Here is a 57,671-nt window from a genome sequence, read left to right on the forward strand (position 1 = left end):
CGACCGTTTCGCGGCCCGAGGCGGTGCCGAGCCGTCTAGGGGCATGCGCCGCAGGCGCGAGTCTCGACGGCTCGGACGCGAGACACCAGGGGGCCGCGAACACGCAGCGCCGAAGGCGCTGCCATTAAACAGAGCCGCGCGCTTCCTCTATGCCTGCGCGCGCATCTACCGCGATCGACTTGATGTTCGCGAAGGCCGTTCGGTAGCGCTCGATTTCGTGATCCTTGTCCAGATATACCGGACCGGTGAACGCCTCGACATAGACCACCGGCGGCTCGCGCAGTTCCGCCCGCGTATCGGCGAATTCGAGTAGTACGAACGGACCCGAATCCATGCCGTCGTGATAGCCGGAGTCCGAGGGCACCAACTGGATTCGCACATTCGGCAGGTCGCACATGCGCCGCAGGTGCGTCAGCTGTTCGACGGTCACCTCGACGCCGCCGACCCGCCGCCACAGCACCGACTCGCTGATCACCACATCCAAATGCAGTGGCGAATCCTTGCGCGTGAGCAACGCCTGCCTGGCCGTACGCAGCTGTACCCGCCGGTCGATTTCGGTCTCGGACGCATCCGGGCGCGCGGACTTCAGTAGCGCGCGGGTGTATGCCTCGGTCTGCAGCAGTCCGGGGATCAGCTCGTTCTCGTAGGTGGCCAGGGCGTGTGCGGCCTCCTCCAGACCGATGTACACCTCGAACCCCTCGGCGATCACATCGCTGTAGCCGGTCCACCATCCCCTGGCCTTGGTCTCCTTGGCCAGTGCGGTCAGCGGTTCGACGAGATCGGTTGGCGCACCGTAGATCTTGCACATGGCCTCGACGTCCAGGCTGCGCAGCGAGGTCTGCCCGGTTTCGATCCGCCAGATCTTGGCCTCGGACCATTCGAGCTGCTGGGCCGCCATCCGAGTGGTCATCCTGGCCCGATTGCGCAGATCACGCAGATGTCGGCCGAGTTGTCTGCGCGGCATGGTCGAGCCGGTCGTGCCCTGCGGTAAAGCCATGGTTCCCCCTCGCGATATCCGAACAGCATTGTTTCACAGTAAATCCGACACGGGCCACGACGAGTGGCCCAGGCACGCCAAAGGCGCAACGGCGACGAATAGGTTCTCGCAGGCGGCGATCCGGCAACTCAGCCCGGTTCTACTTGCGTGCGCCGCGCTTGCGGAAACGCCAGAACTGCACGGCACGAACGTCTTCGGAGAGCTGGTTGACCGGCTCGGCGACGTCCGCGAGCGCCTGGAACAGATCGTCGGCGAGATCGGCGATGTGCTCGACCTTGGTCGCCAGTTTGGACGCGTTCTCCAGGAATTCGAGCAGCAGGCGTACGACGGCCGCGATGGTCAGGCCGAGCGGTATGGCGATCAACGCGGCCAGCACGCCGAGCACCGCGGAGACCTGCCACATCAGCACCGTCAGTGCGATCGGGATGCCGATCGCGAAGGCAAGCCCGAGCATATAGGCAAGGGGCAGTAGCGTCCTGGTCGCCGGACGGTGGAACTGCACGTCGAGCAGGCCGCGGGCGGCATCGGCGGTCCAGGCACGGGGACTTTCGAAGGGTTCGGCCGGTTCGGGCTCCGCCGGGCGCGAGAACCGTTTGGACGCGGTCTCTTTCCAGGCGATCCAGCGTGATTCTGTTTCGAACCCTGCCGATGCCGGCGCGTCGACGCTATTGGCGTCGTCGGCCGCGCCGGTCGAATCGCTTCGTGATGCTGCGTGTCCACCCGTCGCCCGACCGCTCCCCGTCGAATCGCTACCACGATGCTCACTCATATTGCGATCCTTCCCCCAATTCGACGCCCGGCCAATAGGAGTGGGTTCACACAACACGTGCGCCCGCCATGACCCGGGGGCCGATCCCGGAGCCACCGGCACGGCCGATTAAAGGGGTGTCTCGGTGATAGCCGATCACTACCGGGTGAGACGAACCCGACAGTCACCAAGATCTTTTGTACAACCCGTAACGCCCACCCCACCCCGTCCCGATACCACCCACGTATGCAGGACCCAGATCTATCGGGGAATGGAGAAAGACAGTGCGCACCACGTTTCCGACTTCCGCATCGGCGGCAGAGATGACTGCCGCGGCGCAGGACTACATCCAGCGCGGGTGGACGATCGCTGAAACGACCAACGGAATCTGCCTGATCACGGACGAGGATCTGTCGGGTATCGAGATCAGCGGTGAGCTGGCCGGCGAGGTTCGCCGGTTCCTGCGCGCGAACAACCTGACCGGTCCGGTTATCGAGATTCCCGGCGCCGAGCGTCGCGAGATCCACTTGGTCACCGGCCTGCGCAAGGCCGCGATGGCGCTGGAGGCACTGCGCGAGGCGGGAGTCACCGTCTACACCGACGGTGACGGCATCCCGCTGCCGCCCACCCAGCTCACCACCGGCGAGGCTTGCTGGGGCGTGGCTCCCGGCGAGGCGCGCTGGATCCCGCCGGTAGTCGCGATCGGCGCGGCGGTTCGCTCGGCGCTCTCGCGTCGCACGACCGTCAATACCGTCGCCTGCTGAGCTCGTCCACTTAACCGGGCGGGGTCCGCACTGCCCTGACCGACTGAAGACCGGTATCCGTAGGAGTGGATACCGGTCTTTCGTGTTCCGGCTGACGCGGGAAGTTACCGGTCATTGTTGTTTCCTCATGCGCGCAGATCCATCGCGCGCGATGATGGGGGTTATGGCGCAGCTCACTGAAGACTCCCGGACGCTGTTGCGGACCTGCCCGCTATGCGAGGCGGTCTGCGGACTCGAGATCACCCTCGACTCGAACGACCATGTGACCTCGGTTCGTGGGGATCGACAGGATCCGTTCAGCAAGGGATTCATCTGCCCCAAGGGGGCCAGCTTCGGGCATCTCGACGAGGATCCGGACCGGCTGACCGAACCGATGATCCGCGACCGGTCCACCGATACCTGGCGCTGCGCCTCTTGGACCGAGGCATTCGATCTCATCGCCGCACGTTTTCCGGCGATCGTGGCCGAACACGGAAATCAGTCGGCGGCACTGTATCTCGGCAACCCGAACGCGCATACGGTCGCCGGAGCGCTGTATGTGCCGGTGCTGGTTCGCGCCCTCGCCACCAAGAATCTGTTTTCGGCGAGTACCGCCGATCAAATGCCCAAACAGGTGGCGAGCGGGTTGATGTTCGGCGATCCGCTGACCGTGCCGGTGCCGGATCTGGATCGCACCGATTATCTGCTGATGTTGGGGGCGAATCCGCTGGAGTCCAACGGATCGCTGTGCACCGCACCGGATTTCCCGGGCCGGTTGAAGGCGCTGCGCAAGCGCGGCGGCAAATTCGTTGTGGTCGATCCGCGGGAAACGCGGACCGCGAAGCTCGCCGATGAGCATCTGTTCATCCGGCCGGGCAGCGATGCTTATCTGTTGTTCGGTGTCGTGCATACGTTGTTCGAACAAGGTCTGACAGATATTCGGCTGGATGTCGCGGGTCTCGACGAAGTTCGTGCGGCCGCCGCGGATTTCACGCCCGAGGTGGTTTCGGCTCGGACCGGAATTCCCGCCGAGACGGTTATCCGGATCGCGCAGGAGTTGGCGGCGGCGCCGACCGCGGCGGTATATGCGCGCATCGGCACCTGCACCGCCGAATTCGGCACGCTGACCCAGTGGTTGGTCGAGGTGCTCAATGTCCTGACCGGCAACCTGGACTCACCCGGCGGTGCCATGTTCGCCAAGGCTGCGGCGGGTGGTATCCCACGCACCAAGCCGTTCCGGACGGGACGCTGGGCCAGCCGGGTGCGCGAGCTGCCCGAGGCAATGGGCGAACTGCCGGTGGCCACCCTGGCCGATGAGATCACCACACCGGGGGCGGGGCAGGTGCGCGCGCTGGTGACCGTCGCGGGTAATCCGGTGCTGTCCGCGCCGAGTGGGGTCCGGTTGGATACGGCCTTCGCGCAGTTGGACTTCATGGTGAGTGTGGACCGGTATCTGAACGAGACCACCCGGCACGCGGATGTGATCCTGCCGCCACCGCGGCCGACGCAATCGCCGCATTACGACTTCGCGTTGCTGCAGTTCGCGGTTCGCAATTACGCGCGGTACTCGCGGCCGCTGGTCCCACTCGGCGACCGGCCTTCGGAGTCGGAGATCCTGGCCAGGCTCGGTGCGGCGCTCACCGGTAAGCCCGCCGGACCGGAAGCGCTGAGCGGCGTCGATGAACTGATCATCGCGGGCATGCTGCACAAGGCGGGTATACCGGAGCGGCGGCCCGAACTCATCGGGTCCAACAGCACCGAGCAGCGCATCGATCTGATGCTGCGGCTCGGACCGTATGGCGAGTGGAATGCCGGTGCGAGCGACGGCCCCGGAGACGGTAGCCTGCGTGACCACGAAGGGCCCCGGGAACACCGAGATCAATACCGCACGCTGAATCTGCAGGTGCTGCTGGACAATCCACATGGTGTCGATCTCGGACCGCTGCAACCGCGCCTGCCCGGTGTGCTGCGGACGGCGTCCAAGCAGGTGGAATTGGCGCCGCAGCCGCTGCTCGACGATGTCGCGCGGCTGCGGGCCCGGCTCGCCGATGCGGCGCCGGATGTAGTGTTGATCGGCCGGCGGCAACTGCGATCCAACAACAGTTGGATGCACAATATCCCGACACTGGTCAGCGGTTCGAATACCTGCACGCTGCATATCAATCCGGCGGATGTGGCGCGGTTGGGGCTCGGCGATACCGCCGTGGTGAAGTCCGCCGCGGGGACGCTGACGGTACCGCTGGAGCCGACCGAGGCGATCATGCCGGGGGTGGTCAGCTTGCCGCACGGTTGGGGACATACCGACAGCACGCAGACGGTGGCCCGGGCGCATGCCGGGGTGAATGCCAATGTGCTGACCGATGATTCGGTGGTGGATGTGCCGTCCGGAAATGCGGTCTTCAACGGCGTTCCGGTGACCCTGACGCCTGCCTGAGCTGTGCTCGATCTGACCGGTCGCGAACTAAAGAATTCCGGCCGGTCGGATTTCAGCTAACCCGTGGAAACCCTTGCGCTAATTATAGATTCAGTGCATTCTCAACATGGATTTTTGCTGTGTTGCCAGACTAAAATGGACAGGATTTCGGTTTAGTCGCGGGCTCAGCGTCGAACCCGTTGCGGTGTGCCGGATTCCAGCTACCAGAGGGGGCGCCATGCCCGGTACACGTTGTGGCAGTGACGGTGAGCAGGAACTACAGGACAGGTACGGCACGCGGGACCGCGCCGAACGCTTCTACCAAGATCAAGTACTCGATCAACTGAACCCGACGATGATCGAATTCATCGCCAGGATGGATATGGCGTTCATCGCCACCGCGGACAAACACGGCGAATGCGACGCAAGCTTCCGCGCCGGCCTGCCCGGCTTTCTGCATGTGATCGACGAACGCACTCTTGCCTATCCGGAATACCGCGGCAACGGCGTGCACGCCAGCCTCGGCAACATCTTGGAGAACCCGCACGTAGGCATCCTGCTAATCGATTTCGTCCAGGACCTGATCGGACTGCACATCAACGGTTCGGCACGAATCGTCGACGACACCGCGCTGCGCCGCAATGTCCCCGAACTACCCGAGAACCTCAAGGGGCGAGCCGCGCAGCATTGGGTGGTGGTCGATGTGGAAGAGGCCTACATCCACTGCCGCAAACACATCCCGCATCTGGCCCCCGCGGCGCGCGAGCAGCGGGAGTGGGGGACGGACAACATCCGGGCGAAGGGTGGCGACTACTTCGGGGCGAAGGCGGCGCGGGCGGACTTGGTGCCGCGGTGATTCGCTGACGGTTCGTCCGCGGTCGAGGGCTGATGAGCTGCGGCAGGCCGCAGCTTTAGTGGAGTTTGAAGATGACCAGGCGTTGCACGACGAAGTTGATGACCGTGGCGGTGCCCTGGGCGATGACGAAGGCGAGGGGCTGACGCCACCAGTCGCCGGGGAGCGTGGCGTAGAGCACGGCGTTGATGCCGACCTGGACGGCGAAGGTGACGGCGTACAGGAGCACCACGGCGATGAAGCGGGCGCGGCTCGGGGGCGCCTGGAAGGTCCAGCGGCGATTGATCAGGTAGGCGGTGGTGGTGCCCGCGATGAAGCTGATCGATTTCGCGACGCTGACCGGCAGGCCGATGAGGTTCAACAGGAAGCTGTAGATCCCGTAGTCGACGATGGCCGACAGGCCGCCGGTGAGGGTGAAGCGGACGATCTGCGTCTTCAGGTCGACGTCAGTTCCTGCCGGCTCGTCGACCAAGGGCAGTTCGGCCGGGAGCGGGAGGTGGGGTTCGGCTTGCACGCCGACGAGCGTAACGGGATGCCGCGGGACACGCGGGCCGAGCACCGATTGGACGTTTGTCCGGGGGAACGCGACCGTTGTCGGACCTCACATACCGGTGAGTACGGCGACGCCGACCGGATATCGGCTCATGCATGTAGCCTCTATGCCGATGTCCACGAAAGCTCCGACCGCCACCACAACCGGTAACTCCGGCAATGTCACCGACGGCACCTATGCGCTGCCGACGCAGACCAAGGCATTGACCGGGTGGGGTCGCACCGCACCAACATCTTCCGAAGTGCTCTCGACGAGCGATCCCGAACTGATCGCCAAGGCCGTCGCCATGGTCGCCGAGGACAACGACTCCAAGCCGGCCCACCTGCGTCGCGGCATCATCGCGCGCGGGCTCGGCCGCTCCTATGGCGATCACGCGCAGAACGCGGGCGGCCTCGTCGTCGATATGACGGCGCTGAACAATATCCACCGGATCGACCGGGATACCCGGATCGTCGATGTGGACGGCGGCGTCAGCCTGGACCAGCTCATGAAGGCCGCGCTGCCGTTCGGTCTGTGGGTCCCGGTGCTACCTGGTACACGTCAGGTGACGATCGGCGGCGCCATCGCCTCCGATATCCACGGTAAGAACCATCACAGCGAAGGCAGCTTCGGCAACCACGTACGCTCGATCGAGCTGCTCACCGCCGATGGCCAGGTGCAGCACATCACGCCCAAGCGCAATGCCAAGCTGTTCTGGGCGACCGTCGGGGGCAACGGACTCACCGGCATCATCCTGCGCGCGACCATCGAGATGGTGCCGACCGAGACGGCGTACTTCCTCAACGACGGCGTGAAGACCACCACGCTCGACGAGACCATCGCCGCGCACAGCGACGGCAGCGAGGCCAACTACACCTACTCGAGCGCGTGGTTCGACGTGATCAGTCCGCTGCCGAAGCTCGGCCGGGCCACCATCACCCGCGGCCGCCTCGCCAAGGTCGACGAACTACCCAAGCGCCTGCGTAAAAAGCCGCTGAAATTCGATGCGCCGCAACTGATGACGGTGCCCGATATCTTCCCGAACTGGACCATGAACAAGTTCACGCTCCAGGCCATCGGCGAGGCGTACTACGCCATGGGCGGCAACTACATCGGCAAGGTGCAGAATCTGACGCAGTTCTACCACCCGCTCGACATGATCGCGGAGTGGAACCGCGGCTACGGTTCCAACGGATTCCTGCAGTACCAGTTCGTGGTGCCGACCGAGGCAGTCGAGGAGTTCAAGCGGATCATCATCGATATCCAGGCCTCGGGGCACTACTCGGCGCTGAACGTTTTCAAGCTGTTCGGACCGGGTAACCCGGCACCGCTGAGCTTCCCGATGCCGGGCTGGAACATCTGCGTCGACTTCCCGATCAAGCCGGGTCTGAACGAGTTGGTGAGCGAGCTGGACCGCCGCGTCATGGAGTTCGGCGGGCGGCTGTACACCGCGAAGGATTCACGCACCACCGCGGAGACCTTCCACCAGATGTACCCGCGGATCGACGAGTGGATCAAGATCCGCCGGAGCGTCGATCCCACAGGCGTTTTCATGTCCGATATGGCGAGAAGGCTGGAGCTCCAGTGATTAATGCCGTAGGCAACCCGCAGACCATCCTGCTGCTGGGCGGTACCTCGGAGATCGGTTTGGCGATCTGCGCCGAGTACCTGCGCAAAAGTCCGGCGCGCATCATCCTGGCCGCACTGCCCGGTGATCCGCTGCGCGAGGACGCCGTCTCCGAACTGAAGGCGGCCGGTGCGACGCAGGTCGATGTCATCGACTTCGACGCACTCGATACCGAGAGCCATCCGAAGGTGATCGACGCGGCATGGGAAGGCGGCGATGTGGATGTCGCCATCGTCGCGTTCGCCCTGGACGGCGATCCGGAAGAGCTGTGGCAGAACCAGCGCAAGGCCGTGCAGGTCGCCGGAATCAATTACACCGCGGCGGTTTCGGTCGGTGTGCTGGTCGGCGAGAAGATGAAGAAGCAGGGCTTCGGGCGGATCATCGCGATGTCCTCGGTGGCCGGTGAGCGGGTGCGTCGCTCGAACTTCGTCTACGGCTCCACCAAGGCCGGGTTGGACGGCTTCTACCTCGGACTCGGCGAGGCACTGCGCCCGTACGGCCCGCGCGTGCTGGTGATCCGGCCGGGCATGGTGCGGACCAGGTTCTCCGCGCACGTCAAAGAGGCTCCGCTCACCGTCAATAAGGAAGATATCGCGGCGCTGGCGGTTTCGGCGTCGCAGCGGGGCAAGGAGCTCGTCTGGGCGCCCGGTACCTTCCGCTTCGTGATGATGATCCTGCGCCACATCCCGCGCCCGATCTTCCGCAAGCTGCCCATCTGATTTCCCCGAGCCGCACTTCGTCGACCGCGTCCCGTTGCGCGGCACGAGTGCGGCTCGTTCATATCCGCGATGCGATCCGGTCGATACCATCGACCCGGCTCCACGGCATGACGCCGAACTGATGCGGCCCATCCGCGACCCCCGAAGTTCGGCCCTGCTCCTGCGCAGGCGGACGACGTGGCAGGTTCGGAGCCGAGCTGATCATGGTCGACCTGGATACGGAGGCTTGGTGCGAGTGAGCGACTACCTGCGGACAACTCGCCGCCGGATCCCCGGCGATCAGCGCCGTGCGAGGCTTTGCCGACGGCCGGGCGGCGTCGGCACGACAGGTGTCGCGGACCGCGCATCGCTGGGCTTCGGCATCGCCCGACTGGCCGCAGACCCGGCGCACCGCATCGAAGATGGAGGACTCCGTTGAGCACCGTAATGACAGAGCGCTCCGGGGAGTCGGTGCCGACGCGCGGACGGGGAACCCTATTGATCCGGCATATCGGCTCCGGGGTGGGCGAAGCGGTGCTGGCCGCAGCGGTCGCGGCCGTGGTGGCTGCCGTTGGGCTGGTGGCGTTTTCGATGGTGCAGTGGCCCGCATTCAACTCGTCCAATGTGACGAGGTCGTTGACCACGGTCGGACAGGTCGGGGCCGCCGTGCTGCTCGGCGTGGCGATCTGGCTGGTGCGGACGCGGCGGTGGCCGTGGCTGGCGAAACTGCTGTCCTGGATCGGGATTTCAACGTTCGTCACGGTGACGTTGGGGATGCCGCTGGCGGCGACCAAGCTGTACCTGTTCGGCGTTTCGGTGGATCAGGAGTTCCGCACCGAATATCTGACACGGCTCACCGATAGCGCTGCGCTGCACGATATGACCTACGCCGACCTGCCGCCGTTCTATCCAGCCGGCTGGTTCTGGATCGGCGGTCGGGTGGCGAATGTGCTCGGGATGGACGGCTGGGAGGCGTTCAAGCCGTACGCCATCGGGTCGCTCACGGTGGTCGCGGTTATCGCACTCGTATTGTGGTCCAAGCTGATTCGCCCCGACTGGGCGATCGGGGTCAGTGCCGCGACGACCGCGGTGACGGTGGCCTATGCCGCGCCGGAGGCCTACAGCGCGGTTATCGTGCTGCTGCTGCCGCCCGCGTTGATTCTCGCGTGGGGTGCGCTGTACCGGCCGCTCGAGCGGTCGGCTACTTCCGCGGGTACTGCGGCATCGAGCGGAGCTGGCGCGTCAGGGGATGCAGCAGCCTCAGCTGGCGCCAGCGGAGCGGACAGTGGTGCGGCAGTCGGCACCGCTACCTCAGATGCCGCCAATTCAGCCAATGCCACCACCTCGGGCGCTGCCGCCACCTCAGGCCCTGCCGTCGCCTCTGGTGACGAAGCCGCAGCGGGCGGCGGCGCGGCGGCAGTCGGCACCGCTGCGGCCAGCGGAGCCGAAACGGCAGGGGGCTGGGGCGCGGTTATCGGGGCCGGACTGTTCCTTGGGATGGCGGCGTCGTTCTACACGTTGTATTTCGCGGTGGCGGCATTCGCTGTCGCGCTGATGGGGCTGCTTTCGGCGGGGCTCGCGGTGCGGGCACAGCGGGTGGCGAACCGAGCGCAACGCGGCGGGGCGGGTGCGGTGTGGCGGGCGGTTGTGCCGCCGCTGGTTCGGCTGGTTGTCATCGCGGCGATCGCGGGCCTGGTGGCACTGGTCGTCTGGCTGCCGTTCGTATTGAAGATGCTCAGCGGGACGATGCCGAGTTCGGGGACGGCATTCCACTATCTGCCCGAAGGCGGGGCGCAATTGCCGTTGCCGATGGCGGAGTTCTCGCTTTCCGGGGCGTTCTTCCTGCTCGGGACGGTGTGGCTGGTGCTGCGGGTGGCGTCGTCGCGGCGGGCGCAGGCGCTCGGGATCGGCGTGGTGGCGATCTACCTGTGGTGTCTGCTGTCGATGACGGCGACCGCGGCGGGTACGACCCTGCTCTCCTTCCGGTTGACGCCCGTGCTCGAAGTGCTGCTGGCGGCAGCCGGAGCATTCGGCTTCGTCGAGGGTGCGCGGGCGGCCTACCAGGCATTCAATGAGCCGGGGCGATTCAAGTTCGCCGTTGTGGTGGTCGCCACAGTCGGCGCGCTCGCGTTCACTCAGGACATTCCACAGGTGCTGAAGCCGGAGATCACCACCGCCTATACCGATACCGATACCAACGGTGAGCGCGCCGACAAGCGCGCACCAGGCGCGGCGTCGTACTACCGCGAAATCGATGCGGCACTACTCGCACAGACCGGCCGCCCCCGCTCGGATTCAGTGGTCCTCACGGCCGACACCAGCTTCCTGTCCTTCTACCCGTACTACGGCTTCCAGGCGCTCACCTCGCACTATGCGAACCCCTTGGCCGATTTCGCGGGCCGCGCCGCCACCATCGAGTCGTGGAGCAAGCTGAACTCCTCCGCCGCCCTGGTGGACGCACTCGGCAAGAGCCCGTGGCGCGCACCGGACGCCTTCCTCTTCCGCAGCAGCGACGACGCCTACACCCTGCGCCTGGCCAAGGACGTCTACCCGAACGACCCCAATGTGAAGCGTTACACCGTGAGCTTCCCCAAGGAGCTCTTCGCGGACCCGCACTTCACCACGACCAATATCGGCCCCTTCACCTTGGTCGTCGTCAATCGCTGACTCCGTCCCCCGACTCATCGGCGCGGCCGGTGTGCTCGCTCGACGCATGATTTCGCGAGGATATGGGTAACTTCGTCGGGTACCGGCTAACCCAGCCAGCCCCTGACCGGCAGCCGCCAATGGCACTCGAGTCCGGGTCTGAAGGCACGGGAGAGGCGGGGCAGTTCACAGGGAATTCGGTTACGGTGGATCGCTGATCTGACTGACCATTGACTGGGAGAAGTTTGTTTTGCGGGTCGAGGCACCACCGGCAGTAGGCGTCGTCACAAGGGGATCGACACCGGCTGGCGAGGCCAGACCCGAGCAGCGCACCGCCAAGCGGAGACGGATTCGGGTCAACCGGAGTGATCTGGTCGCCTCGGTGACCTATCTCGCATCGGCCGTCACGGTGCTATCGGGACAGTGGCGCGATACACACAGCGGGTACCTGATCAAGAGCGGTCAGGACCAGACCATGTGGGAGTGGTTCTTCGCGGTCACCGCGCATTCGGTGGCACATCTACACAATCCGCTCGGCACGAATCTGCAGAACTTCCCGGCCGGGGTGAACATGATGGCCAATACGGCCATGTTCGGGGTCGGGGTGCCGTTGACACCGGTCACCCTGCTGTTCGGTCCGACCGTCACCTTCGTGCTCGTCCTCACCCTCGGCTTGGCCTCCACCGCGTTCGCCTGGTACTGGCTGTTCTCCCGGGAATTGGTGCAGTCTCGGCTGGCCGCCGGGATCGGCGGCCTGTTCTGCGGTTTCGCGCCCGCGATGATCTCCCATGCCAACGCCCACCCGAATTTCGTGCTGCTGGCCCTGCTTCCGGTCATCGCACTGCTGTTGATCCGCATCGCGCGACGTGCGACAGCTGCGGATACGACCGGGCCGCGCAGGCGAGTTCGCGATGCCGTCGCACTTGCCCTGCTGGTAGCGACGCAGATCGCGCTCGGCGAGGAACCGCTGCTGATCTTCGCGCTCGCCTTCGGACTATTCGGTGTCGTGTACTACCTGCGCACCCCGCGCGCCGGCTGGCAGGTTGTGCGGGCGCTCGCCCCGACCGTCGGATCGGCGGCGGTGATCACCTTGATGCTCACCGAAATTCCGCTGTGGTGGCAGTTCTTCGGACCGCAGAGTTATCGCTCGATCGACCACGGGCCGATGGGCAACGACCTGAAGGCCATCGTGCAGTTCCCCGCCGAATCACTCGGCGGCATGTTCGCGCCCGGCCAGTACGTGGCCATCAACGACACCGAGCAGAACGCCTATTTCGGCTGGCCACTGCTGCTGTTGCTGCTCGTCACGGTGGCACTGCTGTGGCGCGATCGGGTGGTCCGCGCCGCGGCCGCGGTGATGGTGGTCTTCGGGGTGCTGTCGCTGGGTGCGGTGGCCATGTTCGGCAAGCAGTCGACCGGGATCGAATTGCCTTGGCGCTGGGCCGAAAAGATCCCGCTGCTCAATACCGTGCTGGAGACCCGGCTGACCATGGCCGCGATTCCGGCCATCGCGGCGGTGCTGGCCTTGGCGACCCAGCGGGCGGTCACCTGGTGGCGGCAGTCGCCGGTCGACTGGCGCCCGCTCGCCTGGTTCCCGACACTCGCCCTGGCCCTGGTTCCGCTTATTCCGACTGTCCTTCCGGTGGTCGAGCGCGCGCCGACGCCGGAATTCTTCGCCGAGGGGACGGTAAAGCAGTACGTGAGCGGCGGTTCGGTGGTTCTGGTGCCGCCGCCGCGCCCCGCCGGGGCGGTGGCCTTGCGCTGGCAGGCCGACGCCGGTTTCGATTTCCCGCTCGCCGGAGGCTATTTCGTCGGCCCCACCGGCGCGAACAAGAAGGGCATCTACGGACCGGACTTCCGCCCGACCACCGCCCTGCTCGTCGGTGCACTGGACACCGGTGTCGTCCCACCCATCGACGCCGACACCCGCGCGCAGGCACTCGACGATCTGCGCTTCTGGCAGGCCGACGTGGTGGTCCTGCCCGCGACCAAGAACTCCGAGGCGCTACGTACCACCGTGACGCAACTGCTCGATATGGCGCCGCGCCAGGTCGATGACGTGTGGCTCTGGGACGTCCGGCCGCTGCGGTAGCACCGTGGATCATCTCGGTGGCGAGCGTCACCGATGCGGGTGGCTAGCATGGTCCCTCGTGCGACCGGACCGAACTTCTGCAGCGTTCACCCGCAACCGCCTGATCGCCCTCGTCTCCGGGTTGCTCGGATTCGTATTGGCACTGTTGACGCCGTTGCTTCCGGTGAAACAGGATCAGGCCGCGCTCGACTGGCCCCAGGCGGGCAGTGCAAGTGTCGAAGCGCCGCTGGTTTCCTATGTGCCGCTGCGACTGGATGCGACGCTGCCGTGCTCGGTTTTGACCGCGGCGGGATCAGGCACGGTGCTGTCGACCATTCCGCACGCCTCGAGTCAGGCCAGCGCGAAGGGACTGATCGTCTCGATCACCGACGGCACGCTCGCGGTGCTGCAGCGTGATGTGCCGCTGCTGTCCGCGCCGGTCGCGGAAATCACCGGGTGCGAGTCCGTCACCATCAGTACGACGGCGGCCGCGACGTCGGTCGAATTCGTCGGTGCGAAGCGGCAGGACGGTACGCCCTTCCGCAACACCATCACCCGCGATATCCGCCCGCAGGTGGTCGGCGTCTACACCGATCTGGATGCCACGAAGCTCGACGGCGCGAAGCTGCACGCCGATATCGATTCCCGCTTCTCCTCGACTCCGTCCGCGCTGAAGCTCGGTGCGATGATCGTCGCGGCGATCTGCACGATCATCGCGCTGGTCGCATTGCACCTGCTCGACAATGCCGACGGTCGCCGGGCGCGCCGGTTCCTGCCCGCGCATTGGTGGCGGTTCACCCTCGCCGATGCGGCGATACTCGGCATCCTGGTGCTGTGGCATTTCATCGGCGCGAATACCTCCGACGACGGCTACATCCTGAATATGGCTCGCGTCTCGGAGCATTCCGGGTACATGGCCAACTACTACCGTTGGTTCGCGGTGCCCGAGGCGCCGTTCGGCTGGTCCTACGAGGTGCTCGCCTGGATGACCAAGGTCTCCGACGCCAGCCCATGGATGCGGCTTCCCACACTGGCCGCCGGAATCGTGTGCTGGATGGTGATCAGCCGAGAGGTGCTGCCGCGCTTGGGCGCGCGGGTGCGCAGGCACAGGGTGGCACTGTGGACGGCCGGTCTGGTCTTCCTCGCCTTCTGGCTGCCCTATGACAACGGGTTGCGGCCCGAACCGCTTATCGCCGCGGGTGCGCTGCTGACCTGGTGCTCGATCGAACGGGCCATCGCGACCGGACGGCTGCTGCCCGCCGCGGTCGGTGTGCTGATCGCCGCGTTCTCGCTGGCTGCCGGTCCCACAGGGTTGATCTGCGTGGCGGCGCTGATCGCGGGTTCGCGGCCGGTGCTGCAGATCATTATTCGGCGGGCGCGTGATGCGGCGGGCACGCTGGCGGCACCGGATGCTGAGCGCGCCGGGCACCGGCCCCAGCCGGTTTCCGCAAGCAGCGCGAATTCGGTTGGGAGCGAAGGCGGATCGGATGCCGAGCAACAGACGGCCGTCGCTCTTCAGCGAGACCACAGTACGTCGCGCCTGGCCACTGTCTTCCGTTATGCGGCGCTGCTGGCACCTGGGCTAGCCGCGGGAACTCTCGTGCTGATCGTGGTTTTCGCCGATCAGACGCTGGCGACGGTCATGGAAGCCACCCGGGTGCGCACCCTCGTCGGGCCGAATGTGGCCTGGTTCGACGAGCGGACGCGGTGGGATTCGCTGCTGATGCTCTCGCCTGACGGGTCGCTGGCGCGGCGGTTCGGTGTGCTGGTCATGCTGCTGTGCCTGCTGGTGTGTGTGCTGCAGGTGCTGCGCAAGGGGCGGATCCCGGGGACCTCGCGTGGACCGTCGGTGCGGATTCTGGGCATCGTCTTCGCCTCACTGCTGCTGATGATGTTCACGCCGACCAAATGGACCCACCACTTCGGTGTTTACGCCGGGCTGGCCGGGTCGCTGGCGGCGCTGGCGGCGGTTGCGGTGGGCACCAATGGGATTCGCTCGCCACGCAACCGGGCACTGTTCGCGGCGGCCGTGCTGTTCCTGCTGGCGATCACGTTCACCGGATCCAATGGTTGGTGGTACGTATCCAGTTACGGTGTGCCGTGGTGGGACAAGGCGCCGCTGGTCGCGGGTAAGGGCCTGTCCACGCTGTTCCTCGGGCTCAGCGGAGTGGCGCTGATCGTCGCGGTGTGGCTGCACTATCGCGAGCCGTACCGCGAGAAGACCGATGCGCCACGCCATTTCGAGCGTTACGCCTCCGCGCCGTTGACGATCGCGGCGGCGCTACTCGTGCTGTTCGAGGTGGCGTCGCTGGCCAAGGCGGCGGTCACGCAGTACCCGGCGTACTCGATCGCCAAGTCGAATCTCGAATCGCTGAGCGGCAATACCTGTGCACTCGCCAACGAGGTGCTGGTGGAGACCGATACCGCGAATTCGCTGCTGCTTCCCTACACCGGCTCCCCCGCCGACGGATTGTCCGCGGAATCGAAGGGATTCACGCCCAACGGCGTGGCCGCCGACCTCACCGCCGATGCCGAGGAAACGGTCACCGGCGGTGCGAATTCGGTGAACAAGGATTCGAAGAACAAGACCACCAATACAACCGGTGCGGGCACCGGCGGCGGCAGCAGTCAGCAGGCCGGAATCAACGGCAGCACAGTGTCATTGCCGTTCGGCCTGGATTCGGCACGAACCCCGATCATGGGCAGCTACCAGGAGGGGGCCGATCAGCAGCAGGCCGAACTCACCTCGCAGTGGTACCGCCTCGATCTGACCGACAGCATGCGCAATGATCCGGCCTACCAGGTGCTCGCCATTACCGCGGCGGGCCGGATCCGCTCGGTCGACGCCGACGGTGTGCTCACCTACGGGCAGGAGCTGCACCTGGAGTACGGCGTGCGCGCAGCGGACGGCGAGGTGCAGACGCTCGGTTCGGTGGATCCGCTCGATATCGGCCCCGCACCGTCCTGGCGCAATCTCCGTGTGCCACTGGACAAGTTGCCCGCCGGAGTGAATGCGGTGCGTTTGGTCGCGGTCGACAACGACATCACCCAGAAGCAGTGGTTGGCCATCACCCCGCCCCGGCTGCCGCATCTGGCCACGCTGAATTCCGTTGTCGGCGAAACCGCTCCGGTCCTGCTGGATTGGCACGTCGGCCTGGCATTCCCCTGCCAGCGCCCGTTCGACCACCACGACGGCGTCGCCGAGGTCCCCAAGTGGCGGATCCTGCCCGACCGCGTCGGCTCCGATGCCTCCAACGCCTGGCAGGACGATATCGGCGGCGGCCCCCTCGGCTGGACCGGTCTACTCCTGAAATCCCAGACCATCCCCACCTACCTCGGCCACAACTGGACCCGAGACTGGGGCTCCCTGGAACAATTCACCCCCTACGACACCACCGCCACCCCCGCGACCATCGCCACCACCGTGAAATCCATCAACGGCTGGAAGAAATCGGACCCGATCCGAGCCCGATAGCCCACTACGCGAAGGGCATTCCAGGGCTAGGGGATGAGAACTTCCGGTCCGACCTGCTCGCTCGCCGGGGCCCGCGACGGATCGATCAGCCGACTAGGTCGCTGGGATCGGTATTGGCTCCACACAGCACGACACCGATTCGTTCACCGTCGCGTGGCTGGTATGCCCGGGTTGCCAGCGCCGCCAAGCCGGTCGCCGAGCCGTGTTCGACGACGAGTCGATACCGCTCCCACAGCTGCCGCCGCGCCCGTACGATCGCTTCGTCGTCGACGACTACCGAGCGCACGTCTGTGGCCTTGGCCCAGGCCAGCGCGGCAGCGGAAACCCTTGGCGCGCCGAGAGAATCGGCCGCGATGGAATCCACGTCCACGTCGAGCACCGTATCGGCAGCCAATGCGGCATTGAGCGCCCGGCTGCCATCGGGTTCCGTGCCGACCACCCGAATGCCGAAATGGTCGGCGACCGCGGCGATTCCGGAGAACATGCCGCCCGCGCCAACCGCGAGGACGATTGTGTCCAACCCAGCAACCGCGTCAACGAATTCGAGCAGAATGGTGCCAGCGCCAGCCGAGGTCAGGGTGTCGTCGTAGGTGTAGGCGTCGATCGCACCGGTGCCGGCCATGAACTCGTGGGCGGATTCCCTTGCGTGGTCCTGCGTTTCGCCTGACAACCGAACCTCAGCGCCCAAAGCACGCAGCCGCGCCACCTTGGCCCGACGCGTTGAACCGGCCAGGAAGACCGTCGCCGGCACGTCGAATACCCTTGCCGCCCAAGCGAATCCGATATCAGCATTGGCGCCGGTAGCGGACACGATACCGGCATCCGGCATGGTCCCGTTTTCGATCAGTCCCGCCATCAGGTTGGCCGCGCCGCGAGCCTTGAAAGATCCAGTGTGCTGCAGGAATTCGAGTCCCAGGAAAATCTCGGCGCCGCCCGTCTCGGTCGACGGCCGGAGGGAGCCGGCCGCCTGCTCGTCATCCGATTGCCTGCCCATCGGCGCGATGGTCAAGGGCCGCACTATACCGGCAATACGGTCGGCGGCCGCCTCGACCTCACCAAAGGTAGGAGTGCGCATCCGACGGTTCTCCTCATCGATCACAGGTTTCCGTCGACGCCGCCAGGTCCGGCAAGACCCGGCATGATCGCACATGCCCCCATCTCAATACCGTCCGGTACTTTAATCGCAGCTAGCCGAGTCGGCACTGTGAGCCTCGAACCGCCGACGCACACCGCCCTCGGCCTGATTACCCCGCGCCGAGGGCGGCTTGCGGCCTTCACACAGTCGCCGTGCCCGCACTCCACCGATCGAGCGCGGCATATGCGGGCTGCCACTGATCGCGATACGCGGCACGCACCGGCTCCGGCAGCGGGGCGAGCAGCACTTGGACCGTCTGCTCGTCGGCACCGTCCAACAGCCACGGAATCAGTTGCGGAGCAGCGGGGCCGATGCGACTGCCGTGCAACTGACCGAACGCTTGCCACTGCTCCGGTGTCACGACCGCCTGAATTAGCGGCAATGCCTCGCCCTCCTCGTGCTTCAGGTGCCCGGTCAACCCGGTCGCCAAGGCGTCGAGCAGACCGCCGAGGCGTTCCGGGCCACTGTCAGGATCGGCGAAGGTCGCATCGATCTGCTCGAGCAGCGGATCGATGACGGCGTGCTCGGCCTCCATCGCGTCCAGTAGTGCCAACTCGTCGGGTCGCTCGGCGAGCGTCTGCCGCATCACCGGCCACAGCGCATCGTCCTCGGCGGTGTGGTGCACCAGAAGGGATTTGGTGAACATTTGCCAACCGGCAGCGGTGGCGAGGATCTTGCGCGGATCGTCGTCGATCCGATCGGCGATTTCGGCGATGTATTCGAGTTCGCGCCGCAGCGCACTGTGCATGGCGTACATCGTCGTCATGTCGAGGGTCACGGGTTTCTCCTGATGGAACGGTATGGATCGGTTGCGCCAACGGGGTCGGCGCTCACGGACGCGCCGCTTCCGGCGGCGGTGCGGAGAGCAGGGCGTGCAAGATGCCCCGCCCGATCCGCCAGGTCGCCCCGATCGGGTCGGGACTCGGATCGCGGCGCGCCGTCGGCCGCAGCGCCCATGAAGCGGCCGCGAACCCGGCGAGAACCATCGCGGGCATGGCGAATTTGCGTGGATTGCCGTTCGCCAAGTGCGAGGCCGCGCCGCCGAGATAGACGGCGAGGGATCCGGCGTAGGCCCACTCCTTGAGCCGCGGCATTCCCGGGGCCAGCAGCACTGCGGCCATGGGCAGTTTGCAGATGCCTTGAATCGTCAAGAAATACCTGGGGTAGCCCAACTGATCGAAGGTTTCGACCGCGAACGGCTCCCGGGTCAGATCCCACATGCCGCCTTTGACCATCTCGGCGGCGACCGGCATAGTCGTCACCCAGTACGCGGCGGTCCGGATCCGGGAAAGTGCATCTGATCTCGAGTTCTGAGCAGTCATCGCAATATTCCGCTCAGGCCCAGCTGGCGCCCGCGGGCTCCTTGATACTGGTATTGAGGCGATTGAAGAAGTTGGTCAGCGCGATCATGAGAATGACTGCGGAGAGCTGGTTTTCGTCGTAGTGATCGGCGATCTCGTCCCACACGACGTCCGGCACGGCATCCTCGGACTTGTCGGCGATCCGGGTGGCGACCTCTGCCAGCAGCAGCGCCGCGCGCTCGGCCGCACTGAACTCAGCGGATTCTCGCCACGCGGCGACGGCGAACAGCTTCTCGTCGCCGACCCCCGCCTTACGACCGCCCGCCAGATGTGAGTGCACACAGGCGCTGCACCCGTTGATCTGGCTGACCCGCAGTGCAACCAATTCCAGCAGTTCGGCGGAAACTCCACCCTGATAAGTCGCCTTGTAGAGGGTGTTGATTCCCTTCATCGCGTCGGGCAGGACCATAGCGGGGTTCTTCATGCGAGCGTTCATGTCAGGTGTTCCTCTCGGGGAGTTGATAATTCGAAATCAGTGCCGGATGTGGGCCTGCAGGTCGAGCCAGTCGGCGAAGCCCGGACCGGACAGGACGGCATCCGGCCCGGGGAGCAGAGCGCCGCTCTCGTACAGGTCCCGGTCGGGGTTGGCCGGATCGCTGACCTCCTCGATCGGCCTGTCGTCTCCGCGTCGCGCGTTCACCAGACGGGCCATCTCGGCCAGGTATTCGGCGCGCGGTCCGGCAATCTCCGGGAACGGACCTCCTTGGTGCGCCGACCACGCGCCGGTCGCGAATTCGGCCAGCTGTTCGGCGACCGCGCGTGCGGAGACCAGTTGGGTACGCATCTTCGGGATATAGATCACCGAACCTTGTGCGCCCCACCGCATCATCTGTTCGACAAGCTCATGGAACTGCGCGGCCCGCAGAATTCGCGTCGGCACCGGACCCGCCAGCAGTGCCTGCTCGTGCACCAGCTTCGCGGCGTTGTATCCAGCGGTGGAGCCGTCGATGCCGATGATGGACACAGCCACGATCCGGCGCACTCCGGCCGCCTGCGCGGCCGCGTGCAGGTTACGGGCCGAGGCGGTGAAGAAGTCGGTGGCGGCCTGCTGTTCGAAGGAGGGTGTGCTCGACGCGTCTATCACTGCGGTCACGCCGTGGAACGCTTCGGCGAGTCCTGCACCGGTGACCACATCCACTCCGGTCGACCGTGACATCGCCACGACCTTGTGCCCTGTCTCGGTGAGCACGTCTACGATGTGGCGGCCGAGCCGTCCGGTGGCGCCCGCTACCGCGATCGTGCTGTCTTGCGTAGTCATTCCGCTTCCTTTGTGTCGTGGGCGTGGTCCGTATGCCGGACCAACGGCCAGTCGATGTCCACTCGTCCGGCCAGGACGAGGTAGTTGTCGAAGATCGCCAGCGCCACGTGAGCGATGACGTCGACGAGTTCGGTGGGCGCCAGTTCCGTCTGGGCGGTGGAAAGTTCGTGGTCGGTGATCGCGCCGCGGCGGCGGATCAGTGCCGCCGCAAAGGCCAGGATCGCCGCGTATTTCGGATCGTCGGCCGCGCCGAATCGGGCGTCGCTGAGCTCGTCCTCGGTCATCCCCGCGAGGCGGCTGCCGAGGAAGCTGTGCGCCGAAAGGCAGTAGTCACACCCGTGCTCCTGGGCGACCAGCAGCCCGAGAGCAGAACGTGCGAACGCCGGCATCTCACTGCCGCCCAGCGCTTCGGTGAGGGCGACATACCCCCGCAGGGCGGCAGGGCTTTGCGCCATCACCTTGACGTTATTCGGTGTGACGCCGAACAGCTGCTGGCTGACAGTGAAGAGGTGTCCGGCAGCATCATCCGCGTTCTCCGGGTCTATCGGGGGTATTTGCGGCATGGGAACAGCGTGTTACGGCCCGTTGATACTTTTGCGATGCCTTCACGATGGGTGTTGTATGGAGCCGAGATGGGTGTGCGTTTTACGGTCCTCGGACCAATGAAAATCGTGGTTGACGGTCGCGAGTCGGCCGCGGCGCCGAGACATCGGGCAGTGTTCGCCTATCTCCTGGTCAATGTCGGAAGAGTGTGCAGCGCAGACCGAATCATCGAGGCCATCTGGGGCACGGATCCCCCGGACACTGCGCGCTCGCAGATCCACGCCGCGGTGACGGCGATCCGCAAGGTGTTGCGCGAAACGGACGCGGCGCAGGTACTGCAGACCAGATCCGCCGGATACGTTGCGCTGCCGGAGCCGGGGCAGTTCGATCTCGAGGAATTCACCGGCCGGGTCGGTATCGGCCAATCGCTGGCCGGCACCGACCCCGAGGCCGCGGTGGCGGAACTGCGTGCGGCGCTGGCGCTGTGGCACGGCGAGGCGCTCGCCGATCTGAACGCCGACTACGTCGCGCCCGCGCGGCGCCGCCTGCAGGACAAGCAGTTAGCGACCTTCGAGCAGTTGACCGAGGTGGAACTCGGGCTGGGCAGGCACGAGGCGGTGCTCGACGAGTTGGCAGCGATGGTGACCGCAAACCCGCTGCGGGAGAAGCTGGCCGGGCAACTGATACTCGCACTGCATCGAGCGGGACGACAGGTCGATGCGCTCGCGGCCGCACGATCGTTCCGGACGGCACTCGCACAGGCGCAGGGTCTGGATCCGGGACGCGCATTCGTCGCGCTGGAGCAGGCAGTATTGCGGGACGACGGCGAACCGGCCACACGCGTAACCGCACTGGCCGCACAAACCGAACCCGTACCACGTTGTGCGAACTTCTTGCCGTACGACATACCGGATTTCGCGGGCCGAAGCGCCGAACTCGAACATCTCCTCGCACCACTCACCGGCACCGCGGCGACCATCTCCACGATCGACGGCATGGCGGGCATCGGCAAGACCGCGCTTGCCGTACATACCGCACACCGAGTAGCCGCCCGATTCCCCGACGGTCAGCTGTTCATCGACCTCCAAGCGCACACGATCGACCGCCAACCGATCGCGACGGATGCGGCGCTGGAAATCCTGTTGCGCCAGATCGGAATTCCCGCCGAACGCATTCCGCAGACCACCGCCGATCGCGGCGCGCTATGGCGGTCGGAACTGGCCGGGCGGCGAGTGGTCGCGGTGCTGGACAACGCTGTGGATGCCGATCAAGTCCGGCCGCTGCTGCCCGGCGGGACGGACAGTCTCATCCTGATAACCAGCAGGCGGCGGCTGGTCAACCTGGATGGTGCTCGGGCATTGTCGGTCGATCCACTGCCTGCGCGCGATGCTGTCGACCTCTTCGACCGGATCGTCGGCGAACGCGCCACCGCCGAACCGCTCGCGGTGTTGGACGTGCTGCACCTGTGCGGGTTCCTGCCATTGGCGGTGCGGATCGCCGCCGCTCGACTACTGCACCGCCCGCAGTGGACCGTCGGCTATCTGGCGGGACGGCTGCGTGGGGAGCGGCGCAGGCTGGCCGAATTGTCCACGGCCGAACGAGGTGTCGTGGCCGCGTTCAACCTCTCCTATCGGCAGCTTCGCGCGGACGGGCAGCGGATGTTCCGGCTGCTCGGCCTGCACCCCGGGCGGGACATCGATCCCGGCGGCGCGGCGGCGCTGGCCGATATCTCGCCGGACGACGCCGAAATGCTGTTGGAAGACCTCCTCGACGTTCACGTGATAGCTCAATACGAGCCCGGCCGCTACACCTTTCACGACCTGCTGCGCCAGCATGCCCGCGCCATTGTGTCGGCGGACGAATCCGACGATGCCCGAACCGCCGCGCTGTCACGGCTTTTCGACCACTACGTGCACACCGCGCGGGCAGCGGTGGATCTGCTGTTCCCCTACAGCGCCGATCACCGCCAACCGCTGCCGTCCGCCGCGGCCCAGGTGACGACGCTGGACGACACCGAGGACGCGGCCGAGTGGCTCGATGCCGAACGCGAAAACCTCATCGCCACTGCGGCTTACGCGTCCAACAACGGGATGCCCGCGCACGCCAGGGACTCGGCTGAAACCCTACGTCCCTATCTCGACGGCAACTCCCGCCACTCCGATGCCGCACGCTTGCATCAGGTGGCACTGCTGGCGAGCAGACAGCTGGCCGACTCGCTCGGCGAGGCCAGAGCGTTGACCGACCTGGGCTGGGCCTGCTGGCGACAAGGCGATTACGAGTGGGCGACCACGCATTCGCTAGCGGCACTGCGGATTGCCCGCGCGTCCGGGGATCGCTATCAAGAGGCCAGAGCGCTGAACACGCTCGGCAATGTGGCGTGGCGTAAACGGGACTACGACGAGGCCAGGCGATACCTGCGCGACGCGCTCGATCTCGCCAACCGTCTGGGCAACCGAGTCGGCGAGGCGCACGTGCTCGGCAACCTCGGCATGCTGCTCGGCGCCGACAACAACCAGTACCGCAACGCCCGCGAACATCTCGACCGCGCGCTGGCACTGCACTGCGAGGTGGGCAATCAGCGCGGCGAGGCGTTGGTGCTGAACTATCTGGGATCGCTGTGCCGCCGCAACGACCTGCTGGACGAGGCCAGAGACAACCACTCCCGGGCCCGTGACCTGTATCGGATGCTGGGCAGTCATGGCGACGAAGCGTCCGCGCTCAACGGCCTCGGCGAGACAGCCTACACCGCAGGCGATCCTGGCTCCGCCGTCGAAAAGCACAGCACCGCACTGGCGTTGGCCGAGCAGGCATTGAATGTGCCCGAGCGAGCGCGCGCCAATGACGGGCTGGCTCGCGCGTACCGAGATCTCGGTGACGTCGGTCGAGCACGCGAATACGCCGGTATCGCGATGAGTCTGTACGCGGATCTCGGCGTCCCGGAGGCCGGCGATATGCGCGCTTTCCTGGATATGCTCGCAGACTCCGATTAGCCCCAATCGCTACGGCGGTCAGAGTCGGCCGGGTGTCGTATCGGCGAAATGTGACGTCACGATCCTGCTTGTCTGCGTTGACCGGTAGGCCACGACGCGCACGCTGCGCTCGGACTTCGGCGCGCCGAACTTGCGGCGGTCGTTGTCGACTTCCACGCGTTTTCGGGGGGCTAGGGGACGAGGACGAGGCGGCCGCGGAGGCCACCTGCCGAGAGGCGCTGGTGGGCGGCGGTTACCGCAGCCAAGGGGTAGGTTTCGGCTACGCGGAGGGTGAGGTGGCCTTTGTCGACCAGTGCGACGAGTTCGTCGAGTTGGGGGCGGTCGGCGTGGACCAGGACGGTGGTTACCTTGGTGCCACGCAAGGGAATCGGGGTGTTGGGGACGCTGATGGAGACGAAGCGGCCGCGGGCACGAACGGCGGCGAGAGTTTCGGGGCCGAGGGCCGCGGCGTCGAGGGCCGCGTCGACGCCGCCGGGGACGAGGGCTCGGACGGCATCCGGCAGGTCGGCTTCGCGGGGGATGAAATCGGTGGCACCGAGGGCACGCACGACGGGTTCGTCGGCGGTCGAGGCCGATGCGATTACTCGGATGCCTTGTGCGGCAGCCAGTTCGACGGCATAGCCGCCTACCGCGCCTGCCGCGCCGGTAATGAGCAGGCAGTCGGCGGGAGTCAGTTCGAGGGCGGTGAGGGCCTGTACCGCGGTGAGGCCGTTCAACGGGATCGTGGCCGCAGCCTCGGCGGGGACGGAAGTCGGTGCTGGGGTGACGTTTTGGGCTTCGAGGACGATGTAGTCGGCTTGGGCGGCCAACGAGACGTCTAGGCGGTCGCTGATGCCGATGACGGCTTGGCCCACGGTGAATTCGTCGACACCCGCGCCGATGGCATCAATGACACCGGCGACATCCCATCCGATTCCCCACTGCTCGCGCGGGGCGGCGAACGGAGTCCCGCCGACACCATTGCGGACCATGAGGTCTACCGGATTAACCGTCGCCGCAGCTACTTTCACCCGAACCGTACCGGGCCCCGGCTCGGGCGTGGGCACCTCGATGATCTCCGCGACCGCCTCCAGGCCAGGTCGACGGACTACTACTGCACGCATGGCAATCCTTATCGCTTGTCGGGTTACGTCGACAAACCTAGGCGAGCTACTATCTGTCAGGTAGTAGTTACCCAAGAGTGCGTAACGGGCAGTAGGGGAAGCAGATGGCGACAACCACCGCGGCACAACGCCGTGAACTGGCGAAACAGCAATACGACGCCTACGTGGCCGAATGCCCGACGCGCCAACTTCTCGACCGGATCAGCGATAAATGGGTCAGCCTGATACTCAACGCCCTCACCGACGGGCCGCTGCGCTACGCCGAGATCAACCGCGTCATCTCCGGCGTCAGCCCCAAAATGCTCACCCAAACCCTGCGCACCCTCGAACGCGACGGGCTACTCGAACGCCGGATCACCGCCGAGGTGCCGGTCCGCGTCGACTACGAACTCACCGCACTCGGCCATAGCCTGCAACCTGTGATGCGCGCCATAAAAACGTGGGCCGAGGAGCGCATGGACGATGTGCTCGCGGCCCGCGCACGTTACGACGGTGAACCAGCGTGACCATGTCGTAAAAGTTGACCGCGAAAGCCTTCCCACTCGTGAAGCTGGCCTTAACCTTTTATTCATGACCGCGGCCTTCGAAGATATGGATCTGCGCGACCTCGTCGGACTGCTCACCGAGGATGAACAACGGGAGCTTCGACCGGCGCTGCTGCGTGTGTTATCCCGCCAAACCCCGCAGGAGCTACTCCGTCGTGAACTAGGCCTTCGTATGACGAAGGTCTGACGCCGCCGGATCACCGAACACCATCCACCAGGCCGTTGCGCCGGCCAGTACAGCCGACGCCGCGGCCTTTCGTCGTTAAAGGGCGCTGTTGAACTGAGCGGCCGGCACCGGATTGTGTGTCGGGTTTCCTTGGCATCCGGACACGAGTGGGCGCTGAGGACAACTCGGTCCTCGAAACGAGAACAGGCCCGCCGAATTCGACGGGCCTGTCTGTCTACGACCTAGAACACACGCAGCTGTCCGGGCGACCAGAGTCCCGAACGACTGGCCGTACCTGTATCCAACTTGGCCGGAACCGCATTCGGGTAGTACTGGTCGTACCGCTCCAACGAACCCCAGTCCCGCGCCCAGTCGTGCTTCAGATACGTCGGAATGGTGCTCGACTTCGCCAGCATCTGACTGAAGCCGAGGAGACCACCGAATTCCTCGGCCTGCCAGGTATTCGTCGAGCTGATGGCCAGCGGCCTATCCGGCAGGATCCGGTAACCGGGCACCTCGGCCACACCGTTCTTGTGGTCCAGTGGCCGCTGGCACGGGAACTGCAGCCCGACCGCCCAGTCCAGCAGCACCGGCTGCTCGGAGCCGATAAAGCTATTGAGAGTGGCCAACTTCGGCATCCGCGGCGGGGTGAACGCCAGCCACTGATCGCCGATCAGAATCGGGTCATTGGCGACAATGCGCACCGCATCGGCATCGGGTGCGAGCTCGTCGAGCGGAATGCGCAGATTGCGCCACGACGGGAACGGACCGATATCGCGCGGCAGGTAGGTGCCGAGCATCTGCACACTGCCGTCGGGCAGGTGCTTGCCGTAGTCGACGGTCAGCGACTGGCCGTACCGGGTATCGCCGGTGTCGTCGACGGACAGGATGCGGCCCGCGGCCGAAATGACCACCAGCGGATGATCATCCGAGCGCGGCGCCAGCTGGTACCAGCTGGAGACCAGATGCGCGGGCTGCTGCACGCCGCCCTGGTAGCTGCCCATCACCGGCGTGGTGGCCGGGTCGAGGCCGAAGGGCAGGGTGGCCCGGCTGCCGTTGACACCGGTCGCGCCGTAACCGCCGTCGGTGCCCGCGTTCTGACCGTCCGCGCCGACCGGACCGACCGACTGGGTGGAGGTATTGCCGGTACCCGGCTTCACCTCGATGGTGTCGGCGCTGAGCTTCTCGGGCACACCGTTCGGATCGAAGCCGACCGGATCGGCGCCGGCCAGCGGATCACCGTTCTTCGGCGGATTCGCCGGATCGATGATCGGTGTGAGCATGCCGTTGCCCTTGTTCACATCCGGTTCCACCAGCACGTCATTGGCAAGACCGCACGAATTACCCTGCACCGCATCGAAATTCGAGCGTGCGAGCGAATAGGCCGGGTACTGCGCCACTGCGCCCTTGACCAGCGAGAACACCTCGAGCAGCACCATCAGCGCGGCGACGACGGTCAGCGGGATCGCGGCGAACTTGCGAATCCGCTTGCCGCGCACGGACTTCGCCGACGGCTGCGGCCTGGTGTAATCCTCGCGCAGCGCCGACCAGGCGACCAGTGCCAGCGCCAGCCCGAACAGCACCAGCATGAACGTGTTCGACTGGTAGCCGTGCAGCGAGATCCGCTTGTCGAACCACGGCACGCCGAAGCTGGACACGTACCAGTAGCCGTTGATGCCCGAGAAGGCGACCGCGAGCACGAACAGCAATCCGGCGAGGAAGATCGCCCGGTTCTTCCTGGCCCGCAACGCACTTGCCGAAACCGCCACCGCGGTGACCGCGGCCAGTGATCCGGCGATGCCCGCGTACGCGCCGAAGTGATGGGTCCACTTCGTCGGGTTGAACATCATGAAGAAGATGGTTCCGAAGACAACGCCCATCAGCCGCCAGGTCGGACCGCTGGCGATGCCGGGAACCTGCCTGCGCCGCAGCAGTACCAGCATGGTGGTGAACAGGCACAGCAGCATCATCAGGAAAGCGAACCGGCGCGAAAGCGATCCGTCGACGGTCTCCACGAACAGGTAGTAGTAGCGCAGGTAGTCCTCGTACCAGGCCAGATTCGGACCGGTCACCTGCCGAACCCGGTTGGCCTCCTGGATACCGGCGAAGGTCTGGTCGCTGTAGACCACGATCAGCACCAGCAGACCCGCCGCCGCGATCGGCGCGAGCAGCGGCAGCGTCGAACCCCACTTGCCCACCCCCTGCGCCGCGAACTGCCGATGCCGCCGCACCACGATCCGCACCAGCGGCCGGATACCGGCGAGCAGCGCCGCCACACACATCAGACCGGTCGGCGCCGCCGCCAAGGTGAACGCGGCCACCAGAATCGCCACCGCGGCGGGCAACAGACGACCCGTCGCGATGGCCCGCTCGATCGACACCCAGGTCAGCAGCGCGCCGAGCGCGACGATCGGCTCCGAGCGCAGACCGTTGTCGAACGGCAGCCAGAACGCCAGGAAGACCAGTCCACCGGTCCACAGCGCCACCTTGCTGTTGCGCACCCCGCGTCCGAGCCGGGGCACCACCTCGCGGCTGATCACCATCCAACAGAGAATCGCGCAGAACAGCGCGGGCAACCGGACCCATGGGCTCGCGGTGGAGATCTCCGAGAAGGCCTGGATGACGTAGTAGTACCAGCCGAATGGGGCCTCCGGCACGCCGTACCAGCGGAAGTAGTTGGCCATATAGCCCGCGTGCGGCGCCACCCGCACCATGCTCAGGATGTAGCCGTCATCGGAGGTATTGGCACCCACGAAATGCCACAGCAGCAGTGTGCCGACGACCGCGCCGTCCGCCCAGTTCGGCTTCAGCCAGTTGGCGGGCAGGAACCGGCGGTGCCCGCGCCCGTCACTGCCGTCGAGCCGAGCCAGTGCGCCGAGCGCGATCAGCGTGCACAGCACCGCCGCGATCATCGCGATCAACTTGACCGGCGCCGGGCTGGAGGAGAACCGCGTGTCCACCGTCATATGGAACGAGAGGCCGCTGGGCACCGCGCCCTTCAGATCGGTGAAGACACCGACCACCTGCGGCCGCAGATCACCGCTGAGCTGCCCCTCGACCGGTACCTCGACTTTCTGCGTCGTCCCGGGCGCCGCGCCCTCGACCGGCCGCTCGATCGTCGTGGTCACCCCCTCGAACGCAGCCCTGGTCCGATTGGCATCGGAGCTGATGGTGATCGACGTGCACGCGCCCAGCTGTGCACGCTCGGCCGAGGCGACCACGGCATTGCGGTCGACCACATCCACCGTGGTGTCCGAGACCCGCACGAACATCGCCTCGAGCGAGGCCCGGTCGCCCTGCGGCGGCGCGGTGGCCAGCAGCATCCCGCCGTAACTCGGCAGCTGCTCGACCGCAGCGCACGGAATGCTGGCGGTGAGGTCGATCGGCACCTGCGACATCAACGGCGCCTGCACGCTGTTGAGGGCGCCGTCCTGCGGCCAATTCAGCGTCGCGGTGGTCTGGCTGACCGGTAAGAACGGAGCTGCCAGCGCGAGCAGCGCGCCGAGCACGCCGGCGACCAGCGCGACGAGGCGCGCGGTTCGGAAATCGCTCGGTGCGACTTCGGGCGCGGCGGGCGGTTTTGTCAAGACAGCGGTAGCGGCGTCGGGCACGGTTGGCAATGCTAGCTGTGTTGGATTTGCCGCGCCTGCGGCACGGCGTGTTCTCGGCCCATGCTCGATCTCGCTGCGCTCGAAACCGGAGCTGAGCCGCGTGGTCGGCAACGCCGGTATGTGCGGCGACCAGGGAATTGGTGTGGCTGCACAGCGCCCACACGGGCGCGGCGTATAACGCTGGCGGCCCGTCACGCTCAGTAAAGTCGACCCGAACTGCTGACCAGTTGCCATGGGGATGGAAAGGTGGACTTTATGACAAAGGTGAATCTCGAAACCAACTACGGACAGATCGTGCTGGAGCTCGACGACGCGAAGGCCCCGAACACCGTCGCGAACTTCGTGAATTACGTGAACGCCGGCCACTACAACGGCACCATCTTCCACCGCGTCATTCCGGGTTTCATGATCCAGGGCGGTGGCTTCACCCCCGAGATGCAGCAGAAGGGCACGCAGGCCCCGATTCAGAACGAAGCGAACAACGGCCTGAAGAACGACAAGTACACCGTCGCGATGGCCCGCACCAACGACCCGCATTCGGCCACCGCGCAGTTCTTCATCAATGTCTCCGATAACGGCTTCCTGAACCACTCCGCACCGACCCCGCAGGGCTGGGGCTACACGGTCTTCGGCAAGGTCGCCGAGGGCTCGGAGGTGGTCGACAAGATCGCCGCGGTCTCTACCGGTTCGGCGGGCATGCACCAGGACGTGCCGCAGGACGACGTCATCATCGAGTCGGCAAAAATCGCCTGACTTCCCCGCCTCGCAACAGAATCGGGCCGCACCCCAATCGGGGATGCGGCCCGACCCGTCAGAGCGGCAGGAGGTGGTGTTTGCGGGGGTTGCGGATGAGTGCCTTATCGCGCAGCAGGTGCAGGGCGCGACGCAGTTCCAGGCGGGTGGTCGACGGCTCGATGACGGCGTCGATATAGCCGCGCTCGGCCGCGACCCACGGGGTCGCCATGGTCGCGTTGTAGAAGTCGATCATCTGCTGACGCACCGCGGCGCGCTGATCCTCCGGCGCCGCTTCGATCTGCTTGCGGCCGATCAGGCTGACCGCACTTTCCGCGCCCATAACCGCGATCCGCGCGGTCGGCCAGGCCAGATTCACATCCGCACCGAGCTGTTTCGAACCCATCACCGCGTATCCGCCGCCATAGGACTTGCGGATAACCACGGTCACCTTCGGCACGGTGGCCTCGACATAGGAGAACAGGAAGCGGCCGCCGCGTTTAATGACGCCGATCTTCTCCTGTTCCACACCGGGTAGGAATCCCGGTGTGTCGACAACGAATACCAGTGGAATCTCGAACGCGTCGCACATCCGCACGAAGTGCGCGGCCTTATCCGAGGCCCTCGCATCGAGCGCACCGGCGTACACCATCGGCTGATTCGCGACCACACCGACGCTGTGGCCGTCCACCCGGGCGAATCCGGTGATGACATTGCGCCCCGCCGTGGCGCCGATCTCGTGGAAATCACCGTCGTCGAATATGCGCAACAGGATGTCGTGCATGTCGTACGCGGCATTATCCGAGTCCGGGACAATCGAATTCAGTTCCAGATCCGATTCGGTGACCTGCGGCTCCAGACCCGGATTCACGATCGGCGGCCGTTCCGTGCAGCTCGTCGGCAGGAAGCCCAAATACGCGCGCACCCATTCGAACGCGGACTGCTCATCATCGGCGACGTGATGGATATTGCCGTACTGCGCTTGGCTATTGGCGCCGCCGAGTTCCTCGAGGCTGACATCCTCGCCGGTGACCTCCCGGATAACGCCGGGCCCGGTGACGAACATGTAGGCCTCGCCGGTGGCCACCACCACGTCGGTATTGATCGGCGCGTACACCGCTCCGCCCGCGCACTTGCCGAGAATCATCGAAACCTGCGGCACCATGCCCGATAGCGGCTCGGCGCGGGAACCCAGCTCGGCGTACCAGGCCAGTGAGGTCACCGCCTCCTGCACCCGGGCGCCGCCGGAATCGTTGATGCCGACCACCGGGCAGCCGACCTTGGTCGCGAACTCCAGGACCGCGGCAACCTTGCGGCCGAACATTTCCCCGACCGAACCGCCGTAGACGGTCTGGTCGTGCGAGAAAACCGCCACCGGCCTGCCCTCGACAAGGCCGTGCCCGGTGACCACGCCGTCGCCGTACAGTGCCGTCGGATCGCCCGGCTTGCGCACCAGCGCACCGATTTCCACGAAGGTACCCGGATCGAGCAGCATATTGATCCGGTCGCGGGCGCTCGGAATTCCCTTTTTAGCCCGCTTCGCCACCCCCGCTTCGCCCGCCGGTTCCTGCGCTAATTCAAGTCTTTTGCGCAGATCGGCAAGTTTCTCGGCAGTAGTGCTCACTTCGACCCTCTCATCAGGTTGCACGCACCCCTAAGGGGCAATCACAGCAAGTCTCGCGGTGAGGTCGGCTCCGATCTTTCCGATCCTCGGCTCGTCAACGATCTGGAGATGGTCACCCGGGATATGAATAACCTCGAGGTTCGGAATGTATTCATCCCAACCACCATTGGGTCGACGATCCGCGTACCGCGGCTCCAACTCGATCATGCCGTCGTGGTAGCGATCGGCGAGATAAAGCACCACATCGCCGTCGTAGTGACTCGGCGTGGTCTTGGCCAGGTGGCGTCCCTCGATCCACGAGGTGCGCTGATGCTCGAGCACACCCCCGGGAATCTTGGTGCCACTGATCTTGATCAGATCCGACACCATCTTGAACTGCTCCTCGTCCGAGGCCGCGGCAAGCTCTTCCAACTGCTCCTGCGGGAGTTCACCTTCCACGCCGTAGGTCTTTTTGGCGAAGGCCTGATAGCGCTGGATCCGTCGGACCCGCTCCTGCGGGCTGTTGTTCTCGCCCTCGGTCGGGATGGCCAGGTCGATCAGGCCGACGACGCGCACATCGGCCCCCTCGGCGCGCAGCAGCTGCGCGACCTGCAGAGCGAAAACCGCGCCGAGCGACCAGCCGTACAGCACGTACGGACCGTTGCCTTGGATCTTGCGGAGTTCGGGCAGGTATTGGCGTGCCCGCGCGGCGATATCGCCCTCGACGCGCTCGAAACCGTACATCGGGGTATCGGCCGGAAGCCGCTTCAGCAGCGGTTCGTAGACCAGTGTGTTGCCGCCCGATGGGTGGAATACGAAGACCGGCACCGCATTCGAACCCTCGGCGCGCACCCGCAGCGGACGCACGAACCCATCCACATCGGCACCGCTGTTCTGCAGTTCGCGCACGATATCGGCGAGCTGCTCGATGGTCTCGCAGTCGAGCACATCATCGACGGTCACCTCGGCCTTGACCCGCTCGGTCAGTCGCGTCGCCAACTTCTCGGCAACCTCTTCTTCGAGGATCGGCAGGGTATTGAAGATGCCACCCGCCGACTTACCCGTCACGATCGCCCAGGTAGCGAAGGTCAATCGCTCGGCGGCATCGCGCGGCGGGACATCGTCCTCGTCGGCACCGGCGGGCTGCCCACCGAAGATCGCGGCGGCGTCGGCGGGAGCCGCGGCAGCAGCCACGGCCTCGGCCGCGCCGACCGAGGTCGTGTTCTCGGTATCCAGAGCGCGTTCGATCGCGGCCTGGTCGGCATGGTCGGCCTGGGCCGCAGCGGCCTGCTCGGGAGTGGCCGGGGCAGGCGCGGCGGTACCAGCGGCAGCACCGGTGATACCGGCAGCCGTCTCCGCCTCAACGACAATATTCTCGGCCTCCGCCTGCACCGAAGTGTTCTCGGCATCGAGCGAAACCCCTTCGGCACCAGCAGCATCAGCCACCGCGGCAGCCGGATCTGCACCTGCCGCGACCGCCGCGCGCGCCGCAGCGATGAATCCGCCGTCGACCGCGATCTCCTCACCGGCCGCCTGCTTATCGGCGATCGCCTGCACCTCGTCACGGTGCTCGATGGCATAGCGCAGCACCTTGCCGACCTCGTTCAGGTTGGCATCGCGCACGGCCTGAATCTGCAGCTGCGGAATATCGAATTCGTATTCGACCCGGTTCTTGATGCGCATGGCCATCAGCGAATCGAGGCCGAGCTCCATCAGCGGGATCTCCATCGGCAGATCCTCGACCGCATAGCCCATCGACTCGGCGACGATCAGCGCCAGCCGCTCCTCCAGGGGCTGCGTACCCGCCGGATCCCAACGCTCACCGAAGGTTTCGACGACCTCGAGATCGGCATCCCCGGTGCTCGCGACCTCGGTCCCCGGAACCGCGGCTGCGACAACGGGTTCGGGCAGCGGCGCACCCGAGGCGACGACCGCCTCGAACAGCAGCTGGAAGTTCGCGCCCTCGCGCGCATGCACCTGCACCGACGCACCGCCGAGGTGCGGGATCAGCGTGGTGGTCAGTGTTCCGGTGTTCGGCAGCACCGCGTGCGGGACCGAAGCGCCCAACGACACGTCGCTGAGTACCTGTGTCGCAGCGGATTTCACCAGCGCCGCGAGATCGGTGACGGCTGAGGCCTGCACCTCCCACACGTGCCGGCCGTCCGGCAGCGCGACATGCGCACCGGGCACCCGGGCATTGCCGCTGCCACCGGCCATCTTCGCCTTCGGCCAGTACTGCTTGCGCAGGAACGCGGTCCGCGGAATATCGGCGTAGTCGCCAGCGGGCAGCAGCGACGGCAGATCGACACGATGTCCGTGCACGTAAAGCTGTGCCAGCGCGGAGATTACGCCCGCCGACTCGTCTTCCTTGCGCTTGAGGGTCGGGATGAGCTGCGCATCGTGCACACCCGCCGCGAAGGTCGTGCCCAGAACCTGCATCAGCGCAACGGAATTCGGCGCCAACTCCAAGAAGGTGGTGTGGCCGTTGTCCACTGCGAGCTTCACCGCATTGGTGAAGTACACCGAGTGGCGCATGTTCTTGACCCAGTAGTCCTCATCGTGCACCGGGTCGCTGCCGGGCCGGTAGAACTCTTCCTTGTTGACGGTCGAATACAGTCCCGCCGTCAACTTGGTCGGCTCGATACCGGCCAGCTCCGCCGCCAACTCGCCGAGCAGCGGATCCATCTGCGAGGTGTGTCCCGCGCCCCGGGTCTGCAGCACTCGGGCGAATTTGCCCGCCTGCTCGACCTTCGCCACGATCGCCGCGACCTGATCCTGCGGACCGCCGATCACGGTATTCGTCGGCGCCGCGTACACCGCGCATTCGACATCCGGATAGTCGACCAGCAGCGTCTCGACATCGGCGGCACTCAGCTCGACCAGCGCCATATTGCGCACATCGTCATCGCTGATCATCGCCTCGCCCTCGCCCATCAGGCGCGAGCGGGCGCAGATCACGCGCACCGCATCCTCGAGCACGAGACCACCGGAGATGTAGGCCCCGGCCACCTCACCCATCGAATGGCCCACCACCGCATCGGGTCGCGCACCGTGCGCACGCAGCAGTGCGGCCAGACCGATCTGAATGGTGAAGATGCCGACCTGCGAGGTGCCGACGTTGTAATCCTGGGCGTCGTCCAGGATCATCTCGCGCACCGAATACCCGGCCTCGTCCTGCACCAGCTCGTCGACCTCGTCGACGGTCTTGCGGAAGATCGAATTCTCCAGATAGAGCTGCTTACCCATCTTGCGGTGCTGCGCACCGAATCCGGACAGCACCCAGACCGGGGCCTGCACGGCGGGCGCGTCCGCGATGAACACACCGGCCCCGGGCTTGCCCGCGGCGATCGCACGCAGACCGGCAACGGCCTCTTCATGGGTCTTGGCGATGACCACGCCACGTGAACGCCAATGGCTACGCTTGGCCAGCGCGCGCGCCACATCCTCGAGCGGAGTGTCGCGGCCTTTCTCCGTCTCCAGCCAGTCGGCCAGTTCCGCGGCAGCGCGGCGGCGACGCGAAGGCAGATAGGCCGACACCGCAAGGATCACCGGCAGCGGTTCGGCCCGCTCGGTCGACGCCCATTCCGCAACGGCCGCTACGTCTGCCGCGACCTGCTCGGCACTTTCGGCGACTATTTCGTCGGCCTCCGCTACCACATCTGTGGTCTCGTAGTCCGTGTCGACCATTTGGTTCCGGTCTGCCGCCTCATCGACCTCGGCGACGAGATCCGTAGTCTCGTGATCCGAGCCGAGGGTTTCGTTCTGGTCAGCCGCAGCCGAAGTCGGCTTGTATTCCTGGATGACAACGTGGGCGTTGGTACCACCGAAACCGAAGCCGGAAACACCGATGGTCGCGGTACCGCTGTAGCGCGGGAATTCCGACGGCTCGTCGACGACCTTCAGGTGAGCCTGCTCGAACGGGATATACGGGTTCGGCCCGGCGTAGTTGACGTTCGGCGGCAGTACGTTGTTCTGCAACGCCATGACCACCTTGGCCAGGCTGGCAGCGCCCGCACCGGACTCCAGGTGCCCGAAGTTCGTCTTCGCCGAGCCGAGCAGGGCGGGCTTGTCGTCGTCGCGACCGCGACCGACCACCCGGCCGAGCGCATCGGCCTCGATCGGGTCACCGAGCAGCGTGCCGGTGCCGTGGGCCTCGATGTAGTCGACCGTGGACGGCGCGATGCCCGCATCCCGATAGGCCCGGCGCAGTACATCGGCCTGCGCATCCGGGTTCGGTGCGACGATGCCGTTGGACCGGCCATCGGAATTGATCGCCGAGCCCTTGATCACCGCGAGAATGCGATCACCATCACGTTCGGCATCGGCCAGCCGCTTGAGCACCACCAGACCGGCGCCCTCGGACCGGGCGATGCCGTCGGCATCGGAAGAAAACGCCTTGATGCGGCCGTTCTTCGCCAACGCGCCGATCGAGTCGAAGCCGAGGGTGATCGCTGGCGCGAGCAACATGTTCACACCACCGGCAAGTGCCACGTCGGCGTCACCGTAACGCAGCGCGCGCACAGCCTGGTGCACCGCGACCAGCGTGGACGAGCAAGCAGTGTCGACAGCGACCGAGGGGCCACGGAAGTCGTAGAAGTAGGAGATCCGGTTGGCGATGATGGCCGAGGACCCACCGGTCAGCGCATACGCATCGGCCGAGGCAGGTGCACTCGGATCGGACTGGCCCAAGCCGAGGGCGGACACCAACTGGAAGTCGTTGGTAGAAGTACCGACGAAAACGCCGACCGACTCACCCTTGAGCTCGCTTGCGGGAATCCTGGCGTGCTCCAATGCTTCCCAGACCAGCTCCATCATCAAGCGCTGCTGCGGATCGACCCGCTCGACCTCGATCGGAGACATAGCGAAGAACTCCGCATCGAAGCCCTTGACTACGTCTTGGTCGAGGTAGCCGCCCAAGGTGTTGCCCTCGGCGACCTTCGCGGCCACCGCCGGGTCGTCGGTGAACTCGTCCCAACGCCCCTCTGGGCGCTCCCGGATCGCGTCACCGCGGTTGATCAGGAATTCCCAGGTCGACTCCGGCGTATCGCCCGCACCGGGCAGCCGGGTGGACAGGCCGACGATCGCGATGTCGTGCGCATCGCCCGGCTGGTACCCGGCCGTGTAGAACGAGTCGTTACCCGACTCCTCCGGCAACTCCGGCTCACCATTGATGACGACCTCGGCCAGCGACGCGATAGTCGGATGCTGATAGACGACCGTCGCCGTCAGCACGACACCGGTCAGCTCTTCGATATCACCGCCGAGGGCGATGGCATCGCGTGAGGCCAGCCCGAACTCCTCCATCGGCCGGTCCACCGTGATCTGCTCGATCGGTTGACCGGTCGCGTCGGCTACCCAGCGCCGCAGCCACTCCCGCAGCTCCGCGACCGACATATCGGTCGTCGCGGCGGGTGGCGAAGCCTGCCCGGCGTCAGTGGTATCGACCGCGTCCGCATCGGCGGGCACGATCTCGGTCGTCTGGTCGGGCGTGCCCTCGTTGTCAGCCATCAGTTCCTCAAGCTACCTGTCTGCGTACCGGGCACGCCGTGAATCGACCCCCGGCGTGGAAAGCCACGCCGAGCGTCGATATTCGGATCGAGCCACCCTCGGGCAATTACTCTTCCGGTGCATCGGGGAAGGCCTGCTGGGTGTAACCACCCCGCAGCGTTCCCTCCAGATAAGCAGTCTTGCAGGCGCGTCGAGCGATCTTTCCGCTGGAGGTCCGTGGAATCGAACCAGCGGGGACCAAGAGCACGTCGCGCACGGTCACGCCGTGGCGCTGGGAAATGGCCGCGCGGACCGCGTCGCCGATCGGCAGCGGGTCGGCCTTACCGGCGCCCGGTCCGCGCTCGGCCACAATGACCAGCTGCTCGGAGGCGTCGTCGGCATCGAAGCTCAGGCCGGAATGGCTGCCCTGTTCGAATACCTCGGCGGGCAGTTGGTTCGCGGGCACCGAGAACGCGGCAACGAAACCGGGGCGCAGCGCCTTCGAGGCCTCCTGCGCGGAGAACTCGAGGTCCTGCGGGTAGTGATTGCGGCCGTCGACGATCACGAGGTCCTTCACCCGACCCGTGATGTACAGCTCGCCCTCGTAGTACACGCCGTAGTCGCCGGTGCGCATCCAGTTGGCGTCGAGCGCGGTGCCCTCGGTGTGGCTGCCCTCGGACAGGCGGTGGGCGACCTTGTTGTGGAAGGTCGCTGCGGTCTCGTCCGGACGACCCCAGTAGCCGATGCCCATATTGTTGCCGTGCAGCCAGATCTCACCGACCTGACCGTCGGCCAGCTCGTGCCCGCCGCCGTCGGAATCGACGGTCTCCGGATCGACGATGGCGGCCCACTGCGACAGCGCGACATAACCGCAGGAGACCTGAGCGATGGCGTTCTCGGCGCCCTGCTCGACCCTGATCATGCGGCCCGCGTTGAGCTCGTTGCGGTCGACGTAGACGACCTTGGCCTCGTCCTCGGCCTTGGTCGCGGAGACGAACAGCGTCGCCTCGGCCATGCCGTAGCAGGGCTTGATCGCGGTCTTGGGCAGGCCGTACGGGGCGAACGCATCGTTGAACTTCTTCATCGACGAGGTGGTCACCGGCTCACTGCCGTTGATCAGGCCGATGACATTCGACAGGTCCAGCGATTCGCCGTTCTTCGGCAGACCACGCGCGGCGGCGTGCTCGAAGGCGAAGTTCGGTGCGGCGGCGAAGGTTCCGGCGCCGTCGTTGTGTGCGGCCAGTTCCTTGATCCAGCGGTACGGGCGGCGCACGAACGCGCTCGGCGACATGATGGTGATGTACTTGCCGCCGACCGCGGGCAGGATCACCGTCAGCAGGCCCATATCGTGGAACAGCGGCAGCCAGGTGACACCGCGCGAGTTCCAGTCCAGGTTGATCGCGTCGACCATCTGCAGCAGATTGGTGCCGACCGCCCGGTGGGTGATCTCGACACCGGCCGGGACGCGCGTGGAGCCCGAGGTGTACTGCAGGTAGGCGATGTCATCGACGGCGACATCGGGTCGCACCCAGCTCTCGCCAACGGCGTCCGGGATCGCGTCGACCGCGATGATGCGCGGACGCTGGGCGGCGGGCAGCGAGCGGAAGAACTGGCGCACACCGGCCGCGGAGGAGCTCGCGGTCAGAATGGCCGAGGGTTCGCAGTCGCCGAGCACCGCGTGCAGGCGGTCGGTGTGGCCCGGCTCGTCCGGGTCGAACAGCGGCACCGAGATGGTGCCCGCGTAGATCGCGGCGAAGAAGGAGATCACGTAATCCAGGCCCTGCGGGGCGAGGATCGCGACCCGGTCACCTGGGTTGGTCACCTGTTGCAGTCGAGCGGCCACCGCGCGCAGCCGAATACCGAACTCACGCCACGTCAGCTCCTGCGCCTCACCGTCACGCTCGCGCGAATAGTCGATGTAGCGGTACGCGAGGGTGTTCGCGTCGTTGCGGGTGTGCTTCTCGACGTGGTCCACCAGGGTGTGATCATCGGGAATACGGATGTTCCCGGTCTCATCCAGGTAATCGTCGAAAGTCTCTTCCATTCCTTCATCTCCTCCGAGGCACACGCAGCAAGACGGCGACAACGCCGCTGTTACCTGTGAGGCCCCGACTCGCTATCGCCCGCGGGTGCTCTACATGCAAGAGCCAGCCTGCAGATTTTATTGCGGTCTGCGCGGTAGACCGCTATCGGCTAGATGTTCTCAAACCAGAGTCATGTTACAGAGAAGACCGGGTCACTCCCCCCGCAGCAGCGGAATAATCGGCGCGAACGCGTCCATCTGGGTTGGGAACACACCGACATAGGACATCGATGTGAGTTGCCGCACCTGACGGATCTGTTCGGCGATCTCCTCGAATGTGCCGATCGCCACATAGGGCGAGGCGAGGATTTCCTCGACCGACAGTTTTACGTCGACCTCGAGGTCCGGGTGCAGTCCACGATCGATGGCCGACAACGCCATCTCGGCGGTCTTCTCCCGATCGTCGGTGATGACGATCGCGGTAATGGCCCAGTTCAGCTCGATATCGGCGAAACGCTCACCCGCGGCTTCCTTGATCAGGTTCACCTTCTCGATGGTCTTTTCCAAGGTGATCCCGGACAGCAGTCCCTTGCCGTTCTTGGTGGTGACCGGAACGACCGAGATGATATCGGCGTGCTTGGCGGCCAGTCGCAGCATCTTCGGGCCGCCGCCGCCGGTGCAGATCGGCGGGCGCGGGCCCTGCCGCGGCCGTGGCGTGCCCTTGACACCGTGCACCTGGTAGTACTTGCCCTCGAAGGTGCATTCCTGGCCACGCAGCAGCACATCGAGGATGCTCAGGGTCTCGTCCAACTTCGCAAGGCGCACACCCGGCGATTCGTACGGCAGACCAGCGGCGACGAATTCGTCCTGCTTCCAGCCCGCGCCGATGCCGACCTCGAGGCGGCCCTTGGACAGCACGTCGATGGTGGCCAGGTCCTTGGCCAGCACCACCGGATGCCGGAAACCATTGGCCAGCACCGAGGTTCCCAGCCGGATCCGCTCGGTGGCCTGGGTCAGCGCACCGAGTGCGGCGATCGGGCCGATCTGGTCACCCAGGTGATCGGGCACGACGAAGGTGTCGAAGCCGTATTCCTCGGCCGTCTGCGCGGTCTGGACGAACTTCCTGGCCCCGCCCTCTTGCTTATTTCCCTCGCCCGCGGCCGCGAAGCGGAAGGGCCGCAGCGGAGTACCCAGCGCGGTCAACTCGGCATCCGCGTCAGGGCCCGCCGTGGTGGCCGGTGCAGTGCCGTTTCGAGCGACCCGCAAGCGATCGCTAGCGGCGGCTTCTGTCATGAACTCATGCTCCTGGCTGTAAGGAAATGTGGGCGCGACGCCCGGCCGCATCGTGCCCACACTTCTGGGGGCTCGAGGGCCGGCATCGCGATCATCAGGCGCACTTTACAGCGTTGTGGTGTGTAGTTGCCCGGGCTTGCGTCACTAGCACCGCGATCAGGCGGGTTTCATGTGACCGGTCACCAAGGAAACAACTGATTTCGTGCGCCCATGGGTAACTCGCCGGGTACGCCCAGCGGCTCACCCGCACTCGACCGTCGGTCCGCGACGGCACTGTCGAGGCTCCCATGACCGGTAAAGGCCCGGGGAGGCGGTCAAGCATGCGCCGGGTGGGGCGCTGCTTCGATCAAACCTTCGGCCCAGTTCACTGTCCACTGTGTCGCGGTGGTGCCATCGCCGTCCACCACGTAACCGTTGTAGAGGCTGTGCACCGGGTTGCCCACCGCGCGGACGAGGGTCAGCACGCTGCCCACGATGTTCAGGGGACTCAACGCGTCGTGCGGCGAATCGCAGATCAGATCACCCGGCGCGCAGATGGTGTAGGTGCGATCGGCGAGCGAGCCGAAACCACCTTCCCTTGCGCCGGTCATCGTGATCCCGGGCACCTTCAACCCGTTGAGCGCGATCTCGGCGCCGACTCCGGCGGGCGCGGTGCCGATCTGGATGGCCTGACCCGGCCCAGTGTCACCGGTGCGGCGACCGTCGGCGATCAGCATGACGCCCAGCACCTTGTCCGCGGGTACCGGCCCCTTGCCCACGCCGATCTGGTTGGCGATATCGCCCGCGATCACCGCGCCCTGGGAGAACCCGGCGAGCACATACGTGGTCAGCGGACAGTCGCGGTACCGATTCGACATCGCGTCGAGCGCACGCTGCCAGCCCTCGGAGCGGCTGTTGTTGTAGGACTGCTGACCGTCCGGCGGAATCGCGATCGGATTGGAGAACTGCGCGATGTAGGGAACGGTATAGACATCGAGCCGTCCCTCCGGGAACTGCTGCGATACCGGCCCGGAGACGTTGAGCATCAACGAGATCGGATTGGCCGTCGGATTGTGCGGATCGTCGTTGCTATTCGATTCCCAGGTACCGGGTATCGAAATCATCTGCACATCGGGACACCAGGCCGGCTGGGAGGTCGGCGGTGGCGGCGGCTTCGGGCCGGGCTTCGGCTTGCGCAGTGGACCGGCGAGCACGAACCACAGCAGCAGCGCGATGACGAGGACGAGCACCACCAGACCGATGAAGAGCAGACATCCCGCCGGTTTTCGGGGCCGGCGGGAGGCCGAACCGAGACGCGCACTCACTGGCAGTACGTCGCCTTAGCCGTATCGATGTAGATCCTTCCGGCCTTCTCCACTGGCATCTTCGCCGGATCGAAGGACGGATCCGATCCGGCCATGGCCGAGACGAAGGTCATCAGATCTTGATCGGAGGCATTCGCCGCGATGCCCTGGCAGACGTAGGAGCCGATGCTCAGCGCGATATCCGGGGTGGACGGGGTGATGCCCGCGGCCTTGAGCGCGTCGAGGAACTTCTTGTCCTTGTCGGTGAGCTTCGAGGTGTCCTCGGGGGCGGCATTGGTCGGGACGGGCTGCGGACGCTCCGGCGTCGCCGTATCGGTGGGCGTCTCGGGGGCCTGCGACGGCTGACCGGTCGCAGCGGCGCTGGTCGAGGCGGGGGTGGGCGCCGCCGTCGTGGTGTGCGACAGAGTCGGCGTACTCGTGGCCGTCGAATCGTTATTGCCACAAGCGGCGAGCAAGCCGGTAGCGGCGATCCCCACGACTACGCCGATAACCTTTCCGCGGGTCCGATGCATGAATTCGTGTCCTCGATCTGTTCACTAAGGGGTCGGGTCGCCACCCAGGCTAGAGGAAAGCCAACCATAGGTGCAGTCGGTCAGCAAACAGACCGGTTGGAATCAAATACCGTGAACTTCGGGTTTGCCATCGTGCACGGTTATGAATCCGGTCTGGAAATTCTGCTGGGTGCCGCCGGGAATGGCGAACTGGTCACTGGTCGGATACCCGAGCCGGCCGTTCTCATAGCCGACCACCGACCACATATCCATGATCGGACCCGAACGCACCGCCCACGCCCCCGAGAGCGGGCTCCAGTAGATATTTCCGCCCTCGAACTTGCTGTAGCGTCCGAAATCCTTGCTCGGGGCCTCGGCGGCGGTAGGGAAACCGAGTTGGCTGTTCTCATAACCCAATTCGGCGTACTTGCCCAGGATCATCCCCTGCACATGATGTGCGCCGGTCTTCGCGCTGTAGTAGAGCGGGCCGTTTTCGAAGGGCTGGACTACACCGTCCTTATTGGGGGCCTTGGTCTCCGGCCCGGTGGGATATCCGGCCGGACCGCTCTCGAAGCCCTGCCTGCCCCATTCGTCGAGAATGGCGCCGCGCACCACCTGGGCGCCGGTTCGCGCAGTCCAGTAGAGCAGGCCGTTCTGGAAGGCCTGCATGCGTCCGCGGCCATCCGGCAGCCCGCGCTCGCCATCGGCGGGCAGGCCGAGCGAACCGCTCGGGCCGAGCGCGGCCTGGTAGCCGCCGCCGATCATGCCGCCGACCGCGTGCGCCCCGTCGGCCTGCGAATAGAAGACCCGACCGCCCTTGAAGTCCTGCGCGATGCCGCCCGCCACCGGGTACTCACCGGTCAGGCATTCACCGAGCCAGCCGTTGCCGCTGGCCAGCGCGGCGATCGCGCCCCCGGTCTGGCACGGCGGTTTGTTCGGGTCGACCCCGAGCGCGGCGGCGGCCTGCGGCCAGGACTGCCGCATTTCGAAATCCCAGTACGGCCACGAATGCGTGCCGGAGGGACGGTAATTCACCTGGGCGGGGATGGAGAGCTTGGCGAGTTTGGTCACGAAGTTCTGCGAGGTCAGCCGGGATAGGATCTCCAAGCCCATGCCCGCGTAATTGGTGCTTACCCCGGGAATGCCGCTGGCCTGGTCGAACGGCCCGGTCGAGCCGTTACCGCTGGAGATATACAGGCTGACGCCCTTGAGCTTGTCCGCCAACGCATATGGGTCGTGGCTGTCCCATTCCGGGCCGCCGGGCGGACCCCACATGGCGGCCGAATCGAAGCCGCCCGCATCGTGCATGGCGAACTGGATCGCCTGCGGCATGCCGAGGGTGGTCGTGGTCAGCACGCCGGAGTACGACGCGGCGTATTTCGCGAAGTTCGGATTGCGTCCGGCCAGGAACATCGCGGCCGTGCCGCCCATCGAAATGCCTTCCATGCCACGCACCTCCGTGGTCCGCCACTGGCTCTCCAGTAGCGGCGGAAGTTCTTTGGTCAGAAAGGTCTCCCATTTGTAGTTGCGACCGTTGTCCGGCTGCAGCCAGTCGGAGTAGAAGCTGGACTGACCGCCGACCGGCAGCACCACCGTGACGTTCTTATCGGCGTAGAAATCCACCGCACCGGCGTCGTGGGTCCAGCCGCTCTCCTCCTCGGTGGCCCGCAGACCGTCGAGCATGAACAGGGCCGGGAACCTGGCCTCCGGGTGGGTGTTCCAATCCCGGGCCAGCAGCAGCTGCACCTGGATGGGGTTGGCCATCGACGGTGAATTGATCCACAGCGCGACCCGTCGATCGGTCAGCCACACCACCCGCTGCATCGTCGCGCCGACGGCCGCAGCGACGGCGGGCTGGGCGTTTGCCGGCGCGGTCGCCGGGGAAATGCTGGATGCGAGTGGGATCACGATGGCGATGGCGAGCAGCGCGACCCGGCCGCGGGCCACACGCCCGTCACGCCGCCCGCGCCGCCCCCGTCTGCCGAATGCGAGTGCTGCCACATGTGTTTCCTACCCCGGTTGCGGCGCGGTAGCCGGTAGACACGCGGATAGGCTTTTCCGCCTTCAAACGCGAAACGGCGCCATCTGCTTCCGTTCGGAAGCAGATGGCGCCGTTCGGCGTCTAGACCCTCAGCTCACCAACCGCCGGTGGCGTCGAGGATGCCGTTGTGGGAGTTCCACAGCTCACCCTCCCAGTACTTCCACGAGTGGGTACCCGCGGCCGGGAAGTCGAACGTGGCCGGAATGCCGAGCGAGCCCAGGCGAGACTGGAACGCGCGGGTGTTCACCAGCGAGAGCGCCTCCAGCGCCATACCGTTGGCGGTGTTGAAGTAGCCGACAGCCGAGTTCGGGTTGTCGTACTGCCCCGGCAGACCGCTGGCCGCCGAGATGTACATCGGCAGACCACGCAGCTGCGGCGCGAAGACGAACGGGTCCATCCGCAGCCACTGCGAGCTCCACGGCGCGGCCATCGAGTCCACGTTGTAGCGGCCGGCATCCAGCATCGCGATGCGGATCGCCTCACGCATACCCGGCGCGGAGATGTTCAGGTAGCCGGAGTAGGACGCGGCGTACTTGAACTGGTCGCGGTGATAGGCGGCCAGTGCCAGCGCGGCCGAACCACCCATCGAGAGACCGACAACCGCGTTGTTCGTGCGCGACACACCGTAGCCCTCGAGGAAGGCGGGGAGTTCCCTGGTGAGGAAGGTCTCCCACTTGTAGGTGGTCTTCTGGCCGTTGGTGTTGCTCGGGCTGTACCAGTCGGCATAGAAGCTCGACTGGCCGCCGACCGGCATGATCAGCGAGATGTTGTCGTTGCCGAACTGCTGGAGGGCGTTCGTCTCGAACGACCACGCATTGCGGTCGTCACGTGCCCGCAAGCCGTCGAGCAGATACAGCGCCGCGTTACCGCCGCGCGCTGCCCACTGCACCTGGACCTTGATCGGCCCCATCTGGGACGGGACCATCAGGTCCTCGAAGCCGCCCGACGGCGTCCGCAGCGCGGGGCCGTGCACCGGCGCGGCCAAGGCAACGGTCGGGCCCGTCACGCCTGCGGCGATCGGTAGCGCCAACGCCGCGGCACCGACAGCCAGAATTCGATTCCGCCAACCACGAGGCGTGCCCCGCCGTCCCGACTTGGTTCTCTTCGGCGCGGCCGCCCTGCCGAAACCCATGAATCCTGCTCTCTTTCTGCTGTTGTGGTGTCGCCCGTAGCCCTTGCGGGCCGGGCAACACCCGTGCTGCCAACGAGACGCGCGTCACATGCGAACCGGTACCCGACATTCCGGCACAAGAGACGGCGCTACAACGATCTGGTCACACTTGCGCTCGCTGGAGGTTATTCGACATGCGAAGCCTTAGCAAGACCGGGGTATTCGAGTGACCGAATTCCGCCCGTTCACAAGCTGTGATCGTGCGGAGACCTTATCGCGTTCGTCCGGAGATGTCGTGTCGGAACGGGAATTTCGGACAAAGATTAGGGGGTCACTAGGGAGTCCCAATCCTTGCCCGGGAGTACCGGCTCGGATCCGGCACCATCCCGAGTGCTCGGTCGGCCCAGTAGCACCAGGCGTGCACGCCGACCGCGGGGTAGCGCAAGACCGCGTTCCTCGGGCCTGGGGATCCAGCCGGACCCGGAAGGCAGGGGTCGTGATCGGCTCCAGCAATGCCAGCCGCAGCGCCATGCGCATACCTGGGCACCGAAATATTCGAGTAGCCCGAAAACGAACCGGCATAGCGGAATTGGTCCGGGTGATATACCGCTAGCGTCAGCGTCGCACTGCCGCCCACAACAGATATTCCACTTCGGCAGATCTCGGTTTCGATCTCCCAGCCGCTGAGATCGACAGCGGCTATTCCGGAGGGCAGTGCCAATGCCACTCCGACCACCGACCGCCGCAGCCAACCACCGGCAACTAGTTCGCGAGGCCGCATCGATTCGACCTTCCGCCCATGCGAGCACCGTTCGCTGTTGTCGCGCATGAGGATCGACACTCCGCACCGATGCCTCCCGCGCACAGAAGGTCTCAGCGTTATCGCTCTTCTATAGGCAAATCTTCGAACCGCACCCGAACGAAATGCCGCCGCCGTGCCGGACCGTGAGGAAATCCGGAGAATTTGTCGCTGCGGACTCCAACTACGGACCGAAATCGGACATACCGCGCCGAACACTTCCCAGCGATCACCCAGACAACAAGCGAACAAATAGATGAACCCGGACAAAACAAACGGACCGCCTGGCGTCCAGGCGGTCCGATCGGTGCGTAAAACTAACCGATGTTGGCGGAGAGGTCCGGGAGCATGCGGTTGAACTCGTCCTGCCAGTTGTTCCAGGCGTGGACGCCATAGGCCGGGAAATCGTAGACGGCATTACCGCCACCCAGCGTCGCCATGCGCACCTGGAAGGCCCGAGTGTTGGCCAGCGCCAACGATTCCAGGCCCATGCCGTAGAGCGTGTTGAAGCTCGGGCCGTCCTGAGAGGTCGGCAATCCGCTAGCCGCGGCAATCCAGAGCCTGGTGCCGTTACGCACCAGGTTGGGGGCGAAGACGAACGGGTCCATCCGCAGCCACTGTGGGCCCCACGGCGGCGCCATCGAGTCCACATTGTAGCCGCCCGCGTCCAGCATCGCCGCCCGGATTGCCTCACGCATACCTGGCGCGGAGTTGTTCAGGAAGCCGGAGTACGAACCCGCGAACCTGAATTGGTCCGGATGATAGGCAGCCAGTGTGAGTGCGGCGCTTCCGCCCATGGACAGCCCGAAGACACCGTTGCCGTTCGGGTTGAACCCGAGCCGGTCGCGCAGCGCCCAGCGCAGATCATTGGTCAGGAAGGTCTCCCACTGATACCGATAACTCTTGCCGGGACCACCCGAGAGCGCGTTCATCGCGCCGGAGCCGGAGTTCGAGCCGGAGCCCGCGGGAACCCCGAAGAACTCACTGGGCGCGTTCCAGTCGGCGTAGAAGCTCGACATGCCACCGACTGGCATGACGACGTTGATATTCCAACTCGCCATCTGCTCGGCGACGTTGGTCTCGATCTCCCAGCCGTTCAACGTCTCCGGAGCGCGCAGGCCGTCGAGCGCGTACACAACACGGTTGGTATTGCCGTCCGCGGCCCGTAGCACTCGGGTCTTGATCGGGCCCATGCTGGAGTCGACCCAGAAGTCGAAGGCCGCCGGGTCGAAGCCAGCCGATGCGGTGGCGCCGATGCCCGCCACGGAGATCCCGAGCGGTAACAGCATGGCCGTCGCCACGCCGAACACCAATTTCTTTGCCCAGTAACCCGAGGCAGATCCTGGGTCCCGACGCGGGGGCCTACGTTTCCAGCGCACACTTCGCATTCGACTCGACCTTTCATCCGGACGGCCAGCCAGCAAATAGTTAGCGACTTCGGCCGACCCCTCATCGGGCATACAGACGCACCGTCCTACTCAAAACGGACGATTCGACCTCTATGCATGCTCTTTGTACATCAACCTCCAGCAAATGCTTCTATGTTGCTGGAAAGTGATTCACCCCACAACTACCGAAGGCATCACGCAGCTGATTCGTTGTCAACGGGGGTTTCGGACGGATGCGAGCAAACAAAAAACCGCCTGGCGTGCGAACACGCCAGGCGGTTTCGAGCAGGTCTCGGATTACCCGATGTTGGCGGAGAGGTCCGGGATCATGCGGTAGACCTCGGACTCCCAGTTGTGCCAGTTGTGGATGCCGACAGACGGGAAGCTGTAGGTGACATTCTGCGCACCCAGTGTCGCCATCCGGACCTGGAAGGCCCGGGTGTTGACCAGCGCGAGTGCCTCCAGCGGCGTGCCCTGGATGACATCGATCGGCGAGCTGGCATCGGCCGGACCGGGCAGTGCGCTGCCGGCGGCAACCCAGAGCCTGGTGCCGTTCTGGATCAGTCGCGGCGCGAAGACGAACGGGTCCATGCGCAGCCACTGCGGGCCCCACGGCGGCGCCATCGCATCGATGTTGTAGCCACCAGCGCTGATCATCGCGACGCGCAGCGCCTCGCGCATACCCGGTGCGGAGATGTTCAGGTAGCCGGAATACGAACCGGCGTAGACGAACTGGTCCGGGTGGTAGGCCGAGAGCGTCAGCGCGGCGCTGCCGCCCATGGACAGGCCGAAGACGCCGTTGCGGGTGGGGCTGAAGCCGAGGCGATCACGCAGGGCATTGCGCAGATCGCTGGTCAGGAAGGTCTCCCACTTGTAGGTGTTCGACTTGCCGAGAGTCTCGTTCCAACCCGAGGAGCCGGTCATCGCGGACCCGGAGGAAGAACCGTTGGCCGAACCCGACGAACCGGTGCTCAGGCCGAGGAAGTTACCCGGCGCGTTCCAGTCCGCGTAGAAGCTGGACGGGCCGCCGACCGGCATGACCACATTGATATTCCACTTGGTCAGTTCACGGGCGACCTCGGTATCGTTCTCCCAGCCGCTCAGGTCACCGCGGGCCCGCATACCGTCGAGCGCGTAGACCACGCGGCCGGTATTGCCGTCCGCGGCGCGGAAGATCCGCGACTTGATCGGACCCATGCTGGAGTCGACCCAGAAATCGAAGCCGTCCGGGTTGAACGCAGCCGACGCGGAACCCGCCGGACCTGCTACTGACACCCCGAGCGGCAGCAAGATAGCCAGCGACATCAGCACCGACCGCTTGAGCCACGAAATGGCTCTACGGGTTTTCAGACGTCCATTCTGCGTCCTTCGCCCGATCACGCCTCGCATCTGGTTTACGGCCTTTCGTTATGCGGTCGTACTACGACCGCGTCTCTACGTTGACCACTGGATGGGCCATGTCGAATCGGACGCCCCGACGGGCGTTCCCACGTACCATATCGCTTCATCGATGCGGTGACGTTATCAAAAAGAGATAAAGCGATATGCGCCACGTTTATTTGCCCTGGTCAGTGAAAGAACTGAGCCCACGGAGATCCATGGGCCCAGTGTGACAGGAGTTGCGTCTTACCTTTGCGGTTGAGGATACGGGTCAACTAACCCACACCGCTCGATCTCGTACTTCGGCACGCGATCGATCCGGTATTTCGCGAAATGCAGTGCGTGGATCAGGTTGTGCTTGAAGCGGCCCCAGGTGAGCGGATCACGGTAGGAGATATTCAGTGCCACGGTCTCCGGGCAGCTCATGGCGGTACGCGCCTGGGTGACCCACTTCTCGTCCATGTACCAGGGCATCCACGGATGCCGGTCGACCATGCCGAGATCCACCACGACCCAGTCCGGATACAGGCTCTTGTCGTGGCCGATCCGGCCGTCGGTGAGCCGGTCGGTGTGCGCGGCCAGCGGATAGGCCAAGCCCATCTGGTCGATGACGCGCACGTCCAGCGGGACGTTCATACTGGTCATGCCGAGGTTCAGGAAGTAGACGGTATGTCCGGCGCCACCCTCGGGAATCGGCTGCGGCGGCGGCGCGACGTACCAGAACATGAACGACGGCGAGTTCAGCAGCAGACCGCCGTCGGGGGTTTCGGCGATGTTGTTCACCATGGCCCGCACGCGCGGGTAGTCCAGGTAGTCCTCAGCCAGGATCGGATGGTCGTGGCCGGTATTGAGGACGTAGTAGACGCGCTCGTCGACGATGCCGGAGGAACTGATCTTGGTGCCGGACTTGATGGCCGTGGTGTTGGCCGCGAACAGCGCCCAGCCCGCGGTGCCGAGCAGCGCGAGCGCGATCACCGCAAAGGACCAATTCTTGGCTGTCACCGCTCGCAGGCCGCCCTCGGGCAGCCGCAGCGGCACCACGGCGACCGGCAGCAGTAGGCAGAACAGCTGCGGCAGCAGCATCCGGCCGTGCATGAAGTCACCGCCGACGCGCAGGGCGTAGATCGTGAGGACGAATCCGCTGCCGAGCACGAGCGCGACCACCGCGCTCGGCGAGTGCAGCCATTCACGGACCCGGCGCACCGTCCAGCCGCGCTCGGCGGATTCCTTGGCGGAACGCGACGAGCGGCCCGCGACCACACCGAGCACCAGCAGCACCAGCAGCGGCACCCACAGGTAGTACGGACCGACCAGATCCCACAGGTATTTGCAGCCCTGACCCCACTTGGCGCCGCCCGCGTCCTTGGCGACCGCGGTATTCGGATAGGGCAGGCCGTAGTAGCCCATCCGCCAGACCTGGTAGCACATCGGCACCAGTCCGGCGGCGGCAACGATCAAGCCGCGCAAAACGATCGGGTGCAGCCGGGACCGCGGCATCGGGGCCAGGAAGATCATCAGCAGCGACAGCGCGCCGACCAGCGTCATCTCCGGACGGATCAGCGGTGCGAGGCCGGCGAGGAACACCAGCCCGAACAGCGCGGGCAGCTTCACTCGCTCGGTCTGGCTCCAGCGCACCAGTTGCCACCACAGCAGACCCAGCCAGCAGATGACCAGACCGCTCTCCAGACCGGAGGTGGCGTAGTCACGGGCGGGCGGCAGGGCGATGTAGACGAATACGCCCGCCGGCAGCAGCAGTGCCGTTTTCGTACCGCCCCACAGCCGTGCGGCGCCGAGCATGGCGAAGACGATCGCCGACATCGACACCGTCAGCGCGACACCGAGTACGACGTACTCCAGCCTGGCCTTGGTGAGCCAGCTGAAGAACCACACCAGATAGGTCCACGCGGTACTGGTGTTGGTCTCGACGCGCTCGCCCTCGTTGAAAACCGGTCCGTTGCCCGCCAACAGGTTCCGCACCGTGCGCAGCACGATGAGGCCGTCGTCGGCGATCCAACGTCGCTGCCAGGCGCCGACCGAAAATAGGACGACAGTGAGTGCGATCCCACCGACGAAGGTGGCTCGGGATAGCCTGGCGAACCACAAGGCCGAACGAGCCGGCCCTTCGGCCGGCTCCTTCGTTACTTGTTCTGTTCGCTCCACTCCCTCTACCAACAGTTCGTCAGGTGAGATAGACAGCGACACCTACCGCTCCGATCCAGGCGATTGCGAGGAACTGGAGGATGCGATCCCCCAGCGCGATCTCTTCGGGTTCACCGGCCTCGCCGCCATCGACGTCGACCGCGTAACGCAGGATTGCGATGGTAAACGGAATCATCGAGATTGCGAACCAATTGGTGTGCTTCAGATTGTCCTGTTGGAACGCCCACAGGCCGTAGAACACCACTACCGCTGTCGCGGCGAGAGTCCAGATGAAGCGGAGATACGTCGGTGTGTAGTACTCCAGCGACTTGCGGATCTTGGCGCCGGTGCTCAGCGCGATCTGCAGTTCGGCGTAGCGCTTACCCGCGGCCATGAACAGCGAGCCGAACGCCATGATCAGCAGGAACCATTGCGACAGCTCGATATTCGCGGCCGCACCACCGGCAACCGCGCGCAGCAGGAAGCCCGAGGACACGATGCAGATATCCAGCACCGCCTGGTGCTTGAGGCCGAAGCAGTAGGCCAGCTGGATGCCGATATAGACGGTCATCACCACGGCCAGATGCCAGGAGGCCAGGAACGATCCGGCGATCGAGCCGAGCAGCAGCACGATCGAGAGCAGGTAGGCCAGGTTTACCGGGACGACGCCCGCGGCGATCGGGCGGTACCGCTTGGTCGGGTGCGCCCGGTCGGCCTCGACGTCGAGTGCGTCGTTCACCAGGTAGATGCCCGAGGCCGCCATGCAGAAGACCACGAAAGCGAGCCCAACGTGACCGAGCACGGTCAAGTCGGTGGCCGTATCGGGACCGGCGGCCAGTGGCGCGGCGAGCACCAGCACGTTCTTGACCCACTGACGCGGGCGGACCGCCTTGAACAGCCCGCCGGGCAGTGTCTTGGGCGGGCCTTTGACTACTGCTTCGGCTAGGTCCGTGCTGGTCGGCTCTTCACTCATGTCAACCAAGGTCTTTTCTTGTGCGGTCACTATCGAGTCTCTTTTCGGCGGCAAGCACAACAGCGGCGGACGCGGCGCCGAGCGCGGAACCGGCGAGCACGTCGGAGGGATAGTGCACCCCGAGCACAACCCGGGAGAGCAACATCGGTGGGACGAGCACCGCAGGCAAGGGTAGCCCGGTCAGTCTGCCGAGCAACACCGCCGCTGCCGTCGTCGAGGTCGCGTGCGAGGACGGGAAGCTCAGTTTGCTCGGCGTCGAGACGTTGACCTGCACCGATGGATCATTGGGCCGCGGGCGACGGACGATGCGCTTGATGACGATCGATGCGGCGTGCGCACCGACCGCGCCGACCGCGACCCCGGCCCACTGCCGACGCCGCGGTTTGTCGACGAGCCAGCCCGCCGCCGCGATGCCGATCCAGCCGAGCGCGTGCTCACCGAAATGCGACATGCCACGCGCGGCCTTGATCACCTCGGGCTTGGTGCCGATGGTGGCCTGAACCGCGTTGATGATCTTGACTTCGGGCGGTTGCGGCGCCGACGGCACCGCGGATACCGGGCCGCCGTGTCCGTTCGCACTCGGGCGTACCGCGGTGTTGTCGTCCGCGGCGGTGGCTTCCAGACTCACTACTGCTCATCCTTCGTGTCGATACCGAAGACGTTCTCCCAGGCCGCCGTGCTGGTCAGCGTCGGGTGGGCGGCGCGGTAGCGCTGCTGCATCTCCGGGAAGCGGGCCGCCAACTCCTTGCGCAGCCGCATGGCCTCCTTGAACAGGCCGAGGGCCTGACGCGGATCGCGCTTGCGGTAGACGACGCCACGGCCGTCCGCGGTGGTGACGGTGACGCCGTCGATCTGCGAGAGCAGGAACCAACGGGCGTCCAGCGTAGGCACATTCAGCTGCGGACGCTCATGATGCTCGGCATGTGCCGCGCGGAAGTTGTGCACGACGCCCTTGGCCAGGCGGACCACTTTGGCGATCGGATTCGCCGGTTCACCGACCGCGCCGACGCCGATGTGGCTGGCCAGCGGCAGTTCGGTGGACGACGGCAGGATGACCGCATCCGGGTACTGCTTGCGCATTTCGTGCACCGCGCCGAGCGCGCTCGGCAGCAACTGGAACAGGCGCTCCGGTCCGGCGAGGAAGTCCTTGATCGCCAAGTTCTGGATGGCGACCGTCGAATACTCCAGGCAGAGTAGGTGTTTCAGGGTGGCCTTGACGGTGTTGACGACCATGCCGCGCCCGTTGCCCGGCAGATGCAGCGAGGCGACCACCAGACGGTTGCGCAGGTGGAAGTACGCCTGCCAGTCGATCGCGTCGTCCTTATCGCTCCAGGCCATATGCCAGACGGCCGCACCGGGCAGAGTGACCGTGGAGTATCCGTGATCGCGGGCGCGCAGCCCGTATTCGACGTCGTCCCACTTCAGGAACAGCGGCAGCGGCTGACCGATCTCCTCGGCGACCTGACGCGGGATCACACAGGTCCACCAGCCATTGAAGTCGACGTCGATGCGCCGGTGCAGCAGCTTGGAGTTGTCGCGATCCTTGAGCGGGTACTTCGAGAAATCGTGGTCGTATTCGACATTCGGCGCGGAGGTCCACATGAAGATGCCGCGGTCCACGACCTCACCCATGCTGTGCAGGTGTGAGCGCTCCTGCAGGTTGAGCATCTGCCCGCCGACCAGCATGGGCGATTTGGCGAAGCGGGCGAAGGCCAACGCGCGCAGGATCGAATCGGGTTCGATCTCGATATCGTCGTCCATGTAGACGATGTACTGGGCGTCGGTGGTCTTCAGCGCCTCGTACATGACCCGGCTGTAGCCACCCGAACCGCCCAGGTTGGGCTGATTGCGAATGGCGAGCCGATCGCCGAGCACCGCGGCGGCCTCGGTGAAGCCGGGCTCGTCGACCACCTTGCGGTTGCCCTGATCGGCGACGATGACCGCGGCGATCTTCTCCAGCACCAGCGGATCCGAGCCCAGCGCGCCAAGGGTTTTCACCAGATCGCTCGGCCGGTTGAAGGTCGGCATGCCGACCGCGATTGTGCCCGCACCGGGCGCCTCGACCGGTGCGTACCAACCACCCGAGAGCAGCGTGACCGCCGTATCGGTGGTGATGTCGAACCAGATCCAGCCGCCGTCCTCGAATGGGCCGAGATCGGCTTCGAATTCCACATGCACCGATTCGGTAGCAGTGTTGGATCGGCGGCGCTCCCTGGTCCCTCCGTGGTCACGCTCGGCGGCCTCATCCGGGCCCTGCGCTCCCGCGAGCGCGACCGCGAATTCCTTGCCCTGCACGTGGATTCGCGAGCCATCCGCCTTCGAGCGGTAGACGTCCACGCGACCGTGCCCGGCAAGCTCGAGCCGCAGCACAACCGACTTCAGCATGCTCCAGCGACGCCAGTAGCTCGCGGGCAGCGCGTTGAAGTAGGTGCAGAACGACACCTCCGACTCCGCGCCCACCGACAGCGAGGTACGGGTGGTGGCGTGCGCACGCCGGGCATTGGTCGGCGACTCCTCCAGGTAGAGGGTGCGCACGTCCAGCGGTTCACCCGGTCGGGGCAGGATAATGCGCTGTAGCAGCGACTTCGCGCGGGTTTCGGTGGTCATGTCTTCCAAAATCGATTGGGAGGTCATTCGTTGCTTTCAGCGTCAGTGCGGGACACCCGCACCCGGTCGGCTTCGATGAGCGGGGCTTCGCCAGTGTCGCTCATCTACGCCTCCTGGTCCGAAAGAGGCTCGCCCGACTCCAGGTGCGGCCGGAGGACATTGTCGAACATGCTGAGCGCGCTGCCGATCGCCATATGCATATCCAGGTACTGGTAGGTGCCGAGGCGACCACCGAAAAGCACCTTCGCCGTCGCGGTTTCCTTTTTCGCCAGCTCGCGGTACGCGGTGAGCTTGGCGCGGTCCTCCGGTGTATTGATCGGGTAGTACGGCTCGTCACCGGTCTGCGCGAAGCGGGAGTATTCGCGCATGATCACGGTCTTGTCGTTCGGGTAGCTGTCGCGCTCCGGGTGGAAGTGCCGCGGTTCGATAATGCGGGTGTACGGCACATCCGAATCGTTGTAATTCATGACCGAGGTGCCCTGGAAGTCGCCGGTTTCGAGCACTTCGGTCTCGAAATCGATGGTGCGCCAGCCGAGTTCGCCCTCGCTGTAGTCGAAGTAGCGGTCCACCGGTCCGGTGTAGACGACCGGGGCATCCGGGTTCTCGGCGCGGATCTGCTCGCGCACGTCGAACCAGTCGGTGTTGAGCCGGACCTCGATGAGCTCGGAGGCGGCCATATTCTCCAGCCACTTCGTGTAACCCTCTTTGGGCAGACCCTCGTAGGTGTCGTTGAAGTAGCGGTTGTCGAAGGTGTAGCGCACCGGCAGGCGGGTGATATTGCCCGCGGGCAGTTCCTTCGGATCGGTCTGCCACTGCTTGGCGGTGTAATCGCGGACGAACGCCTCGTAGAGCGGACGGCCGATCAGCGAGATCGCCTTCTCCTCGAGGTTCTGCGCGTCCTTGGTCTCGACCTCCGAGGCCTGTTCGGCGATCAGCTTGCGCGCCTGTTCGGGGGTGAAGTAGCGGCCGAAGAACTGGGAGATCAGACCCAGGCCCATCGGGAACTGATAGGCCTGCCCCTTGTGCATCGCGAAGACCCGGTGCTGGTAGCCGGTGAATTCGGTGAACTGGGTCACGTAGTCCCACACCCGCTTGTTCGAGGTGTGGAACAGGTGCGCCCCGTACTTGTGCACCTCGATCCCGGTCTGCGGCTCCGGCTCCGAGTAGGCGTTGCCGCCGAGGTGGTAGCGACGATCGATCACTAATACCCGTTTACCGAGCAGTTTGGCGGCGCGCTCGGCGACGGTCAGCCCGAAGAATCCGGAGCCGACGACGATCAGATCGAACTGTGAGGCGGAGTTTGCGGAGTTACCCGGGGACGATGCGACGGTCACGGGTGCCCAGCGTATCGGAAGTCCGCGCGCGGGCCGGGTGGAGTCACGACCTGCGCGCAGTCACCGACGGATGCCATCGGGATTTCTCCTGGTGTTAGCCGAAACGACTACGCCGCGGCAACTCGGCGGCTATTACATATTCACGCAAACTGATCATCTGTCCAGTTTCGTGGACTCGCGTTGGTTGGGCGACTACACCAACGCTGACCCTTTCGAGCGACCCCATGCGCCGCACCGTCTTCGCCTTCGTGGGTATCAGCGCCTCGCGCGGACCACGTGCGATATCTCCGGCGAGGCGGCCCACAGTATCCATCAGCTCCGCCACGGGTACGACCTCCGCGACCAAGCCGATGCGCAGTGCCTCGGCGGCATCGATGCATCGGCCCGACAGGGTGAGATAGCGGGCGGCCGCACCGCCGACCAGCTCGACCCATATCTCGGCCTCGAATCGGGAGTCGTACCGCAGGGCGATCCGGCGGCCGCCACCCTGAACTACTCCGGAAAGCCGATGTCCGACTCGACGGCGTCGCGGTCGGTGTACATGCGCCAATAGTGGTCGCCCAGTTCGTCATTGGTCATCCGGACGATCTCGAGCCCGGCCGGGAACAGTTCCGGCTGCTCGTCGACCAGGCGCTCGGCCTTGCTGTTGCCGATCAGCGCGCCGATATTGAGCAGGCCGACATAGACGCCGGTGCCTTGCAGTTCGACGGCGAGCTGGCGAATGTAGGTGCGCTGCGCGCCGAGCGCGACACCGAAATTGGACAGATATGGGACCGGATACCTGTCCGAATATCCGGATGAGAACAGGAGTGCCCCTTCACCGCGCTCGATCATCGTGGGCGCGAGCGCGCGGGTCATCCAGATCGGTGAATAGACCTTCAATTCCAGCGGGATGCGCAGATCAGCGGCATCGACATCGAGGGTCGTCGGGATGCGATTGACCGCGTCACCCGCCGCGCCATGCATCGCGACGTCGATCTGCCCGAACTTGTCGGTGATGTCATCGACCACGCCGTACAGCTGCTTCTCATCGGTGAGATCGGCCGGGAAGGCCGCGGCCTCGATGCCCTCGGCGGCCAGTTCCGCCACGTGCGCGCGGGCCTTCTCCGGATTCCGTCCGATGACCGCCACACGGAACCCTTCCCGGCCGAACCGCCGTCCGGTCCCCATGCCGAGCCCTGGGCCGAAGCCGAATATCGCGATCGTCTTGGTCATACTTCCTCGCTAAGTTGAGTAGTGGTTCAAGTTAGCGTCGACGGTAGCATTAAGTTGAACCTATGCTCAAGATAAATCCGGTATCGGATTTGTAGGATCGGCGAATGCCCGTGGACAAGCCGTTACGCAGCGACGCCCAACGCAATCGGGACGCGCTCGTCAACGCCGCCCGCGAGGTCTTCGAGGAACGCGGCCTGGACGCACCACTCAAGGAGATCGCCGCCCGCGCCGGCGTG

Annotated in this window: 42 protein-coding genes (1 of these 42 running past the window's edge); 13 read left to right on the plus strand and 29 right to left on the minus strand. The window is 65.5% G+C overall.

The genetic code is table 11. From position 1 onward, the window contains the following. Positions 1-124 precede the first annotated feature (124 nt). Both ACIBI6_RS28045 and ACIBI6_RS28050 read right to left on the minus strand, forming a co-directional pair. Positions 125-997: a helix-turn-helix transcriptional regulator gene (locus ACIBI6_RS28045; protein WP_364349545.1), complete on the minus strand. Its 873-nt coding sequence runs from the start codon at positions 995-997 to the stop codon at positions 125-127. A gap of 139 nt (positions 998-1,136) precedes the next feature. Beyond that, on the minus strand, positions 1,137-1,766 hold the full coding sequence (locus ACIBI6_RS28050; protein WP_364349542.1) for a DUF4282 domain-containing protein: 630 nt from the start codon (positions 1,764-1,766) through the stop codon (positions 1,137-1,139). A gap of 263 nt (positions 1,767-2,029) precedes the next feature. Here ACIBI6_RS28050 and ACIBI6_RS28055 point away from each other — a divergent pair, with 263 nt between their 5' ends. From ACIBI6_RS28055 to ACIBI6_RS28065, 3 genes are all read left to right on the plus strand, one after another. After that, on the plus strand, positions 2,030-2,509 hold the full coding sequence (locus ACIBI6_RS28055) for a hypothetical protein (RefSeq protein ID WP_364349539.1): 480 nt from the start codon (positions 2,030-2,032) through the stop codon (positions 2,507-2,509). Between the two features lie 163 nt (positions 2,510-2,672). Beyond that, positions 2,673-4,922 (plus strand): molybdopterin-dependent oxidoreductase, encoded by a 2,250-nt coding sequence (locus ACIBI6_RS28060; RefSeq protein WP_396958342.1) that lies wholly within the window; start codon positions 2,673-2,675, stop codon positions 4,920-4,922. Positions 4,923-5,139: 217 nt separating this feature from the next. After that, complete coding sequence (locus tag ACIBI6_RS28065) at positions 5,140-5,757, plus strand: pyridoxamine 5'-phosphate oxidase family protein (RefSeq protein WP_364349533.1); 618 nt, start codon at positions 5,140-5,142, stop codon at positions 5,755-5,757. 55 nt (positions 5,758-5,812) lie between these two features. On the opposite strand, the gene ACIBI6_RS28070 is transcribed toward ACIBI6_RS28065, so the two are convergent. After that, positions 5,813-6,268 (minus strand): GtrA family protein, encoded by a 456-nt coding sequence (locus tag ACIBI6_RS28070; protein WP_364349530.1) that lies wholly within the window; start codon positions 6,266-6,268, stop codon positions 5,813-5,815. Positions 6,269-6,419: 151 nt separating this feature from the next. On the opposite strand from ACIBI6_RS28070, the gene ACIBI6_RS28075 reads away from it, so the two are divergent. The 5 genes from ACIBI6_RS28075 (at position 6,420) to ACIBI6_RS28095 (ending at position 16,803) form a co-directional block, all read left to right on the plus strand. After that, positions 6,420-7,874, plus strand: coding sequence for an FAD-binding protein (locus ACIBI6_RS28075; RefSeq protein WP_396958343.1), 1,455 nt, complete (start codon positions 6,420-6,422; stop codon positions 7,872-7,874). Continuing rightward, positions 7,871-8,632 carry a decaprenylphospho-beta-D-erythro-pentofuranosid-2-ulose 2-reductase gene (locus ACIBI6_RS28080; RefSeq protein ID WP_062980951.1) on the plus strand — a complete coding sequence of 254 codons (762 nt, stop codon included), beginning with the start codon at positions 7,871-7,873 and terminating at the stop codon, positions 8,630-8,632. The genes ACIBI6_RS28075 and ACIBI6_RS28080 overlap by 4 nt, the downstream gene beginning before the upstream one ends. 426 nt (positions 8,633-9,058) lie before the next feature. Continuing rightward, positions 9,059-11,278 (plus strand): arabinofuranosyltransferase, encoded by a 2,220-nt coding sequence (locus ACIBI6_RS28085; protein ID WP_364349562.1) that lies wholly within the window; start codon positions 9,059-9,061, stop codon positions 11,276-11,278. A gap of 229 nt (positions 11,279-11,507) precedes the next feature. Beyond that, positions 11,508-13,349 (plus strand): glycosyl transferase, encoded by a 1,842-nt coding sequence (locus ACIBI6_RS28090; RefSeq protein ID WP_396958344.1) that lies wholly within the window; start codon positions 11,508-11,510, stop codon positions 13,347-13,349. Between the two features lie 58 nt (positions 13,350-13,407). Further along, on the plus strand, positions 13,408-16,803 hold the full coding sequence (locus ACIBI6_RS28095) for an arabinosyltransferase domain-containing protein (RefSeq protein WP_396958345.1): 3,396 nt from the start codon (positions 13,408-13,410) through the stop codon (positions 16,801-16,803). Between the two features lie 85 nt (positions 16,804-16,888). Here ACIBI6_RS28095 and ACIBI6_RS28100 read toward each other — a convergent pair whose 3' ends face one another. The 6 genes from ACIBI6_RS28100 to ACIBI6_RS28125 all read right to left on the minus strand — a co-directional run bounded on the left by ACIBI6_RS28100 (position 16,889) and on the right by ACIBI6_RS28125 (position 21,120). Continuing rightward, on the minus strand, positions 16,889-17,878 hold the full coding sequence (locus tag ACIBI6_RS28100; protein ID WP_396958346.1) for a pyridoxal-phosphate dependent enzyme: 990 nt from the start codon (positions 17,876-17,878) through the stop codon (positions 16,889-16,891). Positions 17,879-18,077: 199 nt separating this feature from the next. After that, complete coding sequence (locus tag ACIBI6_RS28105; RefSeq protein WP_364349514.1) at positions 18,078-18,716, minus strand: hemerythrin domain-containing protein; 639 nt, start codon at positions 18,714-18,716, stop codon at positions 18,078-18,080. A 52-nt stretch (positions 18,717-18,768) separates the two neighbouring features. Beyond that, the gene (locus ACIBI6_RS28110; RefSeq protein WP_364349511.1) at positions 18,769-19,260 is read right to left on the minus strand and encodes a DoxX family protein; all 492 of its coding nucleotides are present in this window, start codon (positions 19,258-19,260) and stop codon (positions 18,769-18,771) included. Between the two features lie 13 nt (positions 19,261-19,273). Then, positions 19,274-19,735 carry a carboxymuconolactone decarboxylase family protein gene (locus ACIBI6_RS28115; protein ID WP_364349508.1) on the minus strand — a complete coding sequence of 154 codons (462 nt, stop codon included), beginning with the start codon at positions 19,733-19,735 and terminating at the stop codon, positions 19,274-19,276. Positions 19,736-19,771: 36 nt separating this feature from the next. Continuing rightward, entirely contained in the window at positions 19,772-20,557 is a 786-nt protein-coding gene (locus ACIBI6_RS28120) for an NAD(P)H-binding protein (protein WP_364349505.1), read from the minus strand. Beyond that, positions 20,554-21,120 (minus strand): carboxymuconolactone decarboxylase family protein, encoded by a 567-nt coding sequence (locus ACIBI6_RS28125; protein ID WP_364349502.1) that lies wholly within the window; start codon positions 21,118-21,120, stop codon positions 20,554-20,556. Before ACIBI6_RS28125 ends, ACIBI6_RS28120 begins: the two co-directional genes overlap by 4 nt. Positions 21,121-21,219: 99 nt before the next feature. Here ACIBI6_RS28125 and ACIBI6_RS28130 point away from each other — a divergent pair, with 99 nt between their 5' ends. Continuing rightward, positions 21,220-24,090, plus strand: coding sequence for a BTAD domain-containing putative transcriptional regulator (locus ACIBI6_RS28130; protein ID WP_396958347.1), 2,871 nt, complete (start codon positions 21,220-21,222; stop codon positions 24,088-24,090). Between the two features lie 170 nt (positions 24,091-24,260). Here the strand turns inward: ACIBI6_RS28130 and ACIBI6_RS28135 are convergent, their stop codons facing one another. After that, positions 24,261-25,193, minus strand: a complete 933-nt coding sequence (locus ACIBI6_RS28135; RefSeq protein WP_396958348.1) for an NADP-dependent oxidoreductase — start codon at positions 25,191-25,193, stop codon at positions 24,261-24,263. A gap of 104 nt (positions 25,194-25,297) precedes the next feature. Here ACIBI6_RS28135 and ACIBI6_RS28140 point away from each other — a divergent pair, with 104 nt between their 5' ends. Next, the gene (locus ACIBI6_RS28140; protein WP_364349494.1) at positions 25,298-25,699 is read left to right on the plus strand and encodes a helix-turn-helix domain-containing protein; all 402 of its coding nucleotides are present in this window, start codon (positions 25,298-25,300) and stop codon (positions 25,697-25,699) included. Between the two features lie 64 nt (positions 25,700-25,763). Further along, entirely contained in the window at positions 25,764-25,925 is a 162-nt protein-coding gene (locus tag ACIBI6_RS28145) for a hypothetical protein (RefSeq protein ID WP_364349491.1), read from the plus strand. A 221-nt stretch (positions 25,926-26,146) separates the two neighbouring features. On the opposite strand, the gene ACIBI6_RS28150 is transcribed toward ACIBI6_RS28145, so the two are convergent. Continuing rightward, positions 26,147-29,515: an arabinosyltransferase domain-containing protein gene (locus ACIBI6_RS28150; protein ID WP_396958349.1), complete on the minus strand. Its 3,369-nt coding sequence runs from the start codon at positions 29,513-29,515 to the stop codon at positions 26,147-26,149. A 255-nt stretch (positions 29,516-29,770) separates the two neighbouring features. On the opposite strand from ACIBI6_RS28150, the gene ACIBI6_RS28155 reads away from it, so the two are divergent. After that, entirely contained in the window at positions 29,771-30,268 is a 498-nt protein-coding gene (locus ACIBI6_RS28155) for a peptidylprolyl isomerase (protein WP_364349488.1), read from the plus strand. 58 nt (positions 30,269-30,326) lie between these two features. On the opposite strand, the gene ACIBI6_RS28160 is transcribed toward ACIBI6_RS28155, so the two are convergent. The 18 genes from ACIBI6_RS28160 to ACIBI6_RS28245 all read right to left on the minus strand — a co-directional run bounded on the left by ACIBI6_RS28160 (position 30,327) and on the right by ACIBI6_RS28245 (position 57,435). After that, the gene (locus ACIBI6_RS28160; protein WP_364349485.1) at positions 30,327-31,871 is read right to left on the minus strand and encodes an acyl-CoA carboxylase subunit beta; all 1,545 of its coding nucleotides are present in this window, start codon (positions 31,869-31,871) and stop codon (positions 30,327-30,329) included. A 30-nt stretch (positions 31,872-31,901) separates the two neighbouring features. Beyond that, positions 31,902-37,358 (minus strand): polyketide synthase Pks13, encoded by a 5,457-nt coding sequence (gene pks13 / locus ACIBI6_RS28165; RefSeq protein WP_396958350.1) that lies wholly within the window; start codon positions 37,356-37,358, stop codon positions 31,902-31,904. 106 nt (positions 37,359-37,464) lie between these two features. Further along, positions 37,465-39,381: a long-chain-fatty-acid--AMP ligase FadD32 gene (fadD32, locus tag ACIBI6_RS28170; RefSeq protein ID WP_364349479.1), complete on the minus strand. Its 1,917-nt coding sequence runs from the start codon at positions 39,379-39,381 to the stop codon at positions 37,465-37,467. Between the two features lie 192 nt (positions 39,382-39,573). Next, positions 39,574-40,653, minus strand: a complete 1,080-nt coding sequence (locus tag ACIBI6_RS28175; RefSeq protein ID WP_396958351.1) for an LLM class F420-dependent oxidoreductase — start codon at positions 40,651-40,653, stop codon at positions 39,574-39,576. Positions 40,654-40,967: 314 nt separating this feature from the next. Next, positions 40,968-41,957: a cutinase family protein gene (locus ACIBI6_RS28180; protein ID WP_396958352.1), complete on the minus strand. Its 990-nt coding sequence runs from the start codon at positions 41,955-41,957 to the stop codon at positions 40,968-40,970. Beyond that, a complete protein-coding gene (locus ACIBI6_RS28185) occupies positions 41,954-42,469 on the minus strand; it encodes a DUF732 domain-containing protein (protein ID WP_364349473.1) in 516 nt (171 codons plus the stop codon). Before ACIBI6_RS28185 ends, ACIBI6_RS28180 begins: the two co-directional genes overlap by 4 nt. A gap of 102 nt (positions 42,470-42,571) precedes the next feature. Then, positions 42,572-44,449, minus strand: coding sequence for an alpha/beta hydrolase-fold protein (locus ACIBI6_RS28190; RefSeq protein WP_396958353.1), 1,878 nt, complete (start codon positions 44,447-44,449; stop codon positions 42,572-42,574). A 134-nt stretch (positions 44,450-44,583) separates the two neighbouring features. Beyond that, positions 44,584-45,621, minus strand: coding sequence for an alpha/beta hydrolase family protein (locus ACIBI6_RS28195; RefSeq protein WP_364349467.1), 1,038 nt, complete (start codon positions 45,619-45,621; stop codon positions 44,584-44,586). Between the two features lie 313 nt (positions 45,622-45,934). Further along, the gene (locus tag ACIBI6_RS28200) at positions 45,935-46,429 is read right to left on the minus strand and encodes an alpha/beta hydrolase-fold protein (RefSeq protein ID WP_396958354.1); all 495 of its coding nucleotides are present in this window, start codon (positions 46,427-46,429) and stop codon (positions 45,935-45,937) included. 287 nt (positions 46,430-46,716) lie between these two features. Next, a complete protein-coding gene (locus tag ACIBI6_RS28205; RefSeq protein ID WP_396958355.1) occupies positions 46,717-47,688 on the minus strand; it encodes an alpha/beta hydrolase in 972 nt (323 codons plus the stop codon). Between the two features lie 396 nt (positions 47,689-48,084). Further along, positions 48,085-49,176 carry an alpha/beta hydrolase gene (locus tag ACIBI6_RS28210; RefSeq protein WP_396958356.1) on the minus strand — a complete coding sequence of 364 codons (1,092 nt, stop codon included), beginning with the start codon at positions 49,174-49,176 and terminating at the stop codon, positions 48,085-48,087. 237 nt (positions 49,177-49,413) lie between these two features. Next, entirely contained in the window at positions 49,414-51,339 is a 1,926-nt protein-coding gene (zomB, locus tag ACIBI6_RS28215; RefSeq protein ID WP_396958517.1) for a flagellar motor control protein ZomB, read from the minus strand. Positions 51,340-51,346: 7 nt separating this feature from the next. After that, positions 51,347-52,279, minus strand: coding sequence for a decaprenyl-phosphate phosphoribosyltransferase (locus ACIBI6_RS28220; protein ID WP_396958357.1), 933 nt, complete (start codon positions 52,277-52,279; stop codon positions 51,347-51,349). A 1-nt stretch (position 52,280) separates the two neighbouring features. Next, a complete protein-coding gene (locus tag ACIBI6_RS28225) occupies positions 52,281-52,826 on the minus strand; it encodes a phosphatase PAP2 family protein (protein ID WP_040685888.1) in 546 nt (181 codons plus the stop codon). A gap of 80 nt (positions 52,827-52,906) precedes the next feature. Continuing rightward, the gene (locus tag ACIBI6_RS28230; RefSeq protein ID WP_364349453.1) at positions 52,907-54,913 is read right to left on the minus strand and encodes a glycosyltransferase; all 2,007 of its coding nucleotides are present in this window, start codon (positions 54,911-54,913) and stop codon (positions 52,907-52,909) included. Positions 54,914-54,990: 77 nt separating this feature from the next. After that, the gene (gene glf / locus ACIBI6_RS28235; protein WP_364349451.1) at positions 54,991-56,220 is read right to left on the minus strand and encodes a UDP-galactopyranose mutase; all 1,230 of its coding nucleotides are present in this window, start codon (positions 56,218-56,220) and stop codon (positions 54,991-54,993) included. Between the two features lie 94 nt (positions 56,221-56,314). Beyond that, positions 56,315-56,770, minus strand: coding sequence for an enoyl-CoA hydratase/isomerase family protein (locus ACIBI6_RS28240; protein WP_396958358.1), 456 nt, complete (start codon positions 56,768-56,770; stop codon positions 56,315-56,317). After that, positions 56,713-57,435, minus strand: a complete 723-nt coding sequence (locus ACIBI6_RS28245; protein WP_364349446.1) for an SDR family oxidoreductase — start codon at positions 57,433-57,435, stop codon at positions 56,713-56,715. The genes ACIBI6_RS28240 and ACIBI6_RS28245 overlap by 58 nt, the downstream gene beginning before the upstream one ends. 104 nt (positions 57,436-57,539) lie before the next feature. Here ACIBI6_RS28245 and ACIBI6_RS28250 point away from each other — a divergent pair, with 104 nt between their 5' ends. Then, on the plus strand, positions 57,540-57,671 hold the 5' portion of the coding sequence (locus ACIBI6_RS28250; RefSeq protein WP_364349443.1) for a helix-turn-helix domain-containing protein. The gene runs 495 nt beyond the window's last position; only the first 132 of its 627 coding nucleotides appear in the window; it begins with the start codon at positions 57,540-57,542; its stop codon lies off the right edge, out of view.

This window comes from Nocardia sp. NPDC050412, from assembly GCF_044458825.1.
GTDB lineage: Bacteria > Actinomycetota > Actinomycetes > Mycobacteriales > Mycobacteriaceae > Nocardia.

Bases quoted from the DNA above. Each gene is read 5' to 3' on its own strand.
- ACIBI6_RS28045 (WP_364349545.1), bottom strand. From the start codon at position 997: ATGGCTTTACCGCAGGGCACGACCGGCTCGACCATGCCGCGCAGACAA.
- ACIBI6_RS28050 (WP_364349542.1), bottom strand. From the start codon at position 1,766: ATGAGTGAGCATCGTGGTAGCGATTCGACGGGGAGCGGTCGGGCGACG.
- ACIBI6_RS28060 (WP_396958342.1), top strand. From the start codon at position 2,673: ATGGCGCAGCTCACTGAAGACTCCCGGACGCTGTTGCGGACCTGCCCG.
- ACIBI6_RS28065 (WP_364349533.1), top strand. From the start codon at position 5,140: ATGCCCGGTACACGTTGTGGCAGTGACGGTGAGCAGGAACTACAGGAC.
- ACIBI6_RS28075 (WP_396958343.1), top strand. From the start codon at position 6,420: ATGTCCACGAAAGCTCCGACCGCCACCACAACCGGTAACTCCGGCAAT.
- ACIBI6_RS28085 (WP_364349562.1), top strand. From the start codon at position 9,059: ATGACAGAGCGCTCCGGGGAGTCGGTGCCGACGCGCGGACGGGGAACC.
- ACIBI6_RS28100 (WP_396958346.1), bottom strand. From the start codon at position 17,878: ATGCGCACTCCTACCTTTGGTGAGGTCGAGGCGGCCGCCGACCGTATT.
- ACIBI6_RS28110 (WP_364349511.1), bottom strand. From the start codon at position 19,260: ATGACTGCTCAGAACTCGAGATCAGATGCACTTTCCCGGATCCGGACC.
- ACIBI6_RS28115 (WP_364349508.1), bottom strand. From the start codon at position 19,735: ATGAACGCTCGCATGAAGAACCCCGCTATGGTCCTGCCCGACGCGATG.
- ACIBI6_RS28120 (WP_364349505.1), bottom strand. From the start codon at position 20,557: ATGACTACGCAAGACAGCACGATCGCGGTAGCGGGCGCCACCGGACGG.
- ACIBI6_RS28125 (WP_364349502.1), bottom strand. From the start codon at position 21,120: ATGCCGCAAATACCCCCGATAGACCCGGAGAACGCGGATGATGCTGCC.
- ACIBI6_RS28130 (WP_396958347.1), top strand. From the start codon at position 21,220: ATGAAAATCGTGGTTGACGGTCGCGAGTCGGCCGCGGCGCCGAGACAT.
- ACIBI6_RS28135 (WP_396958348.1), bottom strand. From the start codon at position 25,193: ATGCGTGCAGTAGTAGTCCGTCGACCTGGCCTGGAGGCGGTCGCGGAG.
- ACIBI6_RS28140 (WP_364349494.1), top strand. From the start codon at position 25,298: ATGGCGACAACCACCGCGGCACAACGCCGTGAACTGGCGAAACAGCAA.
- ACIBI6_RS28145 (WP_364349491.1), top strand. From the start codon at position 25,764: ATGACCGCGGCCTTCGAAGATATGGATCTGCGCGACCTCGTCGGACTG.
- ACIBI6_RS28155 (WP_364349488.1), top strand. From the start codon at position 29,771: ATGACAAAGGTGAATCTCGAAACCAACTACGGACAGATCGTGCTGGAG.
- pks13 (WP_396958350.1), bottom strand. From the start codon at position 37,358: ATGGCTGACAACGAGGGCACGCCCGACCAGACGACCGAGATCGTGCCC.
- fadD32 (WP_364349479.1), bottom strand. From the start codon at position 39,381: ATGGAAGAGACTTTCGACGATTACCTGGATGAGACCGGGAACATCCGT.
- ACIBI6_RS28175 (WP_396958351.1), bottom strand. From the start codon at position 40,653: ATGACAGAAGCCGCCGCTAGCGATCGCTTGCGGGTCGCTCGAAACGGC.
- ACIBI6_RS28185 (WP_364349473.1), bottom strand. From the start codon at position 42,469: ATGCATCGGACCCGCGGAAAGGTTATCGGCGTAGTCGTGGGGATCGCC.
- ACIBI6_RS28195 (WP_364349467.1), bottom strand. From the start codon at position 45,621: ATGGGTTTCGGCAGGGCGGCCGCGCCGAAGAGAACCAAGTCGGGACGG.
- ACIBI6_RS28200 (WP_396958354.1), bottom strand. From the start codon at position 46,429: ATGCGCGACAACAGCGAACGGTGCTCGCATGGGCGGAAGGTCGAATCG.
- ACIBI6_RS28205 (WP_396958355.1), bottom strand. From the start codon at position 47,688: ATGCTGTTACCGCTCGGGATCTCCGTGGCGGGCATCGGCGCCACCGCA.
- ACIBI6_RS28210 (WP_396958356.1), bottom strand. From the start codon at position 49,176: ATGCGAGGCGTGATCGGGCGAAGGACGCAGAATGGACGTCTGAAAACC.
- ACIBI6_RS28220 (WP_396958357.1), bottom strand. From the start codon at position 52,279: ATGAGTGAAGAGCCGACCAGCACGGACCTAGCCGAAGCAGTAGTCAAA.
- ACIBI6_RS28230 (WP_364349453.1), bottom strand. From the start codon at position 54,913: ATGACCTCCCAATCGATTTTGGAAGACATGACCACCGAAACCCGCGCG.
- ACIBI6_RS28245 (WP_364349446.1), bottom strand. From the start codon at position 57,435: ATGACCAAGACGATCGCGATATTCGGCTTCGGCCCAGGGCTCGGCATG.